The organism is Polaromonas glacialis, assembly GCF_000709345.1.
GTDB lineage: Bacteria > Pseudomonadota > Gammaproteobacteria > Burkholderiales > Burkholderiaceae_C > Polaromonas > Polaromonas glacialis.
The window spans coordinates 98,709-152,986 of sequence record NZ_KL448324.1 but is presented as its reverse complement, the minus strand read 5'-3'; the positions used below and the strand labels follow the sequence as shown (position 1 = coordinate 152,986).

Genomic DNA, 54,278 nt, shown 5'->3' with positions numbered 1-54,278 from the left:
GCACGCGCAACTGCGCGATCTGGGCGAGCAACAAGTCGATCTGGGCAAGGCACCGCGCGCGGGGAGCAAGCAGCGCCAGGTCTTCGACATTCGCCAGATACTGGCCAACTGGGCAGGCGTCGATCTCACGCGCATCAACGGGCTTGGCTTGACGGTGGCAAGCAAGATACTGACGGAAATCGGCCCCGACCTGAGCCGCTTTCCCACGGTCAAGCACTTCTGTTCCTGGCTGGGGTTGTGTCCGGGCACCAAAATCAGCGGAGGCAAGGTGCTTTCAAGCAGGACTCGGCAATCGAGCAACCGGGTGCGCCAGGCACTGAAGATGGCCGCCATGAGCCTGTATCACGGCAACAGCGCGCTGGGCGCGTATTACCGCCGCCTGTGCGCCCGCATGGACAAGCCCAGCGCCAACACGGCAGTGGCGCACAAGCTGGCGCGCATGGTGTATTTCATGCTGACACGCGGAGAAGAATTTGTCGATCAAGGCCAACAGCGCTATGAAGAGCAGCAGCGCCAGCGCAGCGTCGCAGCGCTCAAACGTCGGGCCACAAACTTGGGCTTTGTAATCACGCCAGTGGTGGCGGGGACCTGAAAATCTGGCTCAGCGAGTTTTGTTTCTTGAGAGAGCCAGGTCGGAAAGCCACATGAATTCAGGCTAAAAAGATAGCAAAACAGTTTTAAAGCTTGGCTTGTAGGTGACATGCTAACTTTTGAGCTTCCCAACCCCGCGCGCGGGCCAAGCGTTCCTGAAGAAACAATGGGACAGGCCGGATGCCCCATGCGCCGATTTGCGCTAAAAAGGCAATGGCAGCGCCGAGATGACCGACTTGGCATTGGTGCGAGTTTCAAGCAAGCCCGCTTTTGAGCATGGTCGGGGAATCGTCAGCGACAGTGGTGAGCGCAGCGATGCGCATCCCGTTTGAGAGAGTGAGTCCAATTTGACGCTTCCCATGGCGCTGCCATTGATCAACCATTGTGGAGGATGCCATGGCCATTCGCAAGCATGACAGTGAGGTGTTTCCCAATGCCGCGGGCATTGATGTGGGCGCATCGAGCCACTGGGTGGCGGTGCCCGCGCATCTGGCCGATGACCCGGTGCGCGAGTTCGGCGCGATGACGGCCGACTTGAACGCGATGGCCGGCTGGCTGCTCGCGTGCGGCGTGGACACCGTAGCGCTGGAGTCCACTGGCGTGTACTGGATCCCGGTGTTTGAAGTGCTCGAACAGCGCGGCCTGAAAGTCTGGCTGGTCGATACGCGGCAGATGAAGTACGTCCCCGGGCGCAAGAGCGACGTGCAGGACTGCCAGTGGCTGCAAAAGCTCATGAGCCTGGGTTTGCTGCGCGCGGCGTTTCGTCCAGACGCCCAGGTCTGCGAGCTGCGGGCGGTGGCGCGTCAGCGTGACGTGCTGCTGGTCGAGCAGGGCAGTTGGGTCCAGCGCATGCAAAAGGCGCTGGTGCAGATGAACATCCAGCTCACCGAGGTGCTCACCGATGTGATGGGACTGAGCGGCCAATTGATTATCCGGGACATCGTCGCTGGCGAGCGTGACCCTAGGGCGCTGGCACGCCACCGCCACAGCCGCGTCAAGGCCAGCGCGCAGGAAATCACGAAAGCGCTGACCGGCAACTGGCGCGAAGAGCACCTGTTCGTGCTGCGTCAGGCGTTGGGAATGTATGACGACATTGCCCGCCACCTGGCCGAGTGCGATGCTAGCGGTAGCTGTCAAGGTAGTTGTCGCTTAAAGTAAAGTGAGTCAGGCTACTTTTTGCGTGTTTTGAGGCTCCTTGATTTGTGGGGTTTCCGGGTTGAGGTGAACGGTATCGACATGCGCCCACTGGCGAGGCTGCCCTGACCAGCGCTGGGGATTTTCCTGGCGGGCCTGTTCATAGACGAGCGAGCGCTTTTCAAGCAAGGCCCGGTCCAAGCCGGCATGGCGCTGCGCCGGTGTCACGAAGCCGATGGCGCTGTGGCGATGCTCGTGGTTATACCAATGGGCCAGTTCGGTAACCCATCGCCTTGCGGCCAGCAGGTTCTCGAACGGCTTGACCGGCAGTTCGGGGCGGTACTTCAGGGTTCTGAATGCTGATTCGATGTACGGACTGTCATTGCTCACGGAAGGACGGCTGCGCGTGTGGGCGACTCCCAGGCGCTGCATGGTGCCGAGCATGGTCTCGCCCTTCATCGGCGCGCCATTGTCCGAATGCACCGTCAATTGGCCGGGGCGGATGCTGTGCCGTGCACAAATGTCGCGCAGCAACTGGCTGGCCAGCTCGGCACTCTCGCAATCGAACACCTGCCAGCCAACGATCTTGCGGCTGAACAGATCCTCGAACAGGTACAGGTAGAAGTGCTGGCCGCGCACCTGGGTTGGCAGGTACGTGATATCCCAGCAAAACACCTGATCGGGCCCGGTCGCGGCCAGGGCGCGCGGCCGGCTGCGCTTTTGCGCTGAACGCTCTGCGCGCCGATGGGCCAGCTGGCCCTCCTGGCGCAGCAGGCGATACATCGTGGACTCCGAGGCCACATAGACGCCGCTGTCGGCCAGGCGAGGCACGATCTGGCTCGGCGGCAAGTCCTTGAACGCTTCGCTGTTGAGCGTGGCCATCACGGCCTGGCGCTCTTCTTCAAGCAGCTTGTTGGCCGGGCGTGCATAGCGCCGCTTGCCTGAAGGGCGCTGGTCACCCTCGGCCGCCTCAGAGCGCTGCCAGCGCTGCACGCTGCGGCACGACAAGCCGATCTGGCGGCAAGCCGGTTGCAAACGCGCCCCGTCGGCGCAGGCCTTGTCAATGAGGCCGAGCAACTTTTGGCGCTGCTGGACGGACGTCATTTGTCCGCGCCCTCCAACAGCGCCTGGAAGTTTTTTTGCAACACCAGCAAGGCAGCCACCTCGGCCAGCGCCTTTTCCTTGCGCCTGAGTTCGCGCTGCAACTGATCATGCTGGCGCTGCAGCTCGCGAAAGGCGCCGCTCGCCTCGCGTGAAGCGGGCACGGCAGGGGTGCAAAACGCCTGGTGCCACTGCACCAGCTGATGCTCGAACACGCCATGCTCGCGGCACCAGCTGGCCCGGGCCATGTCATCCAGTGCATAGCTTTGCTGCAGCGCCATCAAACGCTGTGCAGGCGTCCAGGCCGACGCCGGGCCGTCCAGTGCAGCAGTTGCAGCGGACACCGGGGGGGCTATCGTGCCGGTTTTCTTGCTTGCGCTTTGCAGCCACTTCCTGAGCGTGCCGGCGGACATGTTGAGCTCGCCGGCAATGCTGATAACGGAACGCGTGCCGCGATGCCTGGCTTTGAGCAGTGCCTGCTCTTTGAATTCGGGAGAGTGATGTGAATGCGGTGTTCTGGTCATGAAATGAAGCTGCCGGGCAGTTAGCCCTCAAAGAATTGGATGCGACAACAATTCTGACACCCGGGGCTAGGTTGCACGCGCAACTGCGCGATCTGGGCGAGCAACAAGTCGATCTGGGCAAGGCACCGCGCGCGGGGAGCAAGCAGCGCCAGGTCTTCGACATTCGCCAGATACTGGCCAACTGGGCAGGCGTCGATCTCACGCGCATCAACGGGCTTGGCTTGACGGTGGCAAGCAAGATACTGACGGAAATCGGCCCCGACCTGAGCCGCTTTCCCACGGTCAAGCACTTCTGTTCCTGGCTGGGGTTGTGTCCGGGCACCAAAATCAGCGGAGGCAAGGTGCTTTCAAGCAGGACTCGGCAATCGAGCAACCGGGTGCGCCAGGCACTGAAGATGGCCGCCATGAGCCTGTATCACGGCAACAGCGCGCTGGGCGCGTATTACCGCCGCCTGTGCGCCCGCATGGACAAGCCCAGCGCCAACACGGCAGTGGCGCACAAGCTGGCGCGCATGGTGTATTTCATGCTGACACGCGGAGAAGAATTTGTCGATCAAGGCCAACAGCGCTATGAAGAGCAGCAGCGCCAGCGCAGCGTCGCAGCGCTCAAACGTCGGGCCACAAACTTGGGCTTTGTAATCACGCCAGTGGTGGCGGGGACCTGAAAATCTGGCTCAGCGAGTTTTGTTTCTTGAGAGCCAAAAATGCGCTATATCGTTACTAACGCGTTTCGAACTCGGACCTGGCCTTTCCTTTGGCGATGCATTCGACCTCGGGCGTATACAGCGAATACAGCGTAAGCCTGAGGCAAACCCATCTCGAGATAGCACCTTGGTTTGAGGAACTGCCCCAACCACGCTGCTTAGTCGTTCACGCTTACTCGAAGTGCGCCCATCGCCAGTTCAGGGCGTGGACTGCGGCCCCCGTCATTTCCCCTACATACGCGTAGGCGGTTTCCTCCTGCCGAACATCGCGTCGGACTGCATGCAGCTCTTTGCACCATACCTATCGTTCATCTTAGACCGCAGTTGCATTTACTGAAGCTCAACCCCCGAACCTATGCTGTATTGGCCAGACCACCTGTTCATGTTTCGAAACAACGTCTTTGATTCGTGGTTTCCGTGCATTGATGCGCGATCGGCGCAGAATAGTGGCAAGATGAAATTTGGCACCTATAGCGCTCTTGGCAGCGAACCGTCCGCACAGTCGCTCCGCGACGAGCTATCATTTTTGTCCAGGATATACAAATCGCCCAGCGCGGGCCCTCTCTTTTTCGTTGTAATGTTCGAACAACAGTGACGAACGAAGCAGTCCCCCTACGAATCGATATGCAGGTACTCTCAAACAGACGCACAAAACGGAACATCGCCTTCGCGGCGCCGTTGGTGTGGATGTTTACTTTTGCTTCGGGGTCAATGCAGACGCTCGGCAAGCACAGCGTGACAGTGAATTGACCGAGGTCAATGGAATGCGCAAAACCAAATCAGCGATTCATTACGCTGTCCACGATGCGGCGAAGGGAATGCTCAAGGTTGGTGTGACGGATCAGGTGACATTCCCTCAGCTGCACTCCTGGAAGTTCTAGGTGAATCAAACCACTCCGATGTTACGAGATTTTGCCGAACGGCTCATTTTGATTGGAGTGAAAGAGCGCGAATCTCCCGCGTCAAAACCACTGGCCGTCTTTACTGTCCTTGACAAGCTCCGTCCGTGTTTGGTGCAAATTGTGGGAGATTTAGGTTTTAGAGCTGTCCTTTCGCGCGCGCTCGCGACAGCCAACGCGGATGTTGCATGGCTGCATGCGGTACATGTTAAGCCAGATGGCTCTTTGGAGGGTTTGGATGAACTGGAAGCGAAGGTTGATTCCAAGGAGGTTGCCGAGGGAAAGGTTGTTTTGCTCGCCGAATTTTTCGGCCTGCTGGTGGCACTAATTGGCGAACGACTAGTGCTGCAGTTGGTGCACACAGCCATGCCGAATGTGTCCAAGAACGATCTATATTTTGGTGAAGGTAGTTCAACGTGAAAAAAAGTAACGCGGATAGCCGCAATCCTAAAAAAGCGGTGAGCCAACCGGCCGGCGTCACGATCCACCAACTTTCAACGGGTGTACGCGGCCTCGACGACATCTTGGGCGGCGGCATTCCTGAGTTCTCGTTCAACGTTATCGCCGCAGCACCGGGATGCGGCAAAACCACGCTAGCCCATCAAATTGTTTTTGCTAATGCGACAGCGCAGAAACCTGCGATCTATTTCACCGTTCTAGGCGAACCCGCCATAAAGATGCTGCGTTACCAGCAAAAGTTTTCTTTCTTCGACGAATCCAAGTTGGGCAAGGCGATCCGCTTTATTAATCTGACTCAATTGGTATTGGAACAAGATTTGAAGGCAGTGCTGGAGGAGATCATCAAGCAAGTCACGGCCATCAATCCGTCCATTGTCGTGGTGGATTCTTTTCGCACCGTAATACGCACAGCGACGGCCGCTGGCAGCGAAATAGAGGTGCAGTCGTTTATCCAAGGTCTCACCCAGTTTCTCACCAGCTGGCAGGCCACGACGTTTTTGGTCGGTGAATATGACAAAGACGAGGTCCGCGATAACCCCCTGTTCATCGTCGCCGATGGCATCTTCTGGCTGTCCCAAGTGGCTGAGAGAAATTCCGTGGTCAGGAAATTGCAAATCATGAAACTGCGCGGGCAGGATTCGGTGCCAGGACTGCATACCATCCGCATCAGCGCTGACGGATTGCAAGCATTCTCTCGCACGCTGGGACTGGTCGGTAAAAGGAACAGGCCGACGGGACGTCGGCGGCTTTCTATTGATGTTTCCGAGTTGGACAAGATGTTGGGCGGGGGCATCTTTGAAGGCGACAGTTGCCTCGTGGCGGGGCCTTCTGGTACGGGTAAATCAGCGCTGGCAACGCAGTTTATTGACGAAGGTCTTCGCCGTGGGGAATCGGCGGTTATAGCGATCTTCGAAGAACGCCCGGAGGGATATATGATCCGCGCCGCTGGCTTCGGTCTGGATTTGAAAACACCGCAGAAAACGGGAAAGCTTGAAATTCTTTATATACGTCCGCTTGATCTTTCAGTGGATGAAACGATGCAAGAAATTCTAGATGTAGTCGAGAGACTCGGTGCCACCCGATTGGTGATCGATTCGTTAGTCGGTTTTGAGATGGCGTTGGCGCCCGGATTCCGAACCGACTTTCGCGAGTCTTTATACCGGATGATTGGGGCGTTGACAGGAGCCGGAATCACGATTTTAAGCACCGTCGAAGTGGAAGACACATTCACGGCACTGCCCTTTAGTCAGTATGTGATTTCGTTTCTCACCGATGACATTATCCGGATGCGTTATGTGGAAATTGATGGCCAGATACGAAAGGTGTTGGTCGTCATAAAAATGCGCGGCAGCAATCACAGCAAAGACATCCGCGAATACGTCATCACGGACAAGGGCCTTGTGCTCATCGAGCCGCGGAAAACCGAGTATTCCAAGCTGACGACAGGGTCACCGGACATAGTCAGACGGCCGGAAGAAGACACGCCGGAACCGAAGGCGAGGAGACAAAGGTAATCTCCCCAATAACGGTGCAAATTTGTATGCACGCAGCAAAGTTTATGTTGGCCGCTGCGCGGCAGCCGTGGTTGGCGATCATGCCTGGTGCGATGGGTGCGCCAGCCAAAGATGCCGCAGCAATTTTCTGATCTGACTGGAACGCTATATGGGCAGGCGTGTCCCGCCTCAAGTTGCGTCGACGGCCCGATTGTCATGGGGCATTGCTACGGAAAGATTGTCTACACCGGGGTCACCTCTTCATGCGCAGGTGCCGTCATTGACGGTAAATGTGTTGGCGCCGATTGAATATTGACCAGCTGGGGGTGCGGACAAAAACTTGGACTGGTTTATGCCGTAAGCCCGAGGCTTTCCCGGTATTCAAGGGGACTGAGGAAGCCAAGGGAGATCTTGATGCGCTTTTCGTTATACCAGCGGATGTAGGCGTCAACTGCCTGAATGAACTGCTCAAGGGTTGTGGCTTGCCAGTCCCGCGGGTAGAACAGCTCGGTTTTCAGCCGCCCGAAGAAGCCCTCACAGGCCGCATTGTCGGGCGAGCACCCTTTGCGTGACATCGAGCGAATCAGCTTTGCATTGTGCATTCGCGAGAGCCATCCAGGCCAACGATAGTGCCCACCACGATCGGAGTGGACGACGGGCCGCTCGTTGCTGTTGGCTACCTTCTCGATGGCCGCATCCAACATGGTGTTCACAAGAGCGGCGTCTGGACGCGTGGCGATGGTCCAGCTGACAACCAGCCCATCGAAGCAGTCGATCATGGGCGATAAATACACCTTGCCAGCAGCGATCTGGAACTCTGTGATGTCGGTAAGCCACTTCTCATTCGGGGCAGCCGCCTGGAAGTCGCGGTTGATGAGATTGTCCGGGGCCGGGCTGATTTCTCCCAGGTAGGAGCCGTACTTACGCCGCTTGTTAGTGGCAACGACCAGGCATTCCTGCCTCATCAAACGCCGCACGACTTTCTCCGAGAGGCTGAACTTTTGCCGGCCCAATGCCGCCCGCATCCGTCGATAGCCGTAGCAGCGATGATTGCGTTCGAAGGCATCTGTGATGGCAACACGCGCATCGGCATACTTGTCGGCGAGCCGTAGCCGGGCTCGATGATAAAAGTACGAGCTGCGGGCAAAGCCTAGCGCGTCAAAGAGTTCTGGCAACGTGTAGGTGTCTCTCAGGGCGTCAACCAGCCGGGTCTTCTCCTGGTTGCTCAGGAGCGGCAGGTCGACGCCCAGGCCTTTCCTAAGAAACACCAGCCTCCGTCGGCTGCAAGGAGAACCCGAAGTGCGCAGCACGGCGCTGGAGCTGCTTGACCACGCGCTCGCGGTATCGCTGCTCGTATTGATCGGCACCAGGATCGTCGTAGTTCAAGCCGAACCGGATCGCGCGATAGAACAGTATTGCGATCTTGCGAGCCGTCGCCGTCACCGCTTTGGCCTTGCCGATCCGGGCGGCCAGGCGTCGGTAGAACGCACCCAAGGCCGTCTCCGTGCGACCGACCGTGACGGCCGCCATTCGCAGGCGTGACGCCACGCGGTTATTGGTCTTGCGGGTATGCGAGGACAGTACCTTGCCACCGCTGATCTTGCAGCCCGGCGACAAGCACAGCCATGACGTGAAGTGCTTCTCGGTGGGCCACCGGCTCAGATCGGTGCCGCATTCGGCAATCAGGCTCAGCGCGACGCTGGAACCGATGCCATGGATCAAGGTCAGATCGGTGCCGGTGAGTTGGTGGAGCAGTGAACGCACATCGAACCTGGGTGCGTTGGCCTGCTTTGTCTTGGTTCGAGGCGCCGGCAGCGGCTCCCGCGGCTTGGGCTTGTCAGCATTCAGCATTTGCAGGACACGCTCGATCTGCACATCGCAGTCGGCAATCCGCTCCTGATAGGCATCGAACAGCGCAAGGGCTTGTGCCAGCGCGAACACGTGCTCCGGCTGGTAGTTGCCGACCAGCGCAGCGCGGATAGTCTGCAAATTCTCACGACAGCGAACGTCACGCATGGCTGCCAAAGCGTCGGGATCTCGTTCGCCATCAACGATAGCGCGGATGATCTTCAGGCCAGTCACGCCGCTGATGTCGCTGAGCACATGATGAAGTTGCAGGTTCATGTGCGTCATCGCCTTCTGCATGTGCTGCATATGGGCTGCTGCGTAGTCCAGGTGACGATCTCGAATCCGCATGTACATCCGTAGGGCGGCGATGTCGCGCGCCGGGCGGAAACTGGCGCGCAGCAGTCCGCAGGCATGGAGCCGTTGCAACCACTGGGCATCGTTGACATCGCTCTTGCGACCGGGAACCGCCTTGCAGTCACGCGCGTTGGCCAGCACGACCGCCAGGCCTCGATCCTCCAGAATCTCGTACACCGGAATCCAATACACACCGGTCGACTCCATCGCCACGGTGGTGATGCCCACCGAGATCAGCCAGTCGGCCATGCGCTCGATGTCGGCGGTGAAGCTCTGGAATGTCTGCACCGGCTCGTCACTCAGCTCCGGCGGCACCGCCGCCACTTGAATACGAGAGCCGATGTCGATGCCGGCGGCTCTGACGTTGACGATCGGCAACCCGACCGATTTACCCTTCTTGGACATGGCAACCTCCTGTAAGTAGTGCCAGACAGGGGAGCGGTTCAAATCATTTTCCTAAACGGGGTCGCACGAAGCGCCACCACAGCTGGGTCCGCAAGATCCCCAAGGGCCACGTTTTTTGACGGGGTCGAATGCCTCCAAAAAGCTAACGGCCACGATCCGGCACCGATCAGTGTAGGCATCCCCGTGTTTCTTGCCATAGGGACGGGGCAAAGCCACGATGGGCGTTTTTTAGCAGTTCATTGGCCTTCTTCAAGAGGTCGTGCTAAAGCTGCAATTTGCGGATGTCGCGTTGAAGCGATTGGACTTGCCGCTCCAGTTCTGCCCGCTCAGGATCTGGCGGTGAATCGTTGTTGGGTTTCATAGATGCGGGCGCCTCAGGACCCAGGAGTTGGTTTTTCCATTTGTACAGCGCCCCCCTGCTCACGGCGAGCTTTTGAGCAATTTCCCGCGCACTTGTCTGTCGGGTGCACAACTCAATGACTGCCGCCTGCTTGAGCTCTGGAGGGCGCGGTACGCTTCTCGCTTTGCCGACAACGCGTTTCCTCGTTTCGGGGTAAAGCGCATCGACCCAGGCTGCGAGCGTTTCGCGCTCCGGATATCCCAGCGCCCTCAGGGTTCCAGCAAGGCAGCGGTCATGGTTGAGGTAGTGCTCGACGGCCACTTTTTTCTGCTCGTCTGAATACTTGGGTCTCGAACGAACATAGCCGGCCGGCAAATCGCAGCCTTGTTCGTATTCTCGATGCCAGCTCTTGAGCGCGTTCTTGGTCGGGTACCCCAGCTTGCGAATCGTCGCTCCAGTGCGTTTGCCGAGTTTTATATAAAGCTTGACGGCTCGAATTCGGTCTTCGTATGAGTACATGAACTACCTCCAAAGTAGTCCAAGTTTTCCGCCGCACCCCCAACCTCTATAAGTGGGTCAGTTTTCGTACATGGACGCCCCCGAATTTGCCAGGCTTTCAATTCATGACGGATAGAAGGTAAAGATTGCACCCGTACATTCGGACTTTGAATGCGGCTTTCGCCGCTGTCCCTTACATGGTCGTCCCAAGGAAAGCAAGATTGGGCGGCGTGAAGTTTCAAAGGGCTTGCAGTCTTACATTCGGCCTGTTTGTGCAGGCTTGATTTCCTGCTGGCCCTGATGGCATTCGCGGGCGGGGTTCCTATCTGATGGTCGGGCTTATTGCCCAAGGGATAGTTCGGAATGCCCCCGCCCCGGTTTGACCTGTGACCCATCACATCGCTTGGTGCAGGCTCTCCTTCAAAAAATTAGTATTTCGTAATCAACTGATCCAGACTTGGCTTTAGATTTCAGGTCGCGGCAGCCTCGGTCGGATTCCACTTGAGTGAGTCAAAGGCTTTGCCTTTGGCCAGGACCGCCCAGGCCGTGCGTGCCATCTTGTTGGCCAGCGCCGCAACCACCACGTTGAAGTGGCGTCGCTGCAACAATCGTTCGAGCCAGCTGTTGTGCGCGCTTCGACCGACGACGGCTCTTGCCCCGTTGACCAGCAAGCTGCGCAAGTAGGTATCGCCCCGCTTGGAAATCCCCAATTGTTGCGTCTTGCCACCCGTGCCCACTTGCCGCGGCGTCAAGCCCAGCCAGGCGGCAAACTGCCGCCCGCTCTTGAATGTCGACACGTCCGCAACGGTGGCTATCAATGCCGTTGCCGTCAACGGACCTATGCCTGGAATCGCCTGCACGGCCAGCATGTGCTGGTTTTGCCTGACCATGGCAGCCAGCCGCTTATCAAGCCGGTCGATGTCATCTTGCATCGCATCGATTCGCTTCAGCTGCTCCTGCACGCTCAACACCACCACGTCGCACAAGCGGTTGTCCTGCTGGGCTTTAGCCAGTTCGCCCTGGATGGATTGCAGCAATTTCTTGTGTCCCTCAGGCAGCACCATGCCGAACTCGTAGAGCAAGCCACGCAGGGCGTTGGTCTGCATGATGCGCATCTTCATCAACTGGGCTCGTATGCGGTGCAGGCTCAGGCAGGCTTGCTGCTGCTCGCTTTTAACGGGCACCTCCCGGATGTGCGGTTGCTGGGCCGCCACCCAAATGGCCTGCGCATCAAGGGCGTCGGTCTTGTCGCGCAGCACAAAGGCGCGCACATGCTTGGCCGGCAGCAGTTTGACCTGATGACCCATGCCTTGCAGGGTGCGTGCCCAGTGGTGGGCTCCGCCGCAAGCTTCAATCGCCACCAGGGACGGTTGGCGGTTGGAGAAGAACTCTGCTACCTTGGCGCGCTTGAGCTGGCGTCGCTGTATCTCCCCTGTCTCGGCATCCACGATATGGAGCTGAAAAACATTTTTGGCAATATCCATTCCAATGACTGGCAGTTGTGCGGTAGATTGCATGGCGCAGCCTCCAAAAGTTAAGTGGTTTCGTCGAAACATCACTTTGGCACTTTGATGCTGTTACTGCGAGGTACCACCCTCCAGGGGGTTATTGCCTCACTTCAACAGCAACGTGTAGGTGGGACGACCATGCCATCTGATGGGATTCGCTGGTTGACGCCTCTATCGGTCGGGCGCACTTTGTGTGCTTCGAAAATTTCGGGCTTTGCCAACCACGGTCTGACCTGTCTTGCCATCACTTCATGATCGCCTGAGCAATCGTTGGTTTGTTTTTCCTGTCTCGTTGTTGTCGTGTTGCGTTCTGATTCTGGTCAGGTCGCCTCGACCACCCGTGTGTAGCCGGTCTCGTAGCGCCGATCATGGGCCAACAACGCCCAGACGATTCGCGCATTTTTGTTTGCTAAGGCTACGGCCGCGACATTCTTGTTCCGTCGGTTCACCACTGCACTGACCCAGCTGCAAGACTCAGGTTTCTTTGCGGCGTGATAGATCACCGATCGAGCACCGTGTATCAGAAGCGTTCGAAGATAGGTATCCCCTCGCTTGCTGATACTCAGCAAATTAGACTTTCCGCCAGTGGAGTGCTGCTTGGGCACGAGCCCCAGCCACGCGGCAAGTTGGCGCCCATTGTCGAAATTCTTCGCGTCTCCAATGGAAGCGACCAGGGCACTGGCGCTAATCGGCCCGATACCAGGCACCTGAGCGATCTTGGTGCTGAGATCACTGTTGCGGTGCCAGGCCTGAATCTGCGCTTCAAGTTCATCGACTTGGCGATCGAGTTCTTTGAGGTGGTCCAGCAAGCGCTGGACAAGTACGCGAAACGCGCCCGGCAACTCGTTGCCGGCATCCTCGATCAGTTCTGGAACGCGCGAACCAATGTTGTTGATGCCTTGTGGGATGATGATTCCGAATTCGGCGAGAAGGCCCCGTATCTGATTGCCCTGCGCCGTGCGAGCCTTCACGAACCCCTGCCTCACCCGGTGAAGTGCGAGAACGGCCTGTTGCTCGACATTTTTGATAGGCACAAAGCGCATGTTTGGGCGCCCCACAGCTTCGCAGATCGCCTCAGCATCGGCCGCGTCGTTCTTGTTTGTCTTGACGTAAGGTTTGACGAACTGCGGAGCCATCAAGCGCACGGTGTGACCCATTGTCTGCAGTTTGCGCGCCCAGTGATGCGCACTGCCGCATGCCTCAATGCCGACCAGGCACGGCGGCAGGTTGATGAAGAACGGCGCCATCTGAGCTCGCTTGAGTTGCTTCTTCAACATCACCTTGCCGTGCTGATCAATGCCGTGGACCTGGAACACGTTCTTTGCCAGATCGATGCCCAATGTTGTAACCTTCATGTCGGACGCTCCTGTCTGTTCAAGTGGGTTGGTAAACACCCCCACTTTGGCACATTGCGATGCCGCTTAGGTGGGGGCGTCCATCCCATTGGTCGGCGTCAACAGTGTTTGTTCGGCATGCAAAACTATCACCAAGCAGTGTCAGCAGTGCATGGCGGTGTTCTCGTTCCAGACAGTCGGAAAAGTTAACAACGACAAGCGATTTTTTTGTGGACACCGGTGTGCAGCGACATGGCGCAACGCTCAGCCTGGCGTTATCGACCGCTTTAACAGGACGATCGGCCCGCATCGCATCGGGCCCAGACCGAAGTCACCAGCAACGTCACTTCGGATGAAGGCCAACAATCCAATGCACAACCCCGAAACAGTGATGAAGGTGAAGGCATCGATGCAAGGCAAGACGTTTCTTTCGCGCGGCGGGAATCCAAAAATAACGCCGGAACAGCAAACGCTCGCGGATATTTTGAATTTGCCGATGGAGCATGCCATTGCAACGCGGCCGGCCCGCGGTCATTTTCCGTGCGTGCCAAACTGCTACAAAGTGGATTTAGCCTCACCCGAGCACCTGCTGGCAATCGAGGTGGACGGCAACACTCACAAGCTGAAGAAATGGAAATTTTTAGACCAGCGAAAAACGGAAATTCTCAATTTCCTGGGGTGGAAGGTGTTGAGGTTCTGGAACGAGGACATCCGAGCAAACCCACAGCTGGTGGCGGCGACAATTCGGCTGTCAATGACTTTGAAGTAAAGCCTAACCTTGCAAGCGCGCGTGACGTCACATATGGCAGCCATTGATTTTTCCTGAAGCGCTCCCGGGCGACAAGGGTGGTGCGCACGTCGTAAATCTGGCAGCCATGTTCGGCCACCACGTATGCAGGGATTGGCACTGGGTCAACGCTGCCTTGGTAAAAATGCCGCGCATTGGGCCTCACATTGGCCACGGTCAAGTGCTACTGCGGATCGGAAAGCCATATCCTTTTGAAAGCACACTTGTTATCGTCAAATTGACAGAGGCAGTCTGTGCCAAGAATATTCTCTTGGTGGAATATTCCATGGAAGCTATAATTTGTCGATGAGTTGGGATATTGAGTACACGGATGAGTTCGGCCAATGGTGGGCGAGCTTGAGCGAAGATGAGCAGGAATCGCTTGATGCGTCCGTGCGGTTGCTTGAAGCGCGTGGCCCGAATTTGGGCTTTCCGCACAGTTCCGGAATCAACGGCTCGAAGCACAGCCATATGCGCGAGTTGCGCACGCAGCATGACGGCCGGCCGTTTCGGACCCTTTACGCATTTGATCCCCGGCGTGCGGCCATCTTGTTGATCGGCGGCGACAAGACTGGAGACGACCGGTGGTATGACGTGCATGTTCCTATTGCCGACGAGCTTTACAACGACCACCTGGAGCAGCTTCGAAAGGAAGGACTGATCAATGGCCAATAAATTCTCACAACTGCGTTCGCAGATGTCCCCAGCGGCGCAGGCGCGTGCCGAGTCAAAAGCGCAGGCCATGCTCGCCGAGATGCCACTCAACGAGTTGCGCCAGGCGCGCGGGCTGTCGCAAAAGATGCTGGCCGAGGTGCTTCACGTCCAGCAGCCGTCTATTGCCAAGCTGGAAAAGCGCACGGACATGTATCTCTCGACCCTGCGCAGTCACATTGAAGCGATGGGCGGGCAGCTCGATGTCATCGCCCGCTTTCCCGATGGCTCGGTCAAGATCAGGAACTTCACGGCGCTTGGGGACAATGCGCCAGCGTGAAAAGCAGGCTGAAGTAACGATTCTCCTTGCGTGGGCAATTCGGGTTCGGCAAAGGGCGAAGCGCCGATTCAAAATGTTCAGGGTGTTGCACTGACCTGCTGAATTATTCAGCAGGCACTGCGGCTGCACCCCACCTCAGCGGCGGCTGTCGTCGCGTATGCCCGGGCCTTGGCGCCTTGCACGCCGTGCTGTGCTGTGCGGCGCGGGCCACAACGGACCTGGTCGGCCAGTTGCACCAGCAGGGCGTGCATTTCAAGAGCCTGACCGATGCCATCGATACAGCAACACCCTCGGGCCGATTCTTCTTTCATGTCATGGCCAGCCTGGCCGAGATGGAGAGGGAACTGACGGGAGAGCGTACCCGTGCAGGGCTGGAAGCCGCCCGCCAGCTGGGCCGCAAGGGCGGGCGCAAGCGGAAAATGACCGACAGCAAAATCGAATCAGCCAGGAAGCTGCTGGCCAGCGGCGTGCCGCCGCGCGACGTGGCCAAGAACCTGGGCGTGTCCGTGCCAACTATGTAGTCGGCGCTGAAAAATTCAGTTTTACGACGCGACAGGAGAAACAAGCAGCTTCTTGATCATTAGCCGGATGTTGTGGCCCGCGCCGCACAGCACGGCATGCAATGCGTCACCCAAAGCACCTTTGAGCGGATTTCGGGCCAGTCGGCCCTCCGTTTTCATGTGCCCAATGGTCGGCTCGATGGCACTGCGCCGCTTGATCATCGCCTTCATCGTTCGGGTGATGCCCCGGCGCTGTCCTGATCGAAGGATCTGTACCCCCTGGACCTGCACGCCCCGGTAGCCCTTGTCCACAATGGCAATACCGGGCCTTTTATCGGCAAGGATTTCGACCTGCTCGAGGGCTTCGCCCAGCGTGTGCCCGTCGTACGGATTACCTGGCATGCTGCGCATCCCGAGCACCAGGCCCTCCTTAAGCGTAGTGGCAATCGTCACTTTGACGCCGAACTCGTAGGGCGTCCTGGCCTTTCCCTTGGAAATACATTCGACCTCGGGCGCGTGCAGCGCATACAGTTTGTTCTTGTCCCTGGTTTTTTGCGTCAGGATGCGGCCCACGCGCTGCAGCAGGTTCTTCGCTTGGGCCTGTGCACGCTCTGGCAGCTGAGCGATCTTGCGAGTGACTTCGCGGTGCACGCGGGCCACCCTGATTCGCAGCGCCTTGAGGGCTTTGCGCATGCGCTTGAACTGCTTTGCATGAGCATAGCGGCCGACCTGTGCGGCCATGCGGGGCGCCTGCCGGTTGTAATTCTGGCGCAGTTCCAGATGGTGTTCATCAGCGAGACTGACCAGATGCTGGCGGCTTTTCTCCAGCAGCCGGCTGTCGGTGGGATGCGCTATCGCTTTGGGCATCACGGTGGTATCGACAATGACTTTGTCCAGGCTGCTTTTCTTGATCAAGCCCGCTGCGCGGGCCGCTTCGATGGTGACGGCCAGCAAAGTCTCCACGCCTTCTTCACCAATGCGCTTTCGCCAGCGGCTCAAGCTGGATGGGTCAATGGGCAGCTCGGTTTGCAAATAGGTCTCACCGCAAAAGTATTGCCAATAGGGGTTCTCCAGCCAAGTGGCCACCACCGCTTCGTCCGAAGCGTCATTGGCATGCTGCAGATACAGCAGTCCGGCGACCAGGCGAGGACGCAATGCGGGGCGCCCTCGGTTTGAAGCGAAGTGCGCGCCCAAACTGCGCTCGATCTGCTCCCAATTCATCAGATTTGTGAGCCTGATCAGCGGATGGCTCATCTTGAGTTGCTCGTCCAGGCGGGGGCGGGCAAGCTCGTCCGTTTGCGCTGCGTGGGTTCTGGGTTCCATGGAAAACCTCGTCGAAATTTGCAAGAAATCAAATGGATGGCATTCATTTTCTTGCAAATTCAGCCGTCAACAATCCGTAAATTCCCCAGACAGATCAAGAGCTTGCGAGTTTTTCAGCGTGGACTATGTACCGCTGGATTCCGGCATCCTCGCAGGCTTAACGTACGCTGTGATCCGTTTCCTGAAGTGACCCCAACCTGTGTTCGCTGGCTGCTTACGCAAGGCACTCCTGCACCACGGTTTGAATGCGACAGCGCGGAGTTTTGGGTTGAGTTTGCGTATCCCGAGGCGGTTGAGACGCCCAAAACGCCGGTAGGCGCGTTGGTGAAAACGCCGGTTAAAGTGACGGCAAAACGCCGGCAGAAATCCTGCGGTGCCTGTCGGCCAACCCGACTATGACGATGGTCGAAGTCGCAGCCGAAATCCAAAAATCGCTCAGCGCCGTGGAGCGCGCCAGCGCCCGGTTGGTCAAGGACGGTAAATTAAAATATGTCGGTCCGCAAAAGCGGCGGTCGTTGGATGGTATCGAAGTGAAGATGAATCATGTTAGCGTTGATTGAGGCTGACTAATCAAACAACTCAGGATCGTGGAGTGGCGAGATGGGCTTCGCTCGCTGTACTCGTCGCTTTCGCCCGTGACATGCCATACAGCAGCCTCCTCAACGGTCATTGCTACCAGAAGATTTACGGCAAAGAACAGCTTCGGCCCGAAGGGCAACAATACTGGCCTGGCGCCGCGGGCTATGCCTTCAACTAAGGATCGCAGCGAAAAGTATGTATCGACTGGAGAGAGGACTTGATAGTAAGCAACGCGCTCTTTGCTATTGTCAATCAGGTTCTTGTTGTGGCGCCTGACTTCCGCCAGGTAAGCGGCTTCGGGTGATTGCGGTACGCAAATCCAACGATGGCGAGGCTCCAAGTATTCCACGGCTCCAAGCGCTTTGCCACGTTCGTAACCGAGACCGACTACGATATCCAGGGGCGCGCTAGCCCCCTCGGAGGTCCAACCTGAGAAGGTTGGATGTACCGGGCAAATGGTGCGGTTCGGCACCGCCCAAACAAGCGGTGACGGCCCATACGTGGCTAGGCTGTAGGCAACATGGAGTTCGACATCACGCGTCTGAGCAATGATGGTCAAGCATGCGAACACCTCTGCGATAAATGGTCTCGGGAGGCACGAAACATCGATCATGATCTTCAGTGGCTTATTTGCCCCCCTGACATCCTTTGCGGCCGCGAGCAGTTGCTGCATAAGCGTGCTCTTATTGGACATCGGTGCCGTGGAGAAGGAGCCAACAGCTGGATGCTGTGTAGCGCAGGTAATCCTCACAATACCGGGAATTTTCTCGAAAGTCCTCGAGAAGTAAGTGTGCCGGCGCTTTACGCCCGAGCTGAGAATGGCAATATCGGGGACGCCACCGACGTTCTCCAGCGTCGGCGTCGTGTCGAGCACGACTTGATTTAAGGCGGAAATGGCTACGCCCACGGCAACTCTCCTTGAATTGGTGGTGTTGTGGATGTAGATGGGGCCCGCGGTAATGCTGGCGTAGCGTTTCGCACACTGAGAACCGTGCTCAGGTCAACGGCCTTCGACTTTCGAAGCGGTAACTTAAACTCCGGCGCAAGTAAATAGGCAAGTCGGAAGCGCTTTCCCTTGAGTGAGGCGTAACCTCCTAGGCTATCAGGGGTTTCATAGCAAACTAATGCTCCATGATTAACAGCGATTCTTAACGCGTTCTCTGTGTTCTGGTCAACGGCGTTGTCAACTACAAACGACATCGGGGGATCCTCAACAAACTGATCACGCACCAATCTATTGTGAAAATACTGCCCGATCTTTTCGAGTGTTTCGTATACAGGCGCGGTTGTACCCATGCCGCGCAATTGCCCCGTCGCGGCTGCCCTCAGTATTTCAGCGAAGGCTTGTGAAAGCCCGGTCAGTTGCCCCTGCTGTACCACCACTGAGATTGGTAGTATCAATTTTTCGCGAGACAGATTAGACATGATGGCGTTGATGATGCCGATCAACCAACGAGGGTTGCCCTCGCTCATCGCGCAGATGGCTGCCCAGCCGCTGTAGGCCGAGGTGTAGGGCTTACGGCCGCGTTTTTCTCCTTCGACCTTACCTTTGTAGGCATTGCGAAAGGCCACCAGGGGTGCGATCTTCCTAATGGTGTTTCCATTATGTGCTGTAGGTGAAGGATCTAGACGTCAGCCTCAATCGCCTGGAGCAGGCTCATTCCATCGCTACCTATTCTAGCCAGCCCAGACCTGACGGCCGGCAACGCTCCTGGGCATCCGGAACTCCTCAGCTTGCAGGCTATAACGGTCAACCCACTCGGGTCTCATGTGTGCCAGCAGCCACTCGGGAGCGAACGTGGCCAGATCGTCGAGGGCGTGGCGCAACGTCCGGGCAACACATTTGAGTCTGGACATCACGCGCATGGCACCCAGCACATGGGTAGAGTCGCTACGCTGGCCGCCGCCGGCCTTGAGCACGTCACGCGTCCTGGCCAGCGCCAGCACGGCGTCGAATAGCCGCCGCTCGGCGCCATGGTCGAGCAGTCTCGAGCGGAACTCACTCAACACCGTATGGTCGAAGCCCGCGTCGCCAAGCTCCAGGCACAACAGGTATTTCCAATCGATGCCGGTACGCATAGCGTGCGCGGCCTGACGGTCGGTCAGTCCTTCCATGAACTGCAGCAGCGTTGCCAGCGCCAGTCTCACTGGCGCCTCAGCGGGTTGGCCATGCGCTGGGTACAGGTCGGCGAAATCATGTGCAATTCGTCGAGCATGCGCATGACAGGGCTTGCGTTAGGGAATATCGACCGCGCCACCTGGGCTGTGCTTTCGGGCATCACGTAGACAGGCCTTGCTTGCAGCGACATCGCACACCTCCTGATATTGGTTTTATCAGCGTCAGGTGGTTAGGCTGTCAAATAGCTGCGCCACCCGCCAACACTGGCATCCTGCACCCAGCCCAGCGAATTCGCCACCAATATCAAAGTGCTGAAGACCAAACTTTCGGTCGGCGACAACAACATGGCAAACCTTGCACGTTGATCATCTGGCAAGCCTCATTTAACCATGTTATTAAAATAGTTATTAAGCGCTGTAAGCTATCTTACAAAAATAAGCTATGATTGTGCTGTCAGGTGTCGTAAGACGTATGATAAAAATTAAATTAAATTAAATTAAATTAAATTAAATTAAATTAAATTAAAACTTAAACTAAACTAAAACTTAATTTTATTAAACTATGAACATTACTAGAACCGAAGCAATAGTGCTTCAACAACTCGTGTCTGCTGCCGGCTCCGAGTTGTACGGATTAGCGATGGTGAAGGCAGCAGATGGTGCTTTGAAAATGGGCTCTGTCTACGTAATTCTGGGCCGCTTGCAAGACAAGGGGTTTGTTGAATCACGTCGAGAAGAATTGGCACAAAATTCTGATCGCTCCGTTCCCCGTCGTCTATACAAAATTACTGGAGCCGGACAGCGTGTTTACCTTGCTTACGAAGCTGCAATGACAGCATATGAACAAGGTATAAATGGAGCATTGGTTTATGGCTAAAGATGAGAAAGAATCAGCGACTATAGTTTTTGAAATTAAAAGAACTACGTATAGGGTTCACATAACGCACTCTGACACGGTGTTTTCTAGGACCGCAGTCACTACAGCCAAAGCATTTTTCAATTTTGCTCGTGCTGTTGTAACTAAGTTCGAGGAGTATCAGCAGGTAGTCTTTTTGACAGAAAAGGCGTCAAAACTTGAGATTGCACCAGGATATAGGTTGCATAACTTTTTGAGTTCAATTTGTTCTAAGGCTTTCAGCGAACGCGAGTTGGACGCTCTTCATGCTGACTCGATTGAGCTTTACTATGAAAAGCTTAAAGCTGGCGATGAGCCAGGAGCAGTCCGGGTCCGTTACTCTATGCATGTATGGATGATTTGGGCTGTTATTGGTGGTGCCATTACCGGAATCTTTTCCATGGTCCGTGGAAAACAAAAATCATCAGAGTAATTTTTTGATTCAATGGAAAATGGGCCATGTGCCCCTTTTTTTATGCAATTTCAGCTATGAACATGCATTTCATTTGCACGAAATTTGCACTTTTGACCAGATGCGGGCGGGTATCGCATTGGCTCTACCTCTAAATGAGCTATAGGCGTAACGGGCATATTACTTGTCTTTATGTCGCTCTAGTTCAATGCAGGGGCTACAAACACTATAGGTCAGGGATTGAGAAACTCTCTATTGCTAAGTTTTATTCGTTGTCCGAGTTCTGCATTTTGCCGCTGTGGCTGCTATCCGTGCTTTAGTTCTTACACTCGATCCGCGTAGTGAACCCGCCATCGCCCAGGCTGTGGGTGGCGGTGATGTAGAGCCATTCTTCTGAATCGATTTCTGATTTGAAACCAGTGACGCGCACGGGGGTTTGCGGCTCCAGTAGAGGGTCGGCCCGGGCCAGAGTCAGCTCGAAGGTGGCGGCGCCTCCCTGCAGACACTGCCATTCGGCCTGCGCAGTTGCCCGTGCAGTGCTCTCGTCCGCTTAGCTCTCCCTGAGCCGCTTTGCATTGCCGCTCAGGCCGATGAGCACGCCGCGCCGCATGGCGCGATTGGAGTCATGTTAGTCTTAACATATTGTTGAGTTTTATCATTATTAGCTTAACATAACCCGCATCGTGGAATGTCGCCGTTGGGAGTTTTGGTACCACAGGCAATTATGTTCAATCCACTGGCAACCTCTGAGTTCAACTTGAATGCTCGGTCGCCTTGTCGATGGAAAGACCGGGCCTCTCGTCGTCCCACGCCATGGCACTCATCTTCCAGCCCTCAGGCGTGTTGACAAACTGCGTGGTGATCATCCCTCGGGCTTCGAACGGCTTTGCGTTCAATGTGCCGGATTTCGCGTAGGCACTGAATCGATGCGCCACGTTACCGAATATCAAGGTGGATTCCGAAATCTCGGCCTCATGAAACCGCGTGAGCGTGCCCGAGCTCACCAGCACCTCACGTGGCGCAATGAACTCTCGAACTGATGAGATCTCGGGTGCAGAGCCGACGTTCTTGATGAGCAAGCCGCGTTCGATGAACAAGGCCGCAATGCTCGTGTACGAAGGCGCTTCGCCGGGCTCGAAAGAGACAGCATGGAAGAACTTCATGGTGAGACGGTCCAGTTCCGCCTTGACCGGGCTGTGCTCCAGATGTTTCATGTGTTTTGCGTCCGTCAGGAGTTTTTATGCTGCCTTGACGCGGGCACCATAACGGTCAATGGTTCGGCGCCAGGCTGCTTGCAATTTGCAGCGTTTGGATCGTTCAATTTAGCGCGAGCGTGCCATAAAGGCAAGGCCTGGTGCCGCGGGCCACAAATCATTACGCTGCTCACCTGGGCAATCACCTCTAGACAGACATCGACGGCCGCTGGGCCATTGCCGCTCGCCAGCGTTGCAGGTGCGGGTGCTGTTCACCGGGCTTGATTCTCACAACACGTGCAAAGTCAAGGGCCACCACCGCAGTGATGTCGGCCACGCTGAAACGGTCGGTAGCGATGAAGTCGCGCTCAGCCAAGCGCTCGTCGAGCATGACAAAGAACTGCTGCACCCTGGCCAAGCCCCGTCGTGCCAGTTCGGGAATTTGCGGGTAATCTACCTGCCCGGGCAGCGCCCGGTTGGCCATGGCCGGCGCGCTGTTGCGCAGTGCTTCGGCGACGGCCAGCAGTCCTTCGAACTCGATGCGCCAGTTCCAGCTGGCGATTTCTGCCTTTTCGTGCGGGGTGGTGCCCAGTAGCGGCGGCTCCGTGTAACGCGCCTCCAGGTAGGCCGTGATCGCCGCGTTGTCGGTCAGCACAGTCCCCTCTTCAGTGCGCAGCGCTGGGACCGTGCACTGCGGATTGATGTTTTGGTAGGCGCTGCTCAATTGCTCGGAATTCCTCAGGTCCACCTGGACCGTTTCATGGGCAACGCCCTTTTCGGCGAGAAAAATGCGGGCGCGGCGCGGGCTGGGCGCGCTGGCGCAGTCGTACAGGGTGATCATGGTTGTGTTCCGCGTAGAGGATTGGACTGGACGTGCAGCTGAGCCTCAAAACGGCGCAGCCAGCTTGTCCTGGGTCTTGGTGTCGAAGTCGCCGGCATCGTGGCGCTCGTGCAACTGGTTTGACAGCGCGCCCATGGTGCGGTTGACCATGCGGCCGCGCTGCACGGCCGGACGCTGGGCAATCTGGTTTGTCCAGCGCAGCACATGGGTGTACGCCTGAACCTGCATGAATTCACCTGCTTCGTACAGATGCCCCTTGACCAGCGTGCCGTACCAGGGTCACACCGCCATGTCGGCGACGGTGTACTCGTCCCCCGCCAGATAGGGACTCTCGGCGAGGCGACGGTCGAGCACGTCAAGCTGGCGCTTGACCTCCATCGCGTACCGATCAATCGCGTATTCTATTTTTGTTGGCGCGTACGCGTAGAAATGACCGAAACCCCCGCCCAGAAAAGGCGCACTGCCCATCTGCCAGAACAGCCACGACAGGCATTCGGCGCGCTTGGGGCCATCTAGAGGAAGAAAGGCGCCGAACTTCTCGGCCAGATACATCAGGATCGCGCCGGACTCAAACACCCTGACCGGCGTCGGTCCGCTGCGGTCCACCAGCGCCGGGATCTTGGAGTTTGGATTGACCGAGACGAAACCGCTGCCGAACTGGTCACCGTCCTGGATCCGGATCAGCCAGGCGTCGTACTCGGCGCCCGTGTGCCCCGCGGCCAGCAGTTCCTCTAACATCACCGTCACCTTGACGCCGTTGGGCGTGCCCAGCGAATACAGCTGCAGCGGGTGGCGCCCGACCGGCAGCTCCTTGTCATGGGTCGGGCCCGCGGTCGGCCGATTGATGCTGGCGAAGCGGCCACCGTTATCCTTGATGCCAGACCAAACCCTGGGCGGCGTGTAAGAGGAGGAGGAAGAGTTGTCCATGAGGAAGGCACTTTGTCGTGGTTGAAGCTTGTTGGGCGGGGGGCCAGACGCATGGTACGCGGGTCGCCGTCAATGAAGGTGTGATCCATGCTGGCTGTTTTCGCTTTCATAGACTGGAATGCTTGCGCTGAGCGGGGATTGCGGCTTGCAGGATGGGTGAAACAGAAATCGACAATAGGGGGGTCAATTTTGTGTGGGCGCCAACCTGCACAGGCCCTTCAAGGTAAAAAGGCTTCCAAACCGAAGTTTGGAAGCCTTTTATGCTGTGCTCAGCGCAAGGCCAGGGCAGCTGGTGTCAAACGCCATCTTTGCCGTTGACCGGGTGGGCCGTGCTTAGTAGCCGCCGCGACCACCACCACCACCACCACCGTAGCCACCGCCGCCAGAACGATCTCCACCGCCGTAGCCGCCCCCACCCGAACGGCCGCCGCCATAGCCGCCGCCACCGCCAGAGCGATCACCGCCACCATAACCGCCTCCGCCAGAACGATCACCGCCGCCACCACCGCCGAAACCGCCGGTGCGTGGAGGCCGTGCCTCCATCGGACGGGCTTCGTTCACGGTAATGCTGCGCCCGCCCAGAGGCTGACCGTTCATGCCGTTGATGGCCGCTTGTGCTTCAGCATCACTGGCCATTTCAACAAAGCCAAAGCCTTTGGAGCGACCCGTGTCGCGCTCCATCATGACTTTGGCGCTGGTGACCGCGCCGAATTGACCAAACGATTGCTGCAGGTCTTCGTCACGTACCGTGTAAGGCAGGTTGCCGACGTATAGTTTGTTGCCCATGAAGGGACTCCTCGAAAAACACAAAAACAAAAGCGATGGGGTCCCGAAAGCACAACACACACGAAAAGTAGCGCCGTCGCATGCGAAACTGACCGATCACCTGACTCTGTGCGAATGCTTTGGCACCCGCACCCTTGAAATTATGCTTCAGGACGCGTGGGCAACATCATTCCTTGCCCGCAACCTGCGTGTCCAGCGGTAGAAACGCACGGTCCCGCCGAAATCATTCAGCATCCAGTTTTACCATCAACACCGACCGAGCTGTCCATGAACGTTCAGCGCTTTCATCCGCGCGCAAATTGCCCTGAACTTGCTGGCGCGCAGCAGCCTGATCTTTTCGCTTGGCAAGTCCGGTGGCTGGGCCATTGAGTTGCCGATGTTATTTCTGGTGAGGCTCACCAAGGCTTTCGGAGCAAGCTTGCAGTGCAAGCCGAGTAAGCTTTCATGCCCTGGCTAGCTGGCTAGCTGGCTGGCTGGCTGCCGTGCTGGTATCTAGCCTGCGGCCATCAAGGCACGGGTGTCATCGCTGAAGTTGGGTTTTCAGGCGATGAAAAACCAACCCCAGTGCTGCCGTACAATGGAGGTATCCTGCAAATGCCCTGTACTGTGAAGTAACAGCATAACAAGCACAACAGCGATCAAGCCTTTCAGGCAAAGTCGCTTTCGAAATTTCCGCGCGGTGGAGCAGCCTGGTAGCTCGTTGGGCTCATAACCCAAAGGTCGTAAGTTCAAATCTTGCCCGCGCAACCAAGACAAAAGCCTCAGCGCATCCATGTGCTGAGGCTTTTTTCTGCGGGCAGCTTGACGCCATGCATGCAAAGGTGGCCCGATTCAAGCCGCCTGTCATGACGCTGTTGCTGCCCTGCCCTGTGCCCTACGCTGCAGTGTCCTGTCGGATCAGTAAATCGTCCCGGGTTTTGCCGCCCGCCAGAAAATCATTGAGCCACTTGGGCGCCGTTCCCCGGCCGCTCCACTCCTGGCCTTCGGGGCCGCGGTATTTCGCGGGCGAATGCACTACGGGCTTCTTGCCCTTGGTCGGGCTCGCCGCAGGCTTGGCCAGCGTCGCCTTGGGCTTGGTGGCTTTGGCCGCCGGACGGCTCAGTTCATCAGCCGTGATGCCGTAGGCGGCCATTTGCTCGCGCAACTGGGCCAGCACGGCGGGCCGGTTCTTTTTCTGCAGATCCGCGGCCTGCTTTTCCATCTCGGCGATTTGCTGGCGGAGCTTGACGAGTTCATTCATGGTGGGTTTTTCTAAAGTTGTAGCAGCACGTATCGTACTGCGCCCGGGGTGCGCGCGCCTTCGTTGTTCGATTTCCTCGATGTTTTTGACGCACCAACGAACGGGCGCTAAAGCTCACTGAGGCCGGCAATAAAAAGCGCGACTTGCACACCCTGGAGCGACTCCCGCGATGGGCAGTGGACAGCACCAACCCTTTGGGTGTTACGTTGCCGTCAAGGATGCCCTTGACGCAGTAACAACCATTTCTTGCCCCGCAGCACTGCGTAAAATGTAGGCAGCCTTGCGCAAGCCGCGCCCTGACTTGGTTTGGACGGATTTTTGGCCCCTCATCAACAAAGTTATCCACAAGAAACGCGAACAACTTGGACAACTTCGTTTTGCGGCCTGGGTGTCGTCGTCAACGACGTGTCTACTGCGGATTGCGCAGATCAACCGGATTATTAAGCTGACCTTACGCAGCAGCCTGAAATTTTTGAAGCTGGTCAAAAGCACTGCGGGTGGCATTGATGAGAAGTTTGAACCGTAAAGCAAAGGGGTTTATCTTGCTTTTGACACTCAAGCATTCGAGTTTGAAGACGGCATAAATCGCCATGAAGACGTGGTTGCTTTGGGTTCTCAACGTCTGCGTTGGCGACTTGGCCATGCCCGCATTGGACTTCAAGGATTTGTGAAACACCTCCACTTGCCACCGTTTTTTGTAGGTAGTGGTGATGACGTCATAGTCGCAAGTGAGGTCACTGCAAACCAGATGCAATGTGCCGGTGCTGTTGTCCTGGTTTTTAAAGACTTGGCGGACCAAACGGACTGCTCTGGCAGACCCCTTGAGCCAGCCTTGCACGGCGCTTTGCTCTGAAAATTCCAGCTCGTCTACGCGCACGAAACGCTTTTTCTTCCAGTCCTCCTGGCTCAACGCCACCAGCCGGTTGTCCTTGAGGGCCGCGATGAAGTGCTTGCCCCGGCTCGTGATGAAATCAAAGTTCTCCTCCGAGGAGAACCAGCTGTCCATCAGCACGAAGCGAAATTGCAAGGCATTTTGCAGGCACGCATGGATCATCTGGCGCATCATTTCATTTTTTGTTTTCTCGCTTTTGCGCTTGACCTGGCGGCTCGCCATGTCGCACTGGAGCGGCTTTTGCACCAACTCAAAGGCCACTGGAATCGACCTGCCGTTGCAGTGGTACAGGGCGTTGAGCAGGTTGATTCCTTTGACCGTGCGACCGCTGCAATGGTCGTAATGCCAACAGATCAAATCGCTCTCGTCCGTCCAGGCCTTCTCCTGGATGGTGTCGTCAAAAATCAGCACGCCTTCAGCGGTTTGCACTTGCCGCACCATCGTTTTGACTTGCAGCCATAAGTCCTTGGACGTGTAGTCCTGCCCGGATAAAAACCGCGTAATCCGTTCATGGCTGACATCGCCCTGCACCATGGCTGACAGCCCTGTCGCTGTCGTCGCTCCAAAGCTGCTCAGCAAGTAGTCCGTGTACAACTCCAGTTCAGAATTTTTCATGCTCGTAGGCTAACAGGCGGGTTGCTGCGTAAGGTCAGTTATTAAGGTTGAAATGCGCGTACTGCTGTGCCGCCGTAGAACCGCATCATTCTTTGACTCCGAGGAGTCCGCTCGAAGCGCGCGTCACTGCTACAGCTCGACTGTCCGCTCGGCAACCGCACACAGTGTCGATTCGAACGAACTTATCGGGGCCGTCAAGAGCCGGTCATGAACGATCGTTGACTGCAAATCAATTGGGTTGCTAGTTAAGCCGACACTGACGATCGGAAGCACACGCTGCATTTCTAACGATCAATGGACGGTCGCCAAAAGACTGGATGCTCACCTTCAAATTTCCGGATACCGGACATTCAACATTTAAGTTCACCGGCTGCTGAGGAAAGACCGGTAAAACGAAGGGCTGGGTGTCATCGCGTTGACTTCTCAATGGGTGGACGGTTCTTGCGGTAAGAGTCCTTCAGCAAGATCTTGCCGTCGCGAAAGGTGAACAGATCACAACCATGAACTTCAACGCGGGTTCCATCCGCACGTGTTCCCGTGAACGTCCACTCGGAGACGCCTCGGTCTCCATGGACAATATGGCGCACATTGCCCCAGTGGGCATCGGGAAAGACCCCCCAGACTTCTGCGAAGCCCGCTCGCACGGCTTGTCTGCCAACGTACCGGGTGCCGCAGACATCAGCGCCAGCAGAGGACTCGAAGACGCAGTCGTCTGTCATGAACGACATGAGGACATCGACATCGTGGCGATTCCACGCGTCGGCAAAGGCCTGCAATACGTCCGTGGTCACTTCAGGAATCAACATTGGCATGATCGGGCACCTCCTACAGGCTCTGCACAGGAATGTGCGGTACGGAAGGCCATCGTGCTCTCTACCGCCTGAGACTGCAATACAACGTAGTGTGTTGGCCCATTGGCGTTGTCCACGCGCGTTGCCGCACGCTCGACGCACCCGTCGATGATTCCCTGCTGGTCCGGACCCACTTTGCAGGACTCGTTCCTTGCACATCCAAACCGCTGTTTCACCGCGATCTTGGCCTGGTCAAGCGCGAACGCGCATCTTTCATCCGTGAGAGCTGGATTTCGCTCGTAGTGTATTTTCAGGCCAGCTTCGACGTTCTGGCACGCGTCGAGGAATTTGTCGTCGTTCAAATTCATGGGCGGATCGGTTTTGGCTGGTGAGTAGATTGGGGCGGTGAGCATGTCCGCCGTCAGTATTCATGGCCACGTGCCACCCCATAGTGCCAATCGGCAACGGCTTAGCACGTTTGTTCGTCTGGCGCGTGACACGCAAGCTGTTCGAGGGGCACGGCAAGCCGGGACTTTGCGTACCTGACGAGTACGAAGATCTCGGACATGCAGTCGTCTTCACTTGCCAGGCCAACGACTTCGACCTCGACGCCGACTTCCAGCGGTGACGTCGAGCGAGCTGACCGGCACGTCGCCTTGAGCGGCACTTGCATTTGGTCTTGAAGGTAGCAGTACCAGCCCATGGCCCGTTCCGCCTGGTCGTAGGCATCCACGACGATCTCGAAGGCGATGCGGTTTTCCCGGTCGGGCTGCTCGGGTAGGCGTTTCATGGCGTGCGGGGTTCCTGGGGCTCACGTCATGATCATCGTGGTGAGGAACTATGGGCTTGAGCGGCTGCTGCACCGCCTGTCTATTCCTCTGGGCAACGGTTTTTTTTGCGCAAGTTAGCCAGGCACCTGACAAAATAGGGTACCGCTCTGACCGCCAGTGAGCTACCGGCTTGCCAGTGTCACTGGGGCGCCAAGCCAGTCCCACGAGCTGTTCATCACCTGTTCTCCAAAAGACGTAGCCATGCCCATCACGCTCAAGGAAGCGCTGCAAAGTTTAGTCGTTGCAGACTTGAAGGATTTAATCCGCCACGTGCCGCAAGCCGAGGCCGTCGGCCGCAAAGACGAGTTGATCGAGCACATAGCCGACGCGATGAAAGGCGCAACGTTGCAGTCCATTTGGTTGAAGCTCGACACCCTGCAGGCGGCCGCCGTCGCCGAAGCCGTTCACCATCCGCAGGGAGAGTTCTCGCCGCAGCGCTTTCGCGCCAAGTACCAGGGTGACCCCTCGTTTGAAGTGGCTGGGACTCAGCCGTCCCGCTATTCGAGCCACAAAAAATCGGCCCTGGCATTGTTCATCCACTATGCGTTCAAGGAGCGGGTGTATTTCGTACCGCTTGACTTGCGGGCGAGCTTGCTTGCGTTCGTGCCCAAACCCGCTGATGTGCGATTAAGCAGTTCCGACACTGCCCCAGCGGGTGAAGGGCTGACAGAGCGCCTGACCGAGCGCGAAGCCTTGCACGAAGTGGTGGTCATGCTGCGCACGCTTGAACAGGCCCGCCTAACCGTCAGCGAGAAGACGGCGCTGCCCGCGAGCAGCACACTCAAGCTGCTGGCCGAAAGACTCGTCGGCGGCGACTTCTACCCTGTGGAGGAGAAAAAAGACAAGTGGGACCAGCCGATTGGCCCGATCAAAGCCTTTGCCTGGCCGATGCTGCTCCAGGCGTCCGGCTTGGCGCTGCGCACCGGCACGCGCCTGGCGCTGAGCCCGAGCGGCGTCAAAGCCCTGAGCGCGCCTCCTGCAGAGGTGCTGCGCACGCTGTGGCGCAAGTGGCTCAAAACCACGCTGCTCGATGAATTCAGCCGGGTCGATGCCATCAAGGGGCAAAGCGGCACCGGGCGCGTGATGAGTGCCGTGCCCCCACGGCGCGCTGCGATCGAAGCGGCATTGCAGGCGTGCCCGACCGGACGATGGGTGCTGCTGGATGATTTTTCACGGTTCATGCGGGCAGCCGATCACGTTTTCGTGGTTGCCCATGACCCCTGGAAGCTGTACCTGTGCCAACGTCAATACGGCAGCCTGGGGTATGACGGCTCCCATGGATGGAACATTTTGCAAGATCGGTTCATCGCTGCCGTCTTGTTTGAATATGCCGCCACGCTGGGCATCGTCGATGTTTCCTACGGTGACCCTGCTCAGGGGCATGGTGACTTTCGGGATCTGTGGGGCGCCGACGACTTGCGTTTTTTGAGCCGTTACGATGGATTGAACAGTTTCAGAATCACTGCGTTGGGGGCTTACCTGCTGGGGCGGGAGGCCACCTACCACCCGGTGGCCCAACCCAGCCATGTGGCCATTTCGGTGATGCCAAGCCTTCAGGTCCAACGGGTGCGCGGATTCCTCAGTGCACAAGACGCGCTGTTGCTTGAACTCTGGGCAGAACCGATACAGGACGATATCTGGCATCTGGACCGCCAAAAAGCCGTGGCCGCCATCGAAAAGGGCCACGACATCGCGCTGCTCAGGCAATTTTTGGAAAATAACGACGATCTGCCGCTGCCGGAGTTGGTCGAATCGTTTTTGCTTCGCTGCGCGCGAGACGGCCAGGCACTCAGGACCGGCGCCGGCGCAGTGCTGATCGAATGCCGCGACACCGAAACCGCTGACAGCGTGGCCACGCACAAGGAAACGAGCGCGCTGTGCTTGCGCGCTGGACCGAAAACCTTGGTGGTTCGCAATGAACATGTGGGAAAGTTTCGAGAGCGAGTGCACGTCCTCGGGCTCGGGTTGGTGTCTTGAGGCAGGTCTATTGACGCCCGCCTGCATTTCCACCTTGGATGCGTCTGGTCAGTGGAAACGAAGGTCCCTTCGAGATGGGGAGACACCGGACCTCCAGGAAGCGGGTACTTGTGACCGTTGGGTTCCGCTGCAATCCTGCCGAGCAAGAGGTTGGCGGTTAGCGCCTGCAAAGGACTGACTGTAAGCACAGCTCATTCGAAATTCTCAATTCAAACCCGACATCGATTTTTTCACTCTAACCGTCAGCCGCATCCCCGTGAGTGTTCCAAGTCCAGGATCGGCCATCTGCGGTCAGTTCCTACTGGACGATGCGGACGCTGCAGGACAAGAACCCGGCACTGAACTGCCCACTGCCTTAATGCGCGGCGGCGCCTTGTTGCTGCAGGCGCTGGAGCAGCTCCAAGGTCGGGTAGCCGTCGGCCGGCAAGCCCAGGCTGCGCTGGTAGTGGCGAACGCCGCGCTGCGTGGCCGGTCCCATCGTGCCGTCGGGCACGCCGCTGTCAAAGCCGCGTGCGTTCAGTGCTGTTTGCAGCGCCAGCAGCTCGCTGCGTGACAGCGGCGCAAGACCGCGGGGCCAGGGGGTCTGCACTGCGGGGCCGCCAGCGAGCTGCTGCGCCAGCAGGCCGACGGCCAGCGCATAGCTGGTCGCGTTGTTGTAGCGCAGGAGCGTGCGAAAGTTCGCTCCGACCAGGAAGGCCGGCCCGCGCGCGCCGGCCGGAAGCAGGATCGAAGCGCCCTCCAGCGCAGGCAGCGGCGCGCCGTCCATCGACTGCACCCCCTCGCCCGCCCACTGGTTCGCCGGCTGGCGCACCTCCAGGTCGGCGCGCGCGTAGTCAAATCCCGGTGGCAAGCGCACCTCCAGCCCCCACCGCTGGCCGGCTTGCCAGCCTGAGCTTGCCAGGAAGTTCGCGGTCGACGCCATCACATCGGGCAGGCTGCCCCAGATGTCGCGGCGGCCATCGCCATCGGCGTCGACCGCATAGGCCAGATAGTTCGACGGCAGGAACTGCGTCTGGCCCATCGCGCCGGCCCAGGAACCAATCATCTGCGCACGGTCGATATCGCGGTTCTGCAGGATTTTCAAGGCGGCGAGCAGTTCGCCACGCGCCCACGCCTCGCGCCGCCCCTCGAAGCCGAGCGTCGCCAGCGCGTCGATGGTCGGGATATCGCCCACGAAGCTGCCGTAGTTGCTTTCCATGCCCCAGATCGCGATGAGGACCTCTGCGGGCACGCCGTAGCGCGCGGCCATGGTGTCGACAACGGGGCGCAATTGCGCCAGCTTGTCCTGGCCACGGTTGACGCGCTGCGCCGACAGCGCGCGGTCGAGGTAGTCCCACACCGCGCGCGTGAACTCGGGCTGCGCCCGGTCCGACGCGATGACGCGCGGGACGAGGCGCACGGTGTCGAAGGCGCTCTGGAGCGTGGCTTCGCCAATGCCGGCTACGCGTGCGCTGGCGCGGAACCCGGCCACCCAGCGGGCGAACTGCTGGCTGCGCTCGACCTCGTTGACCACGACCACGACTGCGGCCTCGGCTGAGGCCGGGCTGGCGCCGGCGCGCGATGGCACTGGTGCCTCGGGCTGGACCGGGGGAGCGGAGGCGCAACTCGCCATGGTCAAGAGCGCCAGCAGCGCGGGCACCAGCCAGCGGCGAGCCGGCGCTGGAAAACGGGATGGGGTTTGCATTCGATCTATTCTCGCCGGTCCATGTGGTGTCGCCGCAAAACGCGAGGGGCATGCCATCGAGCCGCAGCGCGAACAGGGCTCGTAGCGCATCCGTCAGGTGTTCGTCCTTTTTCAGCAGGCCGGAGGGGATGCCGCCCAGGGCCGTTCCGCCACCAGCGCGTCGATCAGTTCGAGCTGCTGCGGGCGCAAGACCCTCATGCGCGCTCGTACCGGACTGCCTGGCCGTTGAAGCTCAGCCGGCGGGCGATGCGGCGCTTGCCGGTGTTGAGCACGATGCCCGCAGGCAGCTGGCTGCCGCGCCCGGCGTTGTAGTCCTGAGTAAGGCGGCTGGGCATCACCGGGATGCCCAGCTTCTTCAAGACCTCGGGCGCCAGGACTTCAAGCGGCCGGGATGGGCTGGCCGGAGAGCACGCTGGGCTTGGCTTTGGCATAGACGTCCAGGCCGAGCCGGACCAGGGTGCCTTCGCTCGTGAGCTGGCGCAAGGCGCGGCCGACCTGCGCCGGGCTGCCGAAGCGCGCGAACTCGGCGCGCAGGAACACACCATCGCCCTGGTTGGCGACGGAGCTTTTGATGCTTTCCAGGATGTTCATGGCGTGCTTGAGAGAAGCGGGTTCCTTGGATATTGCCTGCATTGCAAATTGAAGGTAACTTGTTGCTGTGAAACGGAAAACAGGTGCTGATGACGATCATCGGGGCCGGGGATCGAAGGGCGCCTGCCTTGACCTTGATAGACCAACCGCCCTCGCCTCGCCGGTTTGGACAAGGATGAACGCGGTATGCAGGCAATGGCATTGTTCCCAACGTCAGCTGCCGCGCACATTTGGACAGAACGCCAGCGCCGTGCGGCTCAAAAGTCCAGCGAACCCCCATCGTCAAGCTCGTCGTGCCTGCTTGCCGGTTGGGTTTCGGTCTGATCGTACGGCTTGCGCTCGAGCGCCTTGCGCTTGCGCGTCACATGGTAGGCGCTCAAGACCTGGCTGGCCACCAAATCGAGTGCCGGCCGGGCCACGCCCTCGCGGTCCGTCCAGGCCTTGGGTGTCAGGCTGCCAGCCAGCGCCACGGCGTCGCCGTCACCTAGGGCCAGCAAGGCCTCGCAAGCGGCCTGGCTGAAGGCAATCACGTTCACGAACACATCGCTATCGCCGGCATGGGCGCGCACCTTGGCGACAACGAACGGTTTTCCCGTCTTTGAGATCTTTTGGGCGGGCTGGCCGTGCAGCTTGCCCGATACCAGGGCTTCGATCATTGACTCGCCTCCCCAGGGAAAGGATTTATGCCGCATGGGAGTTCCATGCGGCTCATCGGAGGATAGCCCAAGGTGGCAAGCACTGGGCTGCGTGTCGTGACGTTTAGCGGCAAGGTCAGTCCGCCCTGAGGGTGCCCGCCAGGTAGCGCAGACGCGTCACCCCACCAAACACAACGCCACCGGGTCCCGGATCCACGTGGCCACGCCGGTTCAAAAAAGTCGGCATCCTCCGTCCATACGGGGCAGCCCGGCATCATGGCGCAGGCCAGAGGCGGCCAGTCATCCGCATCGCGCATGGCAATACTTTGGAGGGCTTGACGCTGCAAACCCGCATACAGATCAAATTCCAGTGAGTATTCCGGTCCAACGTGACTGCTGATTCCGGCAACGTGACCAACATTGCGGTGGCCCGTGACCAGCAACTGTGTGGTCACGGGCCACCGGCACGGCGGTCTACGCCGCCGATGCGGTGTTGCGCATAAATCAAACCCGCGTGGCGTGTAGCTTTGATGCTTTTTGCAAGGAGCGACATCCAAGTGGGGCGCATGTTTGCGGCCGCGACTTTACGCATCAGCAAGGAATCCTTATGCCTGCCGTTATAGAGAAATAACGTTTGACGTTAATAACGTTAGGCATTATTATTTGCTAATGATTCGCTCATTCGTCTGCCCCGACACGCAAGCACTCTTTCAAGGCAAACGTGTCAAGCGCTGGGTGAACATCGAGCGGGCGGCGCTGCGAAAGCTCGAGCAATTGCAGGTGTCGGCACGGCTCGATGATCTGCGGATACCGCCGGGCAACCGGCTGGAGCTGCTCAGAGGCAACCGTGCCGGTCAGCACAGTATCCGGATCAATGACCAGTGGCGCGTTTGCTTTGTCTGGCAGGACGATGCAGCCCATGATGTCGAAATCGTTGACTACCACTGAAAGGAGCCTTGTGATGCGTGAAGTCCTTCCCGTTCACCCCGGCGAAATGCTGGATGAAGAATTCTTGAAGCCCATGGGCCTGAGCAAGTACCGCCTGGCCAAGGAGATTGCCGTGCCTGCCCCGCGCATTGGCGAGATCGTCGCAGGTCATCGGTCAATCACGGCTGATACCGATCTGCGCCTGTGCCGGTTCTTTGGCCTGAGCGATGGCTGGTGGCTGGCGCTGCAGGCGCGGTATGACCTGGCCATGGCGCGCGAGAAGATCGCCGACAAGCTGGCGAACATTCACCGTTTTGAGCCTCAGGCAGAACACGCCTGACAGGCCAACGGGCTGAGCCAGGCAGGCCGCCGTAGCGTTGGAAAACGGCATCATCTTTGATCTGGCCAGCGTCAAGGTGGAGGACCTCAGCAAGGAAGCCGGTTATGGCGGTGCGCAGGTGCTGATCACGGGCGAGCTGGGAAAAGCGCGCTGCTGGGTTATGAGCAACATCCGGTTGAAAGACTACCTGGCTTTGTTGCTCATGCTTGAACGCTGGCACCTCGGCTATGCAGCAGAGACCTTTATCCAAATCAAATTTATTGCATTTACAACAAGCATTTATCTTGAATACCCTCTGGATGACCTCCCCCTCCCAGCCCCGCCTTGAGGGAAAGCGAAGGGGAAGTGAGGAAGACCAAAGGCGGGCTTCGCTTTTCAGGAGGGGGTTAGCATGGGGCGGGAAGGCTTATGATTGGTTGGGTGGGCTTGTTGTAAATGCAATTTAGGTGGGAGGGTTATCGGATGAGTGATGTGATCGCTTTAGACCCCGACGCGTTCTTTGCGTCCTGGCAGACCACCCGGCTGGCAAGCAAGGAATTGAAACCCATGGGCGCGGCCGGTTTGACCCAGACTGCGCTGGTCTGGCGCCACTGGTTGGCCTTTTGCACGGTGCACAGCGTCGCCTGGGACGCGGCGTGCAGCCTTGATGTCGCCCGGTTCTGCCAAGCCATCGGCCCGCGCTCCTCCTTGAAGAAAACCTCCCCCGTCACGCGGCGGCGCTACTGGCGCGTGCTGCGCGACCTGTACGACCATGCGCTGGTCAGCCGCCTCGTCGAGGTCAACCCGGCCGAGGGCGCCCAGCCGCCGGCCACCGAGCGCGTGCCTTCGCTGGCGCTGTCACCGCCCATGTGGACGGCCCTGCTCGAAGGCCTGTATGAAGGCTTTCCCGGTGGCGACGACTTCAAGGCCAGGCGCAACCGATTAGCGCTGCTGCTCATGATGCGCGCCGCCCTCACCGTGCGCGAGATCATCGGCTTGACGCTGGACTGTGCCCAACCTTGCCCGGACTCGCCTGGGAGCTCTGCCGGGCCGGGCTCGCTTTATCTCCTGCGCGTGCGCAAGGCGGGCGGCGGGCACGAACGGGTGTTGCAGCTCGATTCGCAAACCAGCCGGGCCCTGCACGCCTGGCTCGAGGTGCGCCCGGTGGGCTTGCCTGCCCTGCATCCGGGCAGCCGCCTGGTCGTGGGCGACCGCATTGGGCGCTCCATTGCGCCCAATGGCTTGTACAACATCTGCCAGGCGCACTTGGCGCGCTGCTTGGTGGAAAAAGGTTTGCTGGACGCGCCCAATCCCATGGCTACGCTCGATCCGGGCGCCTTGGCCCACATGGGCCCTAACACGCTGCGCAACACCTGCATTGCCGGGTGGTTCAACGCCGGCGTGCCTTTGCAAGAGATCCAGCGCCGCTGCGGCTTCAAGGACGCCAGCGTCATGAGCCGCCTGGGCGCGCACCTCGTCAATTCCTTTCCGCTTTGAACGCTGCATGATGATGCAGCCACCGGGGACCCCAAAGCGCGAGGACGCGGCGCTGCAGCAATTGTGGCGCCAGGTGTGCGCCTCGCGCGGCACGCCCGCGCCTGATGCGGCGCAGCTCGCCGGCTTTATCGAGGATTTGGGCGCACTCGAGCGGGAAAAGCTCGAAAGCGTCCTGCTTCTGGCCGCGCGGGGCCGGGAGCCGGCCGGCGAGTTGAGCGTGCTCAGCTGGGCCGCCGCCTGCACGCGCCCTGCCCTGCTGGACCAGCTCCAAACCCACGGCCTGGGCTTCACCAGTGCCGGTCTGTTTGCCTGCGGCCTGGGGCTCAGGGAAAAAGGCTGGGACATGCAGCAGCGCATCGCGCAACTGCAAAGCCACCCTGCGGACGTGGACACGCTGCGCGCGTGGGCGCCTGCCGCGTTGCCCCTGGGACCCGGTCAAGCGCAAGAGGACCCGCCCAAAGAGGTAGATCCCGACAGCCCTGAAGACAGTGACTTGGGACAACCATTTTTCGCCTGGCCCGATGATGGCGACAACGGCTCACCCGAGGGCCAGACGCCCGGCTCGGAGGGGGAACCCATGGACGCAATGGATGAGTCGCCGGCTGCATCAAACCTTGAGGAGACCCCGCCCGTGCTGCCCACCCGCTTTGCGCGCCAGCGGCCCGATGCGCTCGCCGGCCCGGCCAGCGTTGCAGGCGGCACCCCGCACGAGCTTCGGCTGCGCATGCGCCTGTTCGGCAAGGCGGCGGCGCACACACTGGAAGTCACCCCCCACCGCCGGGGCGGCGATTTTATGGGGATGCACGTGGTCAGCATCGACTCGGCCCATGCCCTTGGCGCTGGCGGGGGTTACGCCTGGGAGCGTAAGCTGGTCATCCAGCTCACGCCCGAGGAAATGCCAGCCGTCATCGCCACCTTGATGGGCCTCACACACTCGGTGCGCTTGGGTCACCATGGCGCGGTCCGCGACAAGTTTCTCGAGGTGCGCCGCCAGGACGGCGGGCTGGTGATGGTCACGGGTGAAAAGGCGCTTAGCTATTCGGTGCCCGTGCCCACGGCTACCCTCTACTACGTGCTGGACCTGTTTTGCAGAGCCATGAGTATGGGCACGGAGGAAAACAAGCCCGGGCGCAGCGTTGCGGACGTGCTCATGCTGGTCAGGAGCGCGCACGGCGTGTGACAGCCATCAGGTCAGGCAAAACCTTGGTTTCAAGCGATGACGCGCACCCCATCATCAGCGAGTGTTGGCGCCGATGCCGGATTGATCAAAACTGCGTTGGCGCCAACAGACTATGGAGTCGGGTTTGAAACATCAACCTGGCGCGGGTTTGCGGACGATCCTACGCATTTACGAAGGAATCCTTAAGCCTACCCATAACGCCATATCCATATATGGGGGAAGTTATTCCTGGCTACATCCTTACTTCGTTCGTTGTACCCGAAGAACGCCGCAAACGGCGGGGAATTTACATGCCATGATTAAAAATCGTTCTGTGGCTTTTCAGCGCTGAAGCGCTGCTTAACTCCCGCAGGCCGGCCCGGCACCATCGTCTTAGCGGACGATGCCCGGTCCGGATGCACACCGAAAATGCATACCATGGCCGACTGCGACTGCATACCCAGATGCCGCGCACCGGCACCATTGGCTCGGCAAAGCATGGCGGGCCGGATGGACACCCATTGTCACACCAGGAGTTTTTTCATGACCCAACCCGCCCACGGCTGGCGCAGCCACTACGCCCTGCTGGTGCTGCTCTTTGTCTATACCATGAGCTTCATCGACCGGCAGATCATGGGCATCCTGGTGCAGCCGATCAAGCAGGAATTCGGCGTGTCCGACACCGCTATGGGCGTGCTGACCGGACTGGCGTTTGCCGTGTTCTACAGCGCGCTGGCGATTCCCTTTGGCCGCTACGCTGACCGCAGCAACCGGCGCAACTTTGTCGCCTACTGCTGCGCCGCCTGGAGCGTGATGACGGCGCTGTGCGGCATGGCCACGGGTTTTTGGTCGCTGGCGCTGGCGCGCATGGGCGTGGCCGTCGGCGAGGCCGGCGGCGGCCCGCCGTCAATCTCGATGATTGCCGACCACTACCCGCCACAGCAGCGCGGGCGCGCCATGAGTATCTACATGCTGGGCCCCCAGCTGGGCATCCTGCTGGGCCTGGCGGGGGGCGGCTGGATTGCTCAGCACTATGGCTGGCGCACGGCTTTCATGGTCATGTCCGTGCCGGGCCTGCTGGCCGCCTTTTTGCTGCGCTTCACCGCAGTGGAGCCACGGCGCGGCACCTGGGAAACAGCGGCGGGTGCCGCTAGCGCGCCAGCCACTGAGTCGCTGGGCGTGGTGCTGCGCGACCTGTGGGCATCCCGTCCCTTTGTCCGCATTACCGTGGCGGTGACGCTGATGAACTTCATCGGTTACGGCATCGGCATCTGGACACCGGCCTTCCTGGTGCGCTCGCATGGCATGACGCTGCAGGGCGCCGGCGCAGTCATGGGCATCGTTGGCGGCTTGGCTGCGGTGTCAGGCGCGCTGACCAGTGGCTGGCTGAGCGACGCGCTGGCCAAGCGGGACCCGCGCTGGCGCCTGGGCGTGCCGTTGCTGGGCTGCCTGCTGACACTGCCCTCGGGCCTGGCCTTTTACCTGATGCCGGCCGGCGACGCCTGGATGATTGGCGGCTTTGCCATGCCGCACGCGATTGGTTTTTACCTGCTGTTTGGCTTTACCGCCGTGTGGTGGACGGCGCCGGTGTATGCCATGCTGGCAGGACTGATCGTGCCGCATCGCCGCGCCACCGGGCTGGCCATGTTCAACCTGGTGATCACGCTGATTGGCGGCGGAATGGGGCCGCTGGCGGTGGGCATGCTCAGCGACCTGCTGGTGCCGCATTTCGGCAATGAGGCGCTGCGCTGGGCACTGGCCGCCGGCACGGCCGCCGGCTTCCTGCTGGGGTCGCTGGCCTTTGCGCTGGCGCTTCGGGCGTACAGCCAGACCCTGAGGACGCAAGCCGCCTGAGTGGGGCCGAAGGCATGGCGCGCCTTGCGCGGCCTTTGCCCGCTGGCTCCCGCATGCAACCTGCGTGGGTTTTCAGTTCGAGTGCGGCCGGCGCGGCGTGGCGCCGTGGCCGCCATCGACGTAGATGTGCTGGCCGGTGACCCAGGCGGCCTGCTCGCTGCACAGGAAAGTCACCATGTTCGCCACGTCTTCGCCCGTTCCGGCTCGGCCCAGCGGAATGAAGGTGGACACCATGTCGTTCCAGACCTGACCGCGCGGCACGTCGTCAAGCCGGCTGGTGTCGATGATGCCGGGCCCCACGGCGTTGACGCGGATGTTCTTCGGCCCCAGCTCGCCCGCCATGATGGTGGTCAGCGCGTTGACGGCCACTTTGCTGGCGGCATAGGCGCCGGTGTCGGGCGCCAGCAGGCGCGCTGCCAACGAGGAAATGTTGACGATGGCGCCGCCTTGGCCCTGCGCGCTCATGTACTGCGCAAACGCGCGCGACATGTAGAAGGTGCCGTTCAGGTTGGTGTCCATGACGCGCTTCCAGGTCTCCAGCGCCAGTTCGGTGACGGGCACGCGGTCGCCGCCGCGCGAGGCGCCGGCGTTGTTCACCAGAAAATCCACGCGGCCAAATTCGGCCACTACCCGCGCCACCAGCGCATCGACCGCCTCGGGGTCGGTCACGCTGGTGATCACAGGCAGGGCGCGCCGGCCCAGCGCGCGAATCTCGTCGGCGACCGACTCGATGTCGCGCCAGCCAGCGTCCTGCTCGTCCTTGGGATAGGTCCCCGACGCGCGCCCGGTGCCGGTCAGCACCACGTCGCAGCCGGCCTGCGCCAGCGCCAGCGCAATCGGCCGGCCAATGCTGCGCATCCGGCCCGCACCTGTCACCACGGCCACCTTGCCGTCAAAACCCGTTAATGTGAAAGCCATGAAGTCTCCTTTTGCGGTAGATTGTTCTTTTTCTGGCGGGGCAGCTACATCGTCTGCCTAGACCATACGCAGCCGGCCCTGCACCATGTGCGCTGGCGCGGCCGACACATGCTTCTTAAAAGATAGCTATCTGTGCCCGCCCCGCCTGCGCAAAAAGCATTTTTGGCCCTTGACGTCATTGTTCAGCCTGCACTGAAAGGGCTGGCGTCGCGCGGGCCTTTCGTGCGCCATCGTCTGAGCGGACGATGCCTGCGGCCAGCGCCCGCCAAAAAATGCACGCGACGGCTTTGCTCTTGAAGCACCAACGCACGCTGCGCAGCGGCAAGACCGGCCTTTTTCAGGGGCAGTCTTGGCCGCGCACCCATTGCCATTGCAACGACGAGGATTTTTTTTCATGACCCAACCCGCCCACGGCTGGCGCAGCCACTATGCCTTGCTGATGCTGATGTTCGTCTACACCATGAGCTTCATCGACCGGCAGATCATGGGCATACTGGTTCAGCCGATCAAGCAGGAATTCGGCGTGTCCGACACTGCCATGGGCGTGCTGACCGGGCTGGCGTTTTCGCTGTTCTACAGCGTGCTGGCGATTCCCTTTGGCCGCTACGCCGACCGCGCCAACCGGCGCAACTTCGTCGCCTACTGCTGCGCCGCCTGGAGCGTGATGACGGCGCTGTGCGGCATGGCCACGGGCTTTTGGTCGCTGGCGCTGGCGCGCATGGGCGTGGCCGTCGGTGAGGCCGGCGGCGGCCCGCCGTCGATCTCGATGATCGCCGACCACTATCCGCAGCAGCAGCGCGGGCGTGCCATGAGCGTGTACATGCTCGGCCCCCAGCTGGGCATTTTGCTGGGCCTGACGCTGGGCGGCTGGATTGCCCAGCACCACGGCTGGCGCGCTGCTTTTCTGGTCATGTCGGTGCCCGGCGTGCTGGCGGCGCTGCTGCTGCGCTTTACCGTGGTCGAGCCGCGCCGTGGCCAGTGGGACGCGCCGGGCAGCGTGCCGGTGGGCGCCGCTGCCGAGCCAATGCGCGTTTTGCTGCGTGACCTGTGGGCGTCGCGCGCGTTTGTCCGCATTACCCTGGCCTGCCTGCTGATGGGCGTTACCGGCTATGGCATCGGCATCTGGACGCCGGCCTTTCTGGTGCGCTCGCATGGCATGTCACTGCAGGGCGCGGGCATCGTGATGGGCCTGATGGGCGGCGTTTTTGCCATGCTGGGCGCGCTGACCAGCGGCTGGCTGAGCGACAAGCTGGGCAAGCGCGATGCGCGCTGGCGCATCGGCGTGCCCATGCTGGGCTGCCTGCTGGCCATGCCGAGCGGGCTGGCTTTTTTCATGATGCCGGCGGGCGGTGCCTGGCAAGTCGGCGGCATGCTGGTGCCGCACGCTTTGGGTTTTTACGTGGTGTTCGCCTTTACCGCCGTGTGGTGGACGGCGCCGGTGTATGCGGTGCTGGCCGAGCTGGTTCCGGCGCACCGCCGCTCGTCGGGCATGGCAATTTTCAACCTCGGCATCACCATGCTGGGCGGCGGCCTGGGCCCGCTGCTGGTGGGCATGCTCAGCGACTTCCTGGTGCCGCAATTTGGCAACGAGGCGCTGCGCTGGGCGCTGGCGGCTACCACGGGCATCTGTTTCCTGCTGGGCATGCTGGTTTTCGCCTGGACCATCAGGCCTTACGCGGTCGAGCGGCTGGTGCCTGCGGTCGCACCTGCGCCAGCAGTGCCACGGGCAACGGTCAGGGCGTGAGCCCGAGCCCGGCTCCAGTCACCGCCCCATGACGACACCCCACGCGACTTCCCCCACCCGGCCCGGCTACACGCTGACATTGCTCACCCTGATGTCGGCGCTGGCCTTCATGGACCGGCAAATCCTGGCGGTGCTGATCCAGCCGGTCAAGCTGGAGTTTGGCTTGAGTGACCTGCAAATCGGCCTGGTCACCGGGCTGGGTTTTGCCTTCACCTTCAGCCTGCTGGGCGTGCCGCTGGGCCGGCTGGCCGACCGCTGCGAGCGCCGCAACCTGATTGCCTGGTGCCGTGGCATGGGCGGGCTGCTGGGCGCGCTGGGCGGCGCTTCGCTGGGTTTCTGGACGCTGATGCTGTCGCGCACAGGTGGCGCACTCAGCGATGCCGGCGGCACGCCCGCTTCCATGTCCATGCTGGCCGACCTGTATCCGCCGTCGCAGCGCTCGCGCGCCATGAGCGTGATCAGCACCGGCGGCAGCCTGGGCGCGCTGCTGGCGCTGGTGCTGGGCTCCTGGCTAGCAGCGCACTACGGTTGGCGCACCACGATGGTGGTGGCGGGCAGCGGCTCGCTGGTGCTGGCGCTGGTGCTGCACTGGAGCGTGCGCGAGCCGCTGCGCGTGGTCACGGCACACGCCGCCCATGACGCCACCGACGCACGCCAGCCCGGCGCAGTGACGGCCATCTGGGGCCAGCCGGTCACGCGCTGGCTGATCGTGGGAGCGGCCTGCGCGCTGCTAGCTGCTTATTCATTCGGTGCCTGGAACATCGCGCTCATGCTGCGCCGCCATGGTATGTCGTTGCAGCAGGCCGGCTCGATCTCGGGCGCGGCGGCACTGACCTCGATTGTCGGCGGGCTGACGTCAGGCGCACTGACCGACCGCCTGGCACGCCGCGATTTGCGCTGGCAACTGGGCATGCCGATACTGGGCCTCGGGCTGTCGCTGCTGTGCGGCATGGCCTACCTGCTACTGCCAGCCGGCGCGCTGCTGCCAGCCACCGTGCTGATGGTGGCCTTTGCGTTCTTCATGCCCTGGTGGGTGGCGCCCACCTATGCGGCCATCAGCCTGGTCGTTCCCAGCCAGCGCCGCGCCACCGCCAACGCCATGGTGCTGCTGGCCGGCGCCATCGTCGGCAATGGCCTGGGGCCGATCCTGACCGGCTGGCTCAGCGACGTGCTCAACGCCAGCCTGGGTGGCGACGGCCTGCGCTATGCGCTGATGGGCATGGTGAGCATGATGCTGCCGGGCATGCTGGCGTTTGGCCGCGCCTTGCAAGCCTACCCGGCCGCGCACCGCAGCGCCCTGCAACCCGATGTGCCTGCCACGGCAACCGCGCCATGAACACGACAACCCAACGCTTTGCCACCCGTGTGGCCGTGGTCACCGGCGCCAGCCGGGGCGCCGGCAAGGGCATTGCGCTGGCGCTGGGAGCCGTCGGCCTGACGGTCTACGTCACCGGCCGCAGCCAGCGCGAGGGCGACGCCGCCCTGCCCGGTAGCGTGCAGGCCACGGCCGACGCGGTGACGCAGGCCGGCGGGCAAGGCATTGCCGTGGTTTGCGACCATGCCGACGATGCCCAGGTGGCGGCGCTGTTCGAGCGCGTGCAGCTTGAACAAGGCCGGCTCGACCTGCTGGTCAACAACGCCTGCACCATTCCCGACGAGCTGACGCAGCCCGGCCCGTTCTGGGAAAAACCGCTGCACATGCTGGACTTGCTGAACGTCGGCATGCGCTCGCACTACGTCGCCAGCTGGCACGCCGCGCGCCTGATGGCGGCGCAAGGCAGCGGGCTGATCGTGCACACCTCGTCGTATGGCTCGGTTTGCTACATGCACGGCCCGGCCTATGGCGCGGGCAAGGCCGCCGTTGACAAGATGGCGCACGACATGGCGTTTGACCTGCGCCCGCACGGCGTGGCGGCAGTCTCGCTTTGGATGGGCCTGCTGCGCACCGAACGCACCGAGCGCGCGCTGCAAGACCCCGAGATGGCGCGCAAGTACGCTGCCAGCGTGGCGCACATGGAGTCGCCGCAGTTTCCCGGCCGCGTGATTGCCGCGCTGCTGGACGACCCGGCGCTGATGAAGCGCAGCGGCAAGGTCTGGATCGACGCCGAACTGGGCCTGGAGCTTGGCGTCAGCGACATCGACGGGCGCCAGCCGCCCAGCTACCGCAACGCCCTCGGCGCGCCGCCGGTCTACAGCCGCGCCATCGTGGAGTGAAACACCTGATGAACAATCCTGCAGACATGAACCCGGCTCTTGAGGCACAGGCGCGCTGGAAAATGATTTACCTGGCCAGGCGCAACCCGGCGCTGGCTGCCGGCGACTTCGCCCAGGCCTGGCGCGAGCATTCGGCGCTGGGCCGCCGGTGCCGCAACGTACAGGACAAGGTGCTGGGCGTGATGCAGTGCACACGGCTGCGCGAATCTGGCGAGGACGGTGGCCTGCGCGGCGCCAGCACCGATTACGACGGCGTCAACCTGCTGCAGCTGCGCGACCTGGGCGTCGCCAGCGATCTCTGGAACGACCCGGAAACGTTGGCCATCATGCGTCCCGACGAGCCGCGCGTATTCTCGACCTATGTGCGCGACTTCACGCTGGTTTGCCGCGAACGCGTGCTGCGCGATGCGCCGCGCGGTGCGGTGGCGGTGTTTGCCTTTGTGCGCCGCAACGCCAGCGTGGCCACGGCGGACTTCGACACCGCCTGGGACGACGGCCCTGCGCCGGACTGGCTGGCGGCACCGGCCTTGCAAGACGCGCTGCGCGTGGTTCACAACACCGTGGTGCAGACGCCGCCCGAAGGTTACGACTACGACGGCATTGCCGAATGGTGGTTTACCTCTGCCGGCGCTGCCCGCGCAGCTTTCGCAGGGCGCGACATTCGCGCGCAATTGCCCCCGGCCTACGCGGCCGTTGCCGACGTCGCCGGCGCGGTCTTCATGTTCACGCACGTCACCCACAGCCGTCCGTAGCGGCGCTGCCGGCAGCCCAAAAAAAGCCCGCCGAAGTGACGGGCCATGCAGCTGAAGGCTGGCGCCCTTTGGAAAGCGCCAATCTGGCTCAAGCCACTTCAGGAACTGCGGTGTAAGGCGTGGCGCCGCGCGGCACGTACATGCCTTCGCACTGTTCCAGGTACTCGCTCTTGTTGGCGCGCGGGTTGTAGAACTGCTTGTACCAGACGCGCGCCTTCATGAACGGGCCGTCGCTGGGAATGAACAGGCCGTTCAGGCAAGGGCCCTTGTTGGTCCAGACCTCGAAGTCCTGCGCAAAGGCCAGGCGGCTTGATTCCTGGAACTGGCGCGCGGCCACCACATCGGCGATGGAGGCCTCGGCTTTGTTGCCCGCTGGCTTGACGATCAGCGAGTGCCAGACCTTGATGGAGCCGTCATCGACCGGCGTGTGCATGATGAGCAGCACGGTTTCAAACATGCCCGTGAGCATGGAGATCAGCACGCCGGGGCCGTGGTAAACCGTGTCCGTGTGCAAGATGGCGCTGGCGCCGTCAGCGCCCACCAGCGTGCGGTGTCCGCCGCACTGGCGCTGGATGGCGTAGTGGCCCTTGAACTCGTTCTCGTAGCGCTCGACGGTCGAGCCGTGGATAGGGCTCAAATGGCCGTAGTCGGCGATGTTGTCGATGACTTCCTGCGGGTGCTGGTTCAACAACCCCAAGTGATCCCAGTGGCCGCGCACACAGGAGGCGCCCTCCCACTGCGGCAGGCTGGGGTGTTCCCACTCGGGCTCGCCGCCCTCGGGGTCGTGCCACACAAAGATGGCGCCCAGGCTCTCGACCACGGTCCAGCTCTTGACGCAGGCGGCCGCGGGAATCGGGCCGCTGTGGTACGGAATGTCGTCGCACTTGCCGTCGGGACCGAAGCGCCAGGCGTGGTAGGGGCAGCGGATGCCGTCGCCGTCTATGTTGCTGCCGCCACCGTCAATGACGACGTAGGAGGTGTGGTTCGGCGCCGCCAGGTGGGTCTTCATGTGCGGGCAGTAGGCGTCCAGCAGCACCACCTTGCCGGTAGCGCGGCCGCGGTAGAGGGCAAAGTCCTTGCCGAAAAAGCGCACTGCCAGCGGCTTGTGCGTGTTGAGTTCCTCGGCGTCGGCGATCATGAACCAGCCTCGGGGAAAGGTGAATTCGCCGAGTCGATAGTCTTTGGAAGTGGCCATAAAGTCTCCAGGCAAAGCAGTGATGGGTAAACACCAATCATGGGTTTGTGCCGGCCTGCTCGCATACCCTGTTTGGACGATGGGCGCGCATTGACTGATCCAGCGCAAACCGCAGGGCCTGGTTCACAGGAGTAGGCAGACTCGCAAAAAACCCGGTTGCCCGTCTCTACGTGATAAATCACTCCTGTTTTTACTACTTTATTGATAGCTGACAGCGCTTATTCAACCTGCGCAAACAGGCTTTTTCTTATAAATTTATTGATGCCCAGAATGATTATCTGGCCAGCCGCCCAGCAGCAAACTGCCTGCCAGGAGTCTGCTGGAAAATCAGGTTTTTCAGCGCTGGCGAAAACTGCACCCGCGCATCGGCCAGCGCGATGTGCTGCGCGCCCATGCGCTCGTGCAACTCGGCCAGCGCAACCATCAGCACCGCTTGCGACCAGTGCAGCTTGCGCGCGGCATGGGCAATGTCGGCCACCTCGCTGAGCACCCGCAGGCAGCGCCATTGGGCACTACTCAAGGGTGGCAGCGCCAGCAGCAGCGGGCAGTGCGGCGTCATGCCAGCTGATGTTCGCGCACCAGCGCCTGCAACTCGATGAGTGTCGGTTTTCGGGCCAGCGCGGCGGCGCCGGGGTTGGTGGCCAGCCACAGCAGGCTGGCGGCAATGGCGCCGGGTGCCACGGCGCCGTAGCGCTGCGCCAGCACGCCGTCGTCGCCCAGCGTGGCGGAAACGGCCTCGGTGGTGACCAGGCCGGGATTGACGCTGAAAGCGCGCACGCCCTGGTCACAGTGCTCGCGGTTGATGCAGCCGGCCAGCCGCGCCAGGCCGGCTTTTGACGCGCCATAGGCAAAGCCCCAGCCGCCCTGGTTGGCGGCCACCGGCGGATCCTTCTCGCCAGCGCCCGAGCACACATTGATAATCTGCCCGCCGCCCTGCGCCAGCAGCGTGGGCAGCAGACGGCGCGCCAGGTGAAACGGCGCCACCACATTGCCAACCAGCGTGCGCTCAAGGGCTGCGTCGTCCAGGTCGAGCAGCATGGCGTTGATCTCGCGGTCCTGGTAGACGGCGTTGTTGATCAGCAGGTCGATGCGGCCGAAATGCGCCAGCACCGCGTCCAGCGCCGCATCCATCGAGGCCGTGTCCATCAGGTCCATGGCGTGGGCAAACACCTCGGCGCCGCTGGCCTGCACGGCGGCGGCGGTGGTGGCCAGGCTGCCGGCCAGCAGCTGGCCGTCCGGGCGGCGCAGCTGGTGCGCCAGCGGCTGGCTGTCGGCGTGGGTGCGGGCGGCAATCGCCACGCGCCAGCCGGCGCGGCCAAAGGCCTCGGCCGTAGCCGCGCCAATGCCGCGGCTGGCGCCGGTGATAAAAATAACGGGGGCAAGCGAGATAGTCAATGGATCATCCTTTTCAAACAGTTTTCAAGCTGCGCGCAGGACGGGCGACGCCATCTGCGTCAGCCGCGCGCGGTAGGGGTTCAGCGCCGCCGCCAGCAGCCAGGCGGTGGGAATCATCAACAGCATCACGCACACCAGTGACCAGCGCAGGGCCTGAACGCCAAACACCGGCGTCAGCAGATCGCTGACTATGCCGGTGACCAGCGGGCCCGCGCCAACGCCAAACAGCGTGACGAAAAAATTGAGCAGGGCCGCCGCCACGCTGCGCTCGTTCGCGCCCACCATGTGGCTGGTGGCGCTGTACGACAGCGAAGGCCACCAGCTGGCGAAAAAGCCAAACAACATGGCAAACGCCATGGCGTGCGGCACCGCCAGGCTGCCCAGCATCCAGACACCCGTGGTTGGCCAGACGAAAAAGGCAATGGCGCAGGGAATCGACACCACCACGCCCAGCAGCGGCAGGCCCAGTTGCCAGCGCACATCGCGCCTGACCAGCCGGTCACACAGCCAGCCGCTGCTCAAGGCGCCAGCCACCGCGCCCACGCCGCTGGCCACGCCAAACAGCAAGCCGGCCTGGGCAATGCTCAAGCCGTGCGTGCGCACCAGAAAGCTCGGCGTCCACACACCGTAGCCGTAGCCGGCCACACCGGCCATGCCGCAGGCCAGCGCCAGGCGGCGAAACGCGGTGATGGCCAGCAAGCGGCGCACCTGCGCCCAGAGCGATTCGGCCGCCTGTGCCGGCGCCTGCACGGCAGCCGCCACCGTCTCGAAGCCGCCCCGGCGCGGCTCGCGCACCAGCCAATAGACCAGCGCCGCCAGCAGCATGCCCGGCGCGCCAAACCAGATGAAAGTGGCGCGCCAGCCGTAGTGCTGCGCAATCCAGCCGCCCAGCGCCAGGCCAATCAGCACGCCAAAGTGCGGGCCCATCATGAACAGGCTGATCATCAGCGAGCGCTGCTTGGGCGGGTACAGATCGGACACCAGCGAGATCGACGGCGCCATGCCGCCCGCCTCGCCCACCGCCACCGACATGCGCGCCAGCAGCAGCTGCCAGAAATGGCCGGCAAAGCCGCAGGCCATGGTGGCCAGGCTCCACAGCCCGCACGCCACTGCCACGATGGCGCGGCGGTTGTAGCGGTCAGCGAGCTTGCCCACCGGCACGCCCAGCGCGGCATACAGCAGGCCAAAGGCCAGGCCTGTCAGCAGCCCGATTTGCGAGTCGCTGGCGCCAAATTCGTGCTTGATGGGCTCGATCAGGATGGCGATGACCTGGCGGTCAATGTAGGAAAAAACATAGACCAGCGCCAACAGCGCCAGGCTCAAGTGGGTGCGCCATGTCACGCGCGGAGGATCGTTTAAATTCATGGCGCATGTTCACCGCGCAAGCCCTGCCACGCCATCGTCTTTTCAGACTAAGCAAGGGAAAACCATCACCGCTAGCATGCATTCCTTGCCAGCAAGGCCCCAACCCTTCAGGAGACTGCATGTCCGATTCCATTGCCACCCCGTCCCTGCCCGCACTGCTTGCGGCGCAACAGGCGGCCTTTCGCGCCGAAGGCCCCGTCAGCGCCGCCACGCGCCAGGCCCGCCTGCAGCGCGTGATTGACATGCTGGTCAAGCACAACGACGCGCTGTGCGACGCCATGGGCGTGGACTTTGGCGGCCGCGCGGCGGTGTTTTCGATGATGAACGACGTGGCCGGCTCGCTGGGCTCGCTCAAGCACGCCCGCGACCATCTGACCGAGTGGCTGCCCGACCAGCCGCGCCCCAGCGTGGCGCCGTTCGACAACTTTGGCGCCACCGCCTGGGTACGCTTTCAGCCCAAGGGCGTGGTCGGCATCATCGGCACCTGGAACGCGCCGGTCTTTACCCTGCTCTCGCCGCTGGCCTGCGCCTTTGCGGCGGGCAACCGGGCCATCCTCAAGCCGTCGGAAATCGCCCCGCGCACCGCCGAGGCGCTGGCGCGCGCGGTGGCCGAGTTCTTCGACCCCGAAGAGCTGGCGGTCGTCACTGGCGGCCCCGACGTGGCCGCCGAGTTCTCGCGCCAGCCCTGGAACCACCTGGTATTCACCGGCTCGACCAGCGTCGGCAAGCTCATCATGAAGGCCGCCGCCGAGAACCTGGTACCGGTCACGCTGGAGCTGGGCGGCAAGTCGCCGGTGCTGATTGGCCAGAGCGCCGACATTGCCAATGCCGCCGAGCGCATTGCCGTCGGCAAGGGCGCGAACTCGGGCCAGCTCTGCGTCTCGCCCGACACGGTGTGGGTGTATGCGTCGCAGCTTGAGGCGCTGATTGACGGGCTGAAAGCGTTTTACAGCAGCCAGTTCCCGACGATTGCCGGCAACCCCGACGTGACGCCAGTGGTCAACGAGCGGCATTTCGCCCGCGTCGAGTCCTATGTGGCCGATGCCGGCGCACGCGGCGCGCGCGTGGTAATGGCCGGCGACTGGCCGTGCGGCGACGCCGTGGCCGAGCGCCGCATGCCGCTGCGCATCGTCGTCAACCCGCCGGCCGACAGCGAGATTGCCCGGCACGAGATCTTCGGCCCGGCCGTGGTGCTGCGCAGCTACAGCGCGCTCAGCGATGCCGTCGCCGAGATCAATGCCGGCGAGCGCCCGCTGGCGCTTTACTACTTCGGCAACGATGCCGCCGAGCAGCAATGGGTGCTGGACCACACGCTGTCGGGCGGTGTGTCGATCAACGACGTGACCATGCACCCGGCGCTGCACGACGCACCGTTTGGTGGCGTGGGCGCTTCGGGCATGGGCCATTACCACGGCCACGAAGGCTTTCTGGAGTTCAGCCATGCGCGCAGCGTCTACAGCGCAGGCGGCCACGACCCGCGCCGCGAGTGGGGCATGCTGCCACCGTACAACGAGAACTTCGTGCAGATGATTCGCGGCGTGGTCACGCCCTGAATCGCTTCAATCCACCCCGGCCTTCTTTCAATCTTTCCAGAACCCGAACATGAACTCTCTTTCGCCTCTTTTCTCCCTGACCGGCCAGGTGGCCATCGTGACCGGCGCCGGCAAGGGCATAGGCCGCGCCTGCGCCCTTGCACTGGCCCAGGCTGGCGCCGATGTGGCACTGGCCGCCCGCACGCAGGCCGACCTGGACGCCGTGGCGGCCGAAATCCGCGCACTGGGCCGTCGCGCCATCACGGTGGCGGGCGATGTCAGCGACGAAGCCAACCTCGACACGCTGGTGGCGCGCACCGTGGCCGAATTGGGCAAAGTGACCATCCTGATCAACAACGCCGGCGGCGCCGGTCCGAACAGCCCGATGAAGATGGGCGGCGACGAGTTCAGCGCCGTGCTGGCCTGGAACGTCACGCCCGCCTATCTCTTGATCCAGAAAACCGCGCAGGCGATGAAGGACGCCGGCGGCGGCGCGGTGGTCAACATCTCGTCGGTGGCGGCGCGCTATGCGCAAAAGCACTTCAGCGCTTATGGCGCGGCCAAGGCTGCGCTCAACCAGATGACGCGCAATCTGGCACAGGACTTTGCGCCGCAGGTGCGCATCAACGCCATCGAGCCCGGCACCATCATGACCGACGCGCTGGCTAGGGTGCTGACGCCCGACCGCCTGGAAAACATGCGCAAGACCACGCCCATGGGCCGCATGGGCCAGCCCGAAGACATCGCCCATGCAGCGCTGTTCCTGGTCTCGCCGGCGTCCGCCTGGATCACCGGCAAGGTGCTGGGCGTGGACGGCGGCGTCGAGGCGCCGAACTTTTGATTCCAACACCGTCCATCGGGTCCCAGCAACTATCAAATCAATAGCTTCTGGCGCTTACCCCATAAGGGCTAGCGACTTGAAATACTAAAATAGTGGCCTCTCTCGCCCCCGCCATGCCATGCGAATAACTGCTTACGCCACGGGTGTCGGCACAGGCAGTCCGTCGAAATGCGCAGCCAGGTTGTCGAAGGTCAGGTCCAGCATGGCTTGCACGGTGGCACCCGTGGTGCTGGCCATGTGCGGCGTCAGCACCACGTTTTCGAGCGCCAGCAGGCCCTGCGCAATGTGGGGCTCATGGCAGAACACGTCCAGCCCCGCCGCCAGAATGATGCGTTCACGCAAGGCCTCCACCAGGGCATCTTCGTCAACGATGGAACCGCGTGCAATATTGACCAGAACACCCGTCGGGCCCAGCGCGGCAAGCACGTCGGCGTCGATCAGGGCGCGCGTGTCAGCACCGCCGCTGGCGCACACCACCAGAAAGTCGACACTGGCCGCCAAAGTGCGCGCGTCAATGCACCAGCGATAGGCCATATCGGCCTTGGGCGTGCGCCCGGTGTAGGCAATGTCCATGCCAAAGGCCTGTGCACGCGTGGCCACCGCCCGGCCAATGCGGCCCAGGCCAACGATGCCCAGACGGGCACCGGACACGCGCCGCGTCATGGGAAAGCGCCCGGTGGTCCAGCCGCCACTGCGGACAAACCGGTCGGCGTTGACCACCTGGCGCGCTGCTGCCAGCAGCAGCGCCATGGCGAAATCCGCGATGTCGTCGGTTGACAGGCCGGGGGTGTGGGCCACCACCACCTTGCGTTCACGCGCCGCCGCCATGTCGATGCCGTCGTAGCCGACTCCCAGCACCGAAATGACTTCCAGCGCGGGCAAACAGGCAATCAGTTCGCGCGCCACCACCGACTCGCCCGTAGCCACCATGCCGCGCAGCCGGGGCGCCAGTGCCGCCAGACCGGCGTCGTCCAGCTCGGCCAGCACATGGCAGTCGAAACGCTCACGCAGCCGCCCGACCAGGGAGTCAGGCAGGCGCGCAACCAGCAATACGGCAGGTTTCATCGTCACCTCATTCACTCCAGCACGGTCGGGTCGCGGCGGATTTCGTCACGGGCCATGGCTTCCCACAGGAAGGGAAAGCCGTTCGCATCGGGGCGCTGTCCGGTGGCGGTGGCGACGGCGGCCGGCAGCGGGACGCCGCCGCCGAGCACCTCGACGCGCCACGCCATGCGGCTGCGCCACTCCAGCGTGATGGCCCGCAGGTGGGCCTGGCGGACATTCTTGGCGACCAGCAGCACGCCGTGGTTGGCCAGCAACGCCCACTTGTGTGGGCCAAGCGCGTCCGCTGCGGCGCGTCCGGCTTCGCCGTCTTCCACCGTGCCGCGGTACTCGTCATAAACCACCGGGTCGGTATCGACCAGGGCCGAGGTCTGGTCGTAAATGGGTGGAACGCGCCCCACCGCCGACCACACCGAACCCCACTGGGAATGGTTGTGGATCACCACGTTGACATCGTGCCGGGCGGTGTGCACATCGATGTGCAGGTTGATGGCGGGCGTGATGTTCCATTGGCCTTCGATGACCTTGCCTTGCGCGTCAAGACGCAAAATGTCGGAAGCGGTCAGCTCGCCCCAAGTGAGCTCCCAGGGGTTGGCCAGATAGGTGCCATCCTCCTGCTTGACTGTGATGTGGCCGGCAATGTGGTCGTTGTAGCCTTCGCGGTGCAGCACGCGGCACAGCAGCGCCAGTTGCTGCTGCGGGTTCAGGTCGGGCAGCAGCGCATACCGGCCGGGCATGGGGGCGTAGCGGGCCAGCATTTCGGTATTGATGTCATCTTTCATCGTCGTTATCTCTTTCTTCAATTCAAAATCTTCAGGCTGCACAAGCAGATCAAGCGTGTACGGCGTTGCGGTCAAACACCGACGCGCGCTGCATGCGGCGCTGGTGCGGCTTGTAGTCCAGGATGGCGTTATGAATCACGCTGCGGTTGTCCCACAGCACCATGTCACCGACAGTCCAGCGATGCCGGTACATGAACTGGACATGCTGGGCGCTGTTCGCAAATAGTATGGGTTTTGTTGAGTTTTCGGGATTTTCAGAGGAGAATTTCGCATGCGCACTTCTCAGTTCAAAAATCTGCTTGCCCAATTGCCCCAACTCAGCGCCGAGCAGCTTGCGAATCTGCGGGCGGCAGCAGACCTCTTGCACCAGCACACCCAAGCGCTGAGTTCCATTGATGCGGCGATGGCAGGAGCCGGTTGCCCACATTGCAACAGCTTCAAGCACACCAAAAACGGACAAGGACGGGGCGTCCAGCGCTACCGCTGCAAGGACTGCTCGAGAACCTTCAACGCCGCGACAAACACACCGTTATCCCACCTTCACTCGAAGAAACAGTTTTTTCAACACGGTGAGTGTCTGCAAAAGGGTTTGACCATCCGGCAAACTGCCAAGGAACTGGGCGTGGCGGCAAGTACCGCTTTCCGATGGCGACACCGGTTCCTTGAATCTGTCGTTGAGCACCAGCCCAAGGATGTAGCAGGCATCTTTGAGGCCGACGAGACGTACTTTAGGGAGTCCCAGAAAGGCAGCCGAAATCTCAAGTCCCCCGAAAACTCCGTCAAGACACGGCCCGCGCGCCACCATGGCGGTAAGCCGCCGACCGGGGAGAAGCGGGGCAAGAGTGCGTCGCGCAAGGACCTGGTGCCCGTACTGGTTGGGCGTCTGCGCGGCCAACCCTACATTGCAGACCAGGTATTGGGCG

At 60.9% G+C, this 54,278-nt stretch carries 52 protein-coding genes, 1 tRNA gene and 8 pseudogenes; 29 read left to right on the top strand and 32 right to left on the bottom strand.

Annotated features, from left to right (window positions below; all coding sequences use genetic code 11):
* Both EC86_RS0120970 and EC86_RS0120965 read left to right on the top strand, forming a co-directional pair.
* Nucleotides 1-592, top strand: a 592-nt coding sequence (locus tag EC86_RS0120970) for a transposase (protein WP_156955441.1), incomplete at its 5' end; no start/stop codon positions are given.
* Nucleotides 593-987: 395 nt separating this feature from the next.
* Nucleotides 988-1,713, top strand: a pseudogene (locus tag EC86_RS0120965) (IS110 family RNA-guided transposase); the annotation flags it as partial.
* Nucleotides 1,714-1,755: 42 nt separating this feature from the next.
* On the opposite strand, the gene EC86_RS0120960 reads toward EC86_RS0120965, so the two are convergent.
* Nucleotides 1,756-2,829 carry an IS3 family transposase gene (locus EC86_RS0120960; protein WP_029527829.1) on the bottom strand — a complete coding sequence of 358 codons (1,074 nt, stop codon included), beginning with the start codon at nucleotides 2,827-2,829 and terminating at the stop codon, nucleotides 1,756-1,758.
* Nucleotides 2,826-3,350, bottom strand: coding sequence for a transposase (locus tag EC86_RS0120955; RefSeq protein WP_029527828.1), 525 nt, complete (start codon nucleotides 3,348-3,350; stop codon nucleotides 2,826-2,828). The genes EC86_RS0120960 and EC86_RS0120955 overlap by 4 nt, the downstream gene beginning before the upstream one ends.
* Nucleotides 3,351-3,442: 92 nt before the next feature.
* Here EC86_RS0120955 and EC86_RS26420 point away from each other — a divergent pair.
* From EC86_RS26420 to EC86_RS0120925, 4 genes and pseudogenes are all read left to right on the top strand, one after another.
* Nucleotides 3,443-4,015, top strand: a pseudogene (locus tag EC86_RS26420) (transposase); the annotation flags it as partial.
* Nucleotides 4,016-4,409: 394 nt separating this feature from the next.
* A complete protein-coding gene (locus tag EC86_RS30595; RefSeq protein WP_029527826.1) occupies nucleotides 4,410-4,649 on the top strand; it encodes a YqcI/YcgG family protein in 240 nt (79 codons plus the stop codon).
* A 286-nt stretch (nucleotides 4,650-4,935) separates the two neighbouring features.
* The gene (locus tag EC86_RS26415; protein ID WP_029527825.1) at nucleotides 4,936-5,373 is read left to right on the top strand and encodes a hypothetical protein; all 438 of its coding nucleotides are present in this window, start codon (nucleotides 4,936-4,938) and stop codon (nucleotides 5,371-5,373) included.
* Nucleotides 5,370-6,926: a DUF7125 family protein gene (locus tag EC86_RS0120925; RefSeq protein WP_232229992.1), complete on the top strand. Its 1,557-nt coding sequence runs from the start codon at nucleotides 5,370-5,372 to the stop codon at nucleotides 6,924-6,926. Before EC86_RS26415 ends, EC86_RS0120925 begins: the two co-directional genes overlap by 4 nt.
* Before the next feature lie 329 nt (nucleotides 6,927-7,255).
* On the opposite strand, the pseudogene EC86_RS0120920 reads toward EC86_RS0120925, so the two are convergent.
* The 5 genes and pseudogenes from EC86_RS0120920 to EC86_RS0120900 all read right to left on the bottom strand — a co-directional run.
* A pseudogene (locus tag EC86_RS0120920) lies at nucleotides 7,256-8,167 on the bottom strand (IS3 family transposase); the annotation flags it as partial.
* Nucleotides 8,163-9,512, bottom strand: a complete 1,350-nt coding sequence (locus tag EC86_RS0120915; RefSeq protein WP_029527822.1) for an IS110 family RNA-guided transposase — start codon at nucleotides 9,510-9,512, stop codon at nucleotides 8,163-8,165. The gene EC86_RS0120915 and the pseudogene EC86_RS0120920, both read right to left, overlap by 5 nt.
* A 265-nt stretch (nucleotides 9,513-9,777) precedes the next feature.
* A pseudogene (locus EC86_RS26410) lies at nucleotides 9,778-10,371 on the bottom strand (transposase); the annotation flags it as partial.
* A 449-nt stretch (nucleotides 10,372-10,820) separates the two neighbouring features.
* A complete protein-coding gene (locus EC86_RS0120905) occupies nucleotides 10,821-11,867 on the bottom strand; it encodes an IS110 family RNA-guided transposase (protein ID WP_029527821.1) in 1,047 nt (348 codons plus the stop codon).
* A gap of 311 nt (nucleotides 11,868-12,178) precedes the next feature.
* Nucleotides 12,179-13,213 (bottom strand): IS110 family RNA-guided transposase, encoded by a 1,035-nt coding sequence (locus tag EC86_RS0120900; RefSeq protein WP_029527820.1) that lies wholly within the window; start codon nucleotides 13,211-13,213, stop codon nucleotides 12,179-12,181.
* A gap of 331 nt (nucleotides 13,214-13,544) precedes the next feature.
* Here EC86_RS0120900 and EC86_RS26405 point away from each other — a divergent pair, with 331 nt between their 5' ends.
* The 4 genes and pseudogenes from EC86_RS26405 to EC86_RS0120880 all read left to right on the top strand — a co-directional run.
* Complete coding sequence (locus EC86_RS26405; RefSeq protein WP_036773717.1) at nucleotides 13,545-13,961, top strand: endonuclease domain-containing protein; 417 nt, start codon at nucleotides 13,545-13,547, stop codon at nucleotides 13,959-13,961.
* A gap of 324 nt (nucleotides 13,962-14,285) precedes the next feature.
* Nucleotides 14,286-14,654: a type II toxin-antitoxin system RelE/ParE family toxin gene (locus EC86_RS0120890; protein WP_029527818.1), complete on the top strand. Its 369-nt coding sequence runs from the start codon at nucleotides 14,286-14,288 to the stop codon at nucleotides 14,652-14,654.
* Nucleotides 14,644-14,970: an XRE family transcriptional regulator gene (locus EC86_RS0120885; RefSeq protein WP_029527817.1), complete on the top strand. Its 327-nt coding sequence runs from the start codon at nucleotides 14,644-14,646 to the stop codon at nucleotides 14,968-14,970. The genes EC86_RS0120890 and EC86_RS0120885 overlap by 11 nt, the downstream gene beginning before the upstream one ends.
* A 212-nt stretch (nucleotides 14,971-15,182) precedes the next feature.
* Nucleotides 15,183-15,491 (top strand): annotated as a pseudogene (locus EC86_RS0120880) (recombinase family protein); the annotation flags it as partial.
* Nucleotides 15,492-15,512: 21 nt separating this feature from the next.
* Here EC86_RS0120880 and EC86_RS0120875 read toward each other — a convergent pair.
* Nucleotides 15,513-16,793 (bottom strand): IS5 family transposase, encoded by a 1,281-nt coding sequence (locus EC86_RS0120875; protein WP_029527815.1) that lies wholly within the window; start codon nucleotides 16,791-16,793, stop codon nucleotides 15,513-15,515.
* Nucleotides 16,794-17,158: 365 nt separating this feature from the next.
* Between EC86_RS0120875 and EC86_RS27970 the strand changes: the two genes are divergently transcribed.
* Nucleotides 17,159-17,353: a winged helix-turn-helix domain-containing protein gene (locus EC86_RS27970; RefSeq protein WP_332258702.1), complete on the top strand. Its 195-nt coding sequence runs from the start codon at nucleotides 17,159-17,161 to the stop codon at nucleotides 17,351-17,353.
* Here EC86_RS27970 and EC86_RS0120865 read toward each other — a convergent pair.
* The 3 genes and pseudogenes from EC86_RS0120865 to EC86_RS26400 form a co-directional block, all read right to left on the bottom strand.
* Nucleotides 17,335-18,279, bottom strand: a complete 945-nt coding sequence (locus tag EC86_RS0120865) for a hypothetical protein (protein ID WP_029527814.1) — start codon at nucleotides 18,277-18,279, stop codon at nucleotides 17,335-17,337. The genes EC86_RS27970 and EC86_RS0120865 overlap by 19 nt on opposite strands.
* Nucleotides 18,270-18,971 (bottom strand): annotated as a pseudogene (locus tag EC86_RS0120860) (ORC-CDC6 family AAA ATPase); the annotation flags it as partial. The pseudogene EC86_RS0120860 and the gene EC86_RS0120865, both read right to left, overlap by 10 nt.
* Nucleotides 18,972-19,021: 50 nt before the next feature.
* Nucleotides 19,022-19,681, bottom strand: a pseudogene (locus EC86_RS26400) (transposase); the annotation flags it as partial.
* Between the two features lie 371 nt (nucleotides 19,682-20,052).
* On the opposite strand from EC86_RS26400, the gene EC86_RS27965 reads away from it, so the two are divergent.
* On the top strand, nucleotides 20,053-20,367 hold the full coding sequence (locus EC86_RS27965; RefSeq protein ID WP_084181633.1) for a PadR family transcriptional regulator: 315 nt from the start codon (nucleotides 20,053-20,055) through the stop codon (nucleotides 20,365-20,367).
* Complete coding sequence (locus EC86_RS29050; RefSeq protein WP_156955422.1) at nucleotides 20,360-20,818, top strand: hypothetical protein; 459 nt, start codon at nucleotides 20,360-20,362, stop codon at nucleotides 20,816-20,818. The genes EC86_RS27965 and EC86_RS29050 overlap by 8 nt, the downstream gene beginning before the upstream one ends.
* Before the next feature lie 731 nt (nucleotides 20,819-21,549).
* Here the strand turns inward: EC86_RS29050 and EC86_RS0120835 are convergent.
* The 4 genes and pseudogenes from EC86_RS0120835 to EC86_RS0120820 all read right to left on the bottom strand — a co-directional run bounded on the left by EC86_RS0120835 (nucleotide 21,550) and on the right by EC86_RS0120820 (nucleotide 24,544).
* Complete coding sequence (locus tag EC86_RS0120835; RefSeq protein ID WP_029527811.1) at nucleotides 21,550-22,011, bottom strand: hypothetical protein; 462 nt, start codon at nucleotides 22,009-22,011, stop codon at nucleotides 21,550-21,552.
* Between the two features lie 187 nt (nucleotides 22,012-22,198).
* The gene (locus EC86_RS0120830) at nucleotides 22,199-22,831 is read right to left on the bottom strand and encodes a glutathione S-transferase family protein (RefSeq protein WP_029527810.1); all 633 of its coding nucleotides are present in this window, start codon (nucleotides 22,829-22,831) and stop codon (nucleotides 22,199-22,201) included.
* Nucleotides 22,832-22,876: 45 nt separating this feature from the next.
* Nucleotides 22,877-23,758: pseudogene (gene yghU / locus EC86_RS26395) on the bottom strand (glutathione-dependent disulfide-bond oxidoreductase).
* Between the two features lie 333 nt (nucleotides 23,759-24,091).
* Nucleotides 24,092-24,544 carry an RNA recognition motif domain-containing protein gene (locus EC86_RS0120820; protein ID WP_029527809.1) on the bottom strand — a complete coding sequence of 151 codons (453 nt, stop codon included), beginning with the start codon at nucleotides 24,542-24,544 and terminating at the stop codon, nucleotides 24,092-24,094.
* 673 nt (nucleotides 24,545-25,217) lie between these two features.
* On the opposite strand from EC86_RS0120820, the gene EC86_RS0120810 reads away from it, so the two are divergent.
* Nucleotides 25,218-25,294, top strand: a tRNA-Met gene (locus EC86_RS0120810).
* Between the two features lie 124 nt (nucleotides 25,295-25,418).
* On the opposite strand, the gene EC86_RS0120805 is transcribed toward EC86_RS0120810, so the two are convergent.
* The 3 genes from EC86_RS0120805 to EC86_RS0120790 form a co-directional block, all read right to left on the bottom strand.
* Entirely contained in the window at nucleotides 25,419-25,784 is a 366-nt protein-coding gene (locus tag EC86_RS0120805) for an H-NS histone family protein (protein WP_029527808.1), read from the bottom strand.
* Between the two features lie 451 nt (nucleotides 25,785-26,235).
* Entirely contained in the window at nucleotides 26,236-27,291 is a 1,056-nt protein-coding gene (locus tag EC86_RS0120800) for an IS701 family transposase (RefSeq protein ID WP_029527807.1), read from the bottom strand.
* A gap of 407 nt (nucleotides 27,292-27,698) precedes the next feature.
* Nucleotides 27,699-28,103, bottom strand: a complete 405-nt coding sequence (locus EC86_RS0120790) for a nuclear transport factor 2 family protein (protein ID WP_029527806.1) — start codon at nucleotides 28,101-28,103, stop codon at nucleotides 27,699-27,701.
* A gap of 32 nt (nucleotides 28,104-28,135) precedes the next feature.
* On the opposite strand from EC86_RS0120790, the gene EC86_RS29045 reads away from it, so the two are divergent.
* Entirely contained in the window at nucleotides 28,136-28,474 is a 339-nt protein-coding gene (locus EC86_RS29045; RefSeq protein WP_156955421.1) for a hypothetical protein, read from the top strand.
* Between the two features lie 77 nt (nucleotides 28,475-28,551).
* On the opposite strand, the gene EC86_RS26390 is transcribed toward EC86_RS29045, so the two are convergent.
* Nucleotides 28,552-28,872, bottom strand: coding sequence for a calcium-binding protein (locus EC86_RS26390; RefSeq protein ID WP_051676208.1), 321 nt, complete (start codon nucleotides 28,870-28,872; stop codon nucleotides 28,552-28,554).
* A gap of 241 nt (nucleotides 28,873-29,113) precedes the next feature.
* Here EC86_RS26390 and EC86_RS0120775 point away from each other — a divergent pair, with 241 nt between their 5' ends.
* On the top strand, nucleotides 29,114-30,889 hold the full coding sequence (locus EC86_RS0120775; RefSeq protein ID WP_232229991.1) for a hypothetical protein: 1,776 nt from the start codon (nucleotides 29,114-29,116) through the stop codon (nucleotides 30,887-30,889).
* 355 nt (nucleotides 30,890-31,244) lie between these two features.
* On the opposite strand, the gene EC86_RS0120770 is transcribed toward EC86_RS0120775, so the two are convergent.
* The 5 genes from EC86_RS0120770 to EC86_RS30050 form a co-directional block, all read right to left on the bottom strand.
* Entirely contained in the window at nucleotides 31,245-32,573 is a 1,329-nt protein-coding gene (locus EC86_RS0120770; protein ID WP_036773715.1) for a lytic murein transglycosylase, read from the bottom strand.
* Between the two features lie 194 nt (nucleotides 32,574-32,767).
* Complete coding sequence (locus tag EC86_RS30060) at nucleotides 32,768-32,932, bottom strand: hypothetical protein (RefSeq protein WP_232229990.1); 165 nt, start codon at nucleotides 32,930-32,932, stop codon at nucleotides 32,768-32,770.
* A gap of 19 nt (nucleotides 32,933-32,951) precedes the next feature.
* Nucleotides 32,952-33,164 (bottom strand): hypothetical protein, encoded by a 213-nt coding sequence (locus EC86_RS30055; protein ID WP_232229989.1) that lies wholly within the window; start codon nucleotides 33,162-33,164, stop codon nucleotides 32,952-32,954.
* A gap of 257 nt (nucleotides 33,165-33,421) precedes the next feature.
* Nucleotides 33,422-33,820: a single-stranded DNA-binding protein gene (locus EC86_RS0120760; RefSeq protein WP_029527803.1), complete on the bottom strand. Its 399-nt coding sequence runs from the start codon at nucleotides 33,818-33,820 to the stop codon at nucleotides 33,422-33,424.
* Complete coding sequence (locus EC86_RS30050; RefSeq protein WP_232230006.1) at nucleotides 33,817-34,116, bottom strand: PIN domain-containing protein; 300 nt, start codon at nucleotides 34,114-34,116, stop codon at nucleotides 33,817-33,819. The genes EC86_RS0120760 and EC86_RS30050 overlap by 4 nt, the downstream gene beginning before the upstream one ends.
* A gap of 352 nt (nucleotides 34,117-34,468) precedes the next feature.
* On the opposite strand from EC86_RS30050, the gene EC86_RS0120755 reads away from it, so the two are divergent.
* The 6 genes from EC86_RS0120755 to EC86_RS0120730 all read left to right on the top strand — a co-directional run bounded on the left by EC86_RS0120755 (nucleotide 34,469) and on the right by EC86_RS0120730 (nucleotide 39,555).
* On the top strand, nucleotides 34,469-34,747 hold the full coding sequence (locus tag EC86_RS0120755; RefSeq protein WP_029527802.1) for a type II toxin-antitoxin system RelE/ParE family toxin: 279 nt from the start codon (nucleotides 34,469-34,471) through the stop codon (nucleotides 34,745-34,747).
* Between the two features lie 13 nt (nucleotides 34,748-34,760).
* A complete protein-coding gene (locus EC86_RS0120750; RefSeq protein ID WP_029527801.1) occupies nucleotides 34,761-35,066 on the top strand; it encodes a HigA family addiction module antitoxin in 306 nt (101 codons plus the stop codon).
* A gap of 37 nt (nucleotides 35,067-35,103) precedes the next feature.
* Nucleotides 35,104-35,394 carry a hypothetical protein gene (locus EC86_RS0120745; RefSeq protein ID WP_029527800.1) on the top strand — a complete coding sequence of 97 codons (291 nt, stop codon included), beginning with the start codon at nucleotides 35,104-35,106 and terminating at the stop codon, nucleotides 35,392-35,394.
* 134 nt (nucleotides 35,395-35,528) lie between these two features.
* A complete protein-coding gene (locus EC86_RS0120740; RefSeq protein WP_029527799.1) occupies nucleotides 35,529-36,542 on the top strand; it encodes a tyrosine-type recombinase/integrase in 1,014 nt (337 codons plus the stop codon).
* A gap of 7 nt (nucleotides 36,543-36,549) precedes the next feature.
* The gene (locus EC86_RS0120735) at nucleotides 36,550-37,722 is read left to right on the top strand and encodes a hypothetical protein (RefSeq protein ID WP_029527798.1); all 1,173 of its coding nucleotides are present in this window, start codon (nucleotides 36,550-36,552) and stop codon (nucleotides 37,720-37,722) included.
* A gap of 522 nt (nucleotides 37,723-38,244) precedes the next feature.
* The gene (locus EC86_RS0120730; RefSeq protein ID WP_036773714.1) at nucleotides 38,245-39,555 is read left to right on the top strand and encodes a spinster family MFS transporter; all 1,311 of its coding nucleotides are present in this window, start codon (nucleotides 38,245-38,247) and stop codon (nucleotides 39,553-39,555) included.
* A gap of 72 nt (nucleotides 39,556-39,627) precedes the next feature.
* Here EC86_RS0120730 and EC86_RS0120725 read toward each other — a convergent pair whose 3' ends face one another.
* Nucleotides 39,628-40,473, bottom strand: a complete 846-nt coding sequence (locus EC86_RS0120725; RefSeq protein ID WP_029527796.1) for an SDR family NAD(P)-dependent oxidoreductase — start codon at nucleotides 40,471-40,473, stop codon at nucleotides 39,628-39,630.
* Nucleotides 40,474-40,867: 394 nt separating this feature from the next.
* Here EC86_RS0120725 and EC86_RS0120715 point away from each other — a divergent pair, with 394 nt between their 5' ends.
* Genes EC86_RS0120715 through EC86_RS0120700 form a run of 4 tightly spaced genes read left to right on the top strand, consistent with a single transcriptional unit; the run spans nucleotide 40,868 to nucleotide 45,183 of the window.
* A complete protein-coding gene (locus EC86_RS0120715) occupies nucleotides 40,868-42,217 on the top strand; it encodes a spinster family MFS transporter (RefSeq protein ID WP_029527795.1) in 1,350 nt (449 codons plus the stop codon).
* A 28-nt stretch (nucleotides 42,218-42,245) separates the two neighbouring features.
* Nucleotides 42,246-43,553, top strand: coding sequence for an MFS transporter (locus EC86_RS0120710; RefSeq protein ID WP_036773712.1), 1,308 nt, complete (start codon nucleotides 42,246-42,248; stop codon nucleotides 43,551-43,553).
* Nucleotides 43,550-44,431: an SDR family NAD(P)-dependent oxidoreductase gene (locus tag EC86_RS0120705; protein WP_029527793.1), complete on the top strand. Its 882-nt coding sequence runs from the start codon at nucleotides 43,550-43,552 to the stop codon at nucleotides 44,429-44,431. Before EC86_RS0120710 ends, EC86_RS0120705 begins: the two co-directional genes overlap by 4 nt.
* Before the next feature lie 8 nt (nucleotides 44,432-44,439).
* Nucleotides 44,440-45,183 (top strand): EthD domain-containing protein, encoded by a 744-nt coding sequence (locus tag EC86_RS0120700; RefSeq protein ID WP_198026860.1) that lies wholly within the window; start codon nucleotides 44,440-44,442, stop codon nucleotides 45,181-45,183.
* A gap of 88 nt (nucleotides 45,184-45,271) precedes the next feature.
* Here the strand turns inward: EC86_RS0120700 and EC86_RS0120695 are convergent, their stop codons facing one another.
* The 4 genes from EC86_RS0120695 to EC86_RS0120680 form a co-directional block, all read right to left on the bottom strand.
* The gene (locus EC86_RS0120695) at nucleotides 45,272-46,378 is read right to left on the bottom strand and encodes a 3-ketosteroid-9-alpha-monooxygenase, oxygenase component (protein WP_029527791.1); all 1,107 of its coding nucleotides are present in this window, start codon (nucleotides 46,376-46,378) and stop codon (nucleotides 45,272-45,274) included.
* Between the two features lie 274 nt (nucleotides 46,379-46,652).
* Nucleotides 46,653-46,937 (bottom strand): hypothetical protein, encoded by a 285-nt coding sequence (locus EC86_RS0120690; protein WP_029527790.1) that lies wholly within the window; start codon nucleotides 46,935-46,937, stop codon nucleotides 46,653-46,655.
* A complete protein-coding gene (locus tag EC86_RS0120685; protein WP_232229988.1) occupies nucleotides 46,934-47,773 on the bottom strand; it encodes an SDR family oxidoreductase in 840 nt (279 codons plus the stop codon). Before EC86_RS0120685 ends, EC86_RS0120690 begins: the two co-directional genes overlap by 4 nt.
* 24 nt (nucleotides 47,774-47,797) lie before the next feature.
* On the bottom strand, nucleotides 47,798-49,114 hold the full coding sequence (locus tag EC86_RS0120680; RefSeq protein ID WP_232229987.1) for a spinster family MFS transporter: 1,317 nt from the start codon (nucleotides 49,112-49,114) through the stop codon (nucleotides 47,798-47,800).
* 143 nt (nucleotides 49,115-49,257) lie between these two features.
* On the opposite strand from EC86_RS0120680, the gene EC86_RS0120675 reads away from it, so the two are divergent.
* Together EC86_RS0120675 and EC86_RS0120670 are read left to right on the top strand one after the other, a co-directional pair.
* The gene (locus EC86_RS0120675; protein ID WP_029527787.1) at nucleotides 49,258-50,691 is read left to right on the top strand and encodes a coniferyl aldehyde dehydrogenase; all 1,434 of its coding nucleotides are present in this window, start codon (nucleotides 49,258-49,260) and stop codon (nucleotides 50,689-50,691) included.
* A 49-nt stretch (nucleotides 50,692-50,740) separates the two neighbouring features.
* Nucleotides 50,741-51,511, top strand: coding sequence for an SDR family NAD(P)-dependent oxidoreductase (locus EC86_RS0120670; protein WP_029527786.1), 771 nt, complete (start codon nucleotides 50,741-50,743; stop codon nucleotides 51,509-51,511).
* A 132-nt stretch (nucleotides 51,512-51,643) separates the two neighbouring features.
* Here EC86_RS0120670 and EC86_RS0120665 read toward each other — a convergent pair whose 3' ends face one another.
* From EC86_RS0120665 to EC86_RS30495, 3 genes are read right to left on the bottom strand one after another with little or no spacing between them, the layout of a single operon-like run.
* Nucleotides 51,644-52,576 (bottom strand): 2-hydroxyacid dehydrogenase, encoded by a 933-nt coding sequence (locus EC86_RS0120665; RefSeq protein ID WP_029527785.1) that lies wholly within the window; start codon nucleotides 52,574-52,576, stop codon nucleotides 51,644-51,646.
* 11 nt (nucleotides 52,577-52,587) lie between these two features.
* Nucleotides 52,588-53,355 carry a class II aldolase/adducin family protein gene (locus EC86_RS0120660; protein WP_029527784.1) on the bottom strand — a complete coding sequence of 256 codons (768 nt, stop codon included), beginning with the start codon at nucleotides 53,353-53,355 and terminating at the stop codon, nucleotides 52,588-52,590.
* Nucleotides 53,356-53,404: 49 nt separating this feature from the next.
* Nucleotides 53,405-53,548, bottom strand: coding sequence for a TauD/TfdA family dioxygenase (locus tag EC86_RS30495; RefSeq protein ID WP_232229986.1), 144 nt, complete (start codon nucleotides 53,546-53,548; stop codon nucleotides 53,405-53,407).
* 78 nt (nucleotides 53,549-53,626) lie between these two features.
* Here EC86_RS30495 and EC86_RS30040 point away from each other — a divergent pair.
* Nucleotides 53,627-54,278: IS1/IS1595 family N-terminal zinc-binding domain-containing protein (locus EC86_RS30040; protein ID WP_232229985.1), on the top strand; the 652-nt coding region annotated here is incomplete at its 3' end.

Excerpts from the sequence above, each read along its gene's own strand:
- EC86_RS0120875 (WP_029527815.1), bottom strand. The coding sequence starts at position 16,793 with ATGGAACCCAGAACCCACGCAGCGCAAACGGACGAGCTTGCCCGCCCC.
- EC86_RS0120715 (WP_029527795.1), top strand. The coding sequence starts at position 40,868 with ATGACCCAACCCGCCCACGGCTGGCGCAGCCACTATGCCTTGCTGATG.
- EC86_RS0120710 (WP_036773712.1), top strand. The coding sequence starts at position 42,246 with ATGACGACACCCCACGCGACTTCCCCCACCCGGCCCGGCTACACGCTG.
- EC86_RS0120820 (WP_029527809.1), bottom strand. The coding sequence starts at position 24,544 with ATGGGCAACAAACTATACGTCGGCAACCTGCCTTACACGGTACGTGAC.
- EC86_RS0120900 (WP_029527820.1), bottom strand. The coding sequence starts at position 13,213 with ATGAAGGTTACAACATTGGGCATCGATCTGGCAAAGAACGTGTTCCAG.
- EC86_RS0120730 (WP_036773714.1), top strand. The coding sequence starts at position 38,245 with ATGACCCAACCCGCCCACGGCTGGCGCAGCCACTACGCCCTGCTGGTG.
- EC86_RS30495 (WP_232229986.1), bottom strand. The coding sequence starts at position 53,548 with ATGTACCGGCATCGCTGGACTGTCGGTGACATGGTGCTGTGGGACAAC.
- EC86_RS0120665 (WP_029527785.1), bottom strand. The coding sequence starts at position 52,576 with ATGAAACCTGCCGTATTGCTGGTTGCGCGCCTGCCTGACTCCCTGGTC.
- EC86_RS0120690 (WP_029527790.1), bottom strand. The coding sequence starts at position 46,937 with ATGACGCCGCACTGCCCGCTGCTGCTGGCGCTGCCACCCTTGAGTAGT.
- EC86_RS0120670 (WP_029527786.1), top strand. The coding sequence starts at position 50,741 with ATGAACTCTCTTTCGCCTCTTTTCTCCCTGACCGGCCAGGTGGCCATC.
- EC86_RS0120830 (WP_029527810.1), bottom strand. The coding sequence starts at position 22,831 with ATGATCACCCTGTACGACTGCGCCAGCGCGCCCAGCCCGCGCCGCGCC.
- EC86_RS30050 (WP_232230006.1), bottom strand. The coding sequence starts at position 34,116 with ATGCGCGATGCGGATGACTGGCCGCCTCTGGCCTGCGCCATGATGCCG.
- EC86_RS0120890 (WP_029527818.1), top strand. The coding sequence starts at position 14,286 with ATGAGTTGGGATATTGAGTACACGGATGAGTTCGGCCAATGGTGGGCG.
- EC86_RS0120905 (WP_029527821.1), bottom strand. The coding sequence starts at position 11,867 with ATGCAATCTACCGCACAACTGCCAGTCATTGGAATGGATATTGCCAAA.
- EC86_RS0120735 (WP_029527798.1), top strand. The coding sequence starts at position 36,550 with ATGATGATGCAGCCACCGGGGACCCCAAAGCGCGAGGACGCGGCGCTG.
- EC86_RS0120955 (WP_029527828.1), bottom strand. The coding sequence starts at position 3,350 with ATGACCAGAACACCGCATTCACATCACTCTCCCGAATTCAAAGAGCAG.
- EC86_RS30055 (WP_232229989.1), bottom strand. The coding sequence starts at position 33,164 with ATGAACATCCTGGAAAGCATCAAAAGCTCCGTCGCCAACCAGGGCGAT.
- EC86_RS0120695 (WP_029527791.1), bottom strand. The coding sequence starts at position 46,378 with ATGGCCACTTCCAAAGACTATCGACTCGGCGAATTCACCTTTCCCCGA.
- EC86_RS0120675 (WP_029527787.1), top strand. The coding sequence starts at position 49,258 with ATGTCCGATTCCATTGCCACCCCGTCCCTGCCCGCACTGCTTGCGGCG.
- EC86_RS0120885 (WP_029527817.1), top strand. The coding sequence starts at position 14,644 with ATGGCCAATAAATTCTCACAACTGCGTTCGCAGATGTCCCCAGCGGCG.
- EC86_RS0120800 (WP_029527807.1), bottom strand. The coding sequence starts at position 27,291 with ATGAAAAATTCTGAACTGGAGTTGTACACGGACTACTTGCTGAGCAGC.
- EC86_RS0120750 (WP_029527801.1), top strand. The coding sequence starts at position 34,761 with ATGCGTGAAGTCCTTCCCGTTCACCCCGGCGAAATGCTGGATGAAGAA.
- EC86_RS0120705 (WP_029527793.1), top strand. The coding sequence starts at position 43,550 with ATGAACACGACAACCCAACGCTTTGCCACCCGTGTGGCCGTGGTCACC.
- EC86_RS27965 (WP_084181633.1), top strand. The coding sequence starts at position 20,053 with ATGAACATTACTAGAACCGAAGCAATAGTGCTTCAACAACTCGTGTCT.
- EC86_RS30595 (WP_029527826.1), top strand. The coding sequence starts at position 4,410 with ATGCTGTATTGGCCAGACCACCTGTTCATGTTTCGAAACAACGTCTTT.
- EC86_RS29050 (WP_156955422.1), top strand. The coding sequence starts at position 20,360 with ATGGCTAAAGATGAGAAAGAATCAGCGACTATAGTTTTTGAAATTAAA.
- EC86_RS26405 (WP_036773717.1), top strand. The coding sequence starts at position 13,545 with ATGAAGGCCAACAATCCAATGCACAACCCCGAAACAGTGATGAAGGTG.
- EC86_RS0120835 (WP_029527811.1), bottom strand. The coding sequence starts at position 22,011 with ATGAAACATCTGGAGCACAGCCCGGTCAAGGCGGAACTGGACCGTCTC.
- EC86_RS0120775 (WP_232229991.1), top strand. The coding sequence starts at position 29,114 with ATGCCCATCACGCTCAAGGAAGCGCTGCAAAGTTTAGTCGTTGCAGAC.
- EC86_RS0120660 (WP_029527784.1), bottom strand. The coding sequence starts at position 53,355 with ATGAAAGATGACATCAATACCGAAATGCTGGCCCGCTACGCCCCCATG.
- EC86_RS0120790 (WP_029527806.1), bottom strand. The coding sequence starts at position 28,103 with ATGCCAATGTTGATTCCTGAAGTGACCACGGACGTATTGCAGGCCTTT.
- EC86_RS0120760 (WP_029527803.1), bottom strand. The coding sequence starts at position 33,820 with ATGATCGAAGCCCTGGTATCGGGCAAGCTGCACGGCCAGCCCGCCCAA.
- EC86_RS0120960 (WP_029527829.1), bottom strand. The coding sequence starts at position 2,829 with ATGACGTCCGTCCAGCAGCGCCAAAAGTTGCTCGGCCTCATTGACAAG.
- EC86_RS0120700 (WP_198026860.1), top strand. The coding sequence starts at position 44,440 with ATGAACAATCCTGCAGACATGAACCCGGCTCTTGAGGCACAGGCGCGC.
- EC86_RS29045 (WP_156955421.1), top strand. The coding sequence starts at position 28,136 with ATGTGCGGTACGGAAGGCCATCGTGCTCTCTACCGCCTGAGACTGCAA.
- EC86_RS0120805 (WP_029527808.1), bottom strand. The coding sequence starts at position 25,784 with ATGAATGAACTCGTCAAGCTCCGCCAGCAAATCGCCGAGATGGAAAAG.
- EC86_RS0120755 (WP_029527802.1), top strand. The coding sequence starts at position 34,469 with ATGATTCGCTCATTCGTCTGCCCCGACACGCAAGCACTCTTTCAAGGC.
- EC86_RS0120740 (WP_029527799.1), top strand. The coding sequence starts at position 35,529 with ATGAGTGATGTGATCGCTTTAGACCCCGACGCGTTCTTTGCGTCCTGG.
- EC86_RS26390 (WP_051676208.1), bottom strand. The coding sequence starts at position 28,872 with ATGAAACGCCTACCCGAGCAGCCCGACCGGGAAAACCGCATCGCCTTC.
- EC86_RS0120725 (WP_029527796.1), bottom strand. The coding sequence starts at position 40,473 with ATGGCTTTCACATTAACGGGTTTTGACGGCAAGGTGGCCGTGGTGACA.
- EC86_RS0120915 (WP_029527822.1), bottom strand. The coding sequence starts at position 9,512 with ATGTCCAAGAAGGGTAAATCGGTCGGGTTGCCGATCGTCAACGTCAGA.
- EC86_RS0120770 (WP_036773715.1), bottom strand. The coding sequence starts at position 32,573 with ATGCAAACCCCATCCCGTTTTCCAGCGCCGGCTCGCCGCTGGCTGGTG.